Below are 57,671 nucleotides of genomic sequence, written 5' to 3' on the forward strand. Positions count from 1 at the left end.
AATTTACCAGACAGCTCTATAGATTTTCATACTTCTTATACCGTATTAGAGCATATTCCACCAGAGATGATTAAAGAAATCCTAAAAGAAGGAAAACGAATTCTAAAGCAGGATGGGCTTTTTATTCATTGTATAGACTATACCGATCACTTTTCGCATTCTGATAAGTCTATTTCTTCCCTTAACTTTCTGGCTCTCTGGGAATCATGGTTATAAATAAAACGAATCAAAGAAAGCGGCAAGAATCCTCATACGTAAATTGTCGAAATTGGTAAAGCCATAAGCCTGCCACTTAACAGAGTAATCGCATGAAATTGGATTGGCGTGAGCTATAGACTGGCAAAGCCTTTCAGATTTTTTTGTTTGTAGCAAAACATTCACAAACCTACCGTCATTCGTACAGAGCGAAATACTTGGGCAATTTCTCAACTCTTTTATAAACAATAGTTTCCTCTGTCCGAGGCTATTAAGTTGTGTTAGCGTGCGATTATCGTGCTATGTTAGAGTCAACTATATTGAATCCGTTATTAGAAGCTCTTTGAGTCAAGATCGTTCTTGACTTGTTAGAATCAACTTTCTGATTATAGATACTCAAAAAACATTGATGGAGTAAAAACAATGAATGGTAATAATACAAATCAAGAACAAAAAGAAATGTTGCAAATTAATGAGCAACAAAAAAAATTTTATGAACAAAAACAAGGTAGCCGATATGAAGAAATTGGCATAGTGAACCAATTATGGGATAAAACAAGGAGAAATTTATATAAAGTTAGAGAAAATTTAGGGATCACAGAATTAATTCGTGCACGTCATTTATATTGGCTGGGTAATCTTGAAGGCAAGCGGGTACTAGATTTGGGATGCCATTCTGGAAATGACTTGAGTATTGATATTGCAAAAAACTGTGGTTTTTACTTGGGGATGGATTTAAGTCAACCAGCTATCACCCAATTGAATGAAAAATTGTTACTTAACAACTTGCCACACGCACAGGCAGTAGCTTTCGATTTTCTGCAATCTGATTTTCCTTATGAATCTTTTGATATCATTTATGCTTATGGGGTGATGCATCATTTTAAATACTTTGATGCTTTCTTATCACTGCTACACGAACGTCTCAATCATGGAGGAAAAGTTATTAGTTTTGATCCAATGGAGACATCTCTTCCGATATGGATTGCACGGAGACTATATCGTCCTTTTCAAATCGATAGTGACTGGGAATATCCTTTTTCTCAGCAAAATTTTAAACTAATCGAAAAATACTTTACTATAAAGGCAATTCAAGGTGTCTTGGGATATTCTAAATGGGGTTTGCCACTAGCAATTTTTCCTTTTGGCTCTGATTTGGTAAGCAAGTTACATAAGTATGATGTTACTTCGGCAACTGTTCGAGGTGATGAGCTGTGGCGGTGTATGCAGGTAGCATTATACTTAGAAAAAATATAAATAGAAGTTGCCCTAAGCACATGTGTCACCACTTGCACTCGGCTTCAGAACGTAGCATGAGACTTTCACCTCACTACGCTCCTGACTTCTAATCCCTTTCGGTTTGCCAGATGGTTTACCGTTGAACTTTGTTTTCCCTACAGGTTTCTTCCTTCATATCAATCCTTGTTTTCTTGTCATGGCAATCCAGATGGAGTAGCTGGAGATTATAATAATAATCCTTGCCGCCTTTATAAGTGGGGACAATGTGGTCTATCTCCCATTTGTCGTCAATCCTGAATGGATTGTGACAGTATGGACACACTCCTTTTTGTCTGCTCATTAGTTTCAGTACTCTTGGGCGTATGGTTGGATGGTGTTTCACCCTGTTTGCCCAATATGCCTCGTTTCCATCATAGATACTTGCGTGACCTTTTACCCTTATGTGCCTTTCGATTTTGGTGTCCGAATGAGCGTGTAGGGTGGTATTGTTGTCAGAAAATTCCCATTTTCTGTCCTTATTAGTATCCATCGTGTGGAAATACTTATTATCCACCCATCCTCTTGGTTTTTGAGGATGTCTTCTTCTAGCCCATTTTCTGAGTTTCCAGAATAGTAGATGGTCTAATTTCCCAAATGTTTCTTTGGAATTGGCGAATCGGTAATAGTTCGCCCATCCTTTGATGATTGGGTTTAGTCTTTTGATAAGGACTTCTTGTGGGGCTGACTTGCAATGGTCGATGATCTCCGCTAGTCTTCCATAGTGTTCCTTGATTGCCTTACGAGAAGGTTTGATGAGCGTTGTGTATCCTGTTGGCTTGCCATTGGATAGCTTGTTGCTTCTGTATAATCCAGTTTTGTATTGCTTGAAGTTGAATCCGAGAAAGTCGAATCCTTCTCTGCTGCTTTTGATACTGGTTTTGTCTTCTCTGAGTGTAAGACCAATGGGGGTCAGAAATTTCTGGATAACCTCTTGACATTCTTCTATGATGTCCTTGTCTTCGTGTATTACCACGAAATCATCAGCGTATCTTACTACTGTTAGTGTAGCTTTGGTTTGTTGCTGACTTAGACTGTGCATAGAGTTTGTGCAGATGTTGTAATATTTCTTCCTGTATTTCTTTTCGCTCCATAGCCATTCCTTGAGGTCTGTTTCCAGTCCGTGTAAGGCTATGTTTGCTAACAGGGGTGATATTATTCCACCTTGCGGTGTGCCTTTGGATGTAGGGGAGAATCCTTTATTGTCCTTTATCCCATAAAAATCTATTGCTCCAGATTTTAGCCATGCTTTTATCTGTCTTCTGATTTTTGGGGTGGCGTTCACCTTGTCAAGTAAGTACTGATGGTCGATGTTGTCGAAACATCCACTAATGTCGGCATCTAGCACCCATTTTTCTTCACTTTTGGATAGTGCGCTAAACACCATGCCACAAGCGTCGTGGGTACTTTTTGCTGGTCTAAAGCCGAAGCTGTTTGGCTCGAATTTAGATTCCCATTCAGGCTCTAGTGCCATTTTTACAAGTGCTTGCCTTGCTCTCTCCTCTATTGTGGGTATTCCTAGAGGTCGTTTTTCGTCCTTGTTTGGCTTAGGTATCCAAACCCTTTTAACTGGTTTTGACTTACTTTTTAATTTGAGTTCGTTGACCAGTTTTAGGCGTTGGCTCGGAGTTAGTTGTTTTATTCCATCTACTCCTGCCGTTTTCTTCCCTCTATTCTCTTGTGTTACCTTTTTGACGGCGAGAGCTTTGGCTGACCAAGAATTGAGCAGGGTTTTTTGTAGAGATTTAGCTGTTCTGTGGTTTCCTTCTTGAGTGGCTTTGTAAATACGTTTCTGTAGTTTGTATACCTTCCTTTCCACCTTGCGCCAGTTGATTTCTGACCAATGTGTAGATTCAGGGTACTTTACTTTCCTCTTAGTATTACTACTAATGGCATTAGTCATTTCTACTTACTCCAATAATTTACTCTTTAGAAGCCTCTCCACGTCAGCTTATCTTTCTCGTTACAAGAAAGCCTTTGCTTCTTGGAGAATCCCTCCCTTTAACGTCTTGCGCGGACTAACTACTTAGAAAATCGACCTTTCTAAGAGACGTTAGAGGGTTATCCCGTTCCCAATCGACCTTATATGATATTTAGGTTCTGCCCTTAAGTCGGATTCTATTTGGGTATGTTTAATTAGACAACGACGCAGTCTAATCCTAGAATCATGCCTTTTGGCTTGGCGTATCATCTGTTATGTTTTCGCCATTGCAACTTACGACTCGGAAGCAGTTCACTTTCGTTAACCATGTATCATTCCCTGCCATTTCTCGGTCTAACAGCTAACCGATTCTGGCTTTTCTCTTAGCTTCAGACCCTTGGGTGGTCATCCTTTTGCGCCTGTAGGAGTGGAGTCACACTGTATACCTCAGTGGGCTGGGCTCCTTAGTTCCCCTGACCTGTTTTGTTGCCTGTGAGGCTTAGGTCTTGGTTTCTAATCCACCAGCAGGTTGATTGAGTTGTCAAGGTTCGGTTATTTCTACCTAAATTACTCGGTAGTTTGTGAACCTTGCTGGCTGTTCCCCTGTTTCAGATTGCGTTTAAACGCTTTCTGTGTATGGGTTTAAGCCAAACGGGTCGCACCATCATTGAGTTGCATCAAATTTGTGGTAATTTACAGATCTAAAAGTTACCGTAGTTGACCAGTCAATTAAATGTAGAAGTAAGGTATTAATCTGTTTGGCACTGGTATCGTCTAGCTAGAAGCTACAAACGTTGCAATACGCGAGGTTCAAAAAATCAGGCGAATTTGGAGTAAGTCCTCCCAAGTTAACCCTTTTTCAATTATACCGAGAGCTACAGCAGGAACTTCTCTAGTAGTAAAATGGCTGCGAACAAAGTTATGAACCATCCAGAAAATATCTAGGACTCGCTGTAATCCCACAACAGATTTAGCATAAGTATTTGTACGACGACGAAAGGCAGATAAATAGCGTCGGATAGCACTATTAAATGCCTCAACGTGGTTGGCATGGATGTCCTTTTCTTCTGGTTTTTCTGTTGTCTCTGGATGTTCTGGTTTCGGAGTTTCTACTTTCTTTAGTTTACCCTCAGAATCTCGACGTTTACTACTCTTATTTTTTAGTCTTACTACAAGACCCTTCGGTAATACTTTGGTGGGACGACCTCGCTTTCCAGTCCTTAATACTTCGTGACAAATATTAAATAGCAGTTGACTATATCGCTTTTCTCCATCTGTAAATAACTGGAGAGATTCTGCACTCCTTTCAAATAATTCCGCTACCGTCATCATTGCTTCTAGAAATAATTTCTGCTCTTTTCGACCACATTTTAAATGCCAAATAAAGCGGCTAGCCCTGTCCATGAGCACGATTGTCCACCCCTCAGAGGCACTTGCTTCTTTATTTTTTCCAACTTTTGTGTATAGTTCATCCCCTTCTATTACTAATTTAACAAATTCATTCACTAAGGCGTATAAAAATAATGTCTCTTGTAATCCTGATAATTTCTTTTCCCAATTCAATATTGTTGTTTTCGCGTAGCCGAATACTCGGGCTGCTGCATTCAATCCTATTCCTTCCATTCTGGCTTTTAATACTTTTACAATTTCACTTAATGGGGTTTCTAAGCCAGCGATTACGCTACCATAAGTCTCAGCAAAACAAGAACTACATTCTTGACAAATGAACATTTTACGTTCCCCGTTACCTTTCGTTTGATAATGAGAATGTATTTTTACATTTTCACTATAGCAATGAGGACAGTTTTTCTTGAATAAGACATCCTCTTTCTCTTGGCACAAGCCAACATCATTCAGGATTTTCATAGAGCTTTTCTTTAATATTGACATTGTTTTCTGTTTCCTTTTTCTTTGATATAATGACAATAATAATAGTATAATAAAAACGGGCCGATGTCTAGTCTTAAACTATTTTTCTATTTTCTCAAAGCCTTACACCATAACTTTTTCCAACTTTGATCAGACGATACCAGTTCCATCTGTTTGTGTATTAATGTTTATGAGCATATTAGGCTAATTTAAATAATATTTATGACAAATAACCTGATGGTAACGATCGCCATTCCTGCCTATAACGAAGCCAACTATATTGAATCCGTTATTAAAGGCTTTTTAAAGCAAAATCATCCTAGCCTATTAGAGATAATTGTTGCAGATGGTGGCAGTAATGATGGTACTCAGGAAATTGTCAAGAAAATCGCTTTTGGAGATTCTAGGGTTAAACTATTAGAAAACTCTTTAAAAACTCAATCGGCTGGTTTAAATCTTATATTTAAACATTCTCAAGGAGATATATTTTTAAGAGCAGACGCTCATTCTGAATATGCCCCCGATTATATTCAAAAGTGTATAGAAGCATTAGAATCTTCTCAAGCTTGGAATGTGGGTGGTTCTCAGCGTCATATGGCTAGAAATGCCTTTCAGGGGGGAGTTGCTCTGGCATTTCGTAGTTTTTTAGCAGGAACAGCAAAATATCATGATCCAGATTACAATGGTTACGCTGATACTGTCTATTTAGGGTGTTTTTTAACGGACGCATTGCAAAAAATTGTATATAATAGCACTAAAAAAGAATTATTTGACACTACTCAAATCACAAATCAAGACGCAGAATTAAATCTAAAATTATTAGAATTTTTTGAAAAAGCAATTTATATTAGTTCAGATATAAAAGTTTGGTATAATCCCAGAAGTGACTGGAAAAAACTTTGTATTCAGTATTTTAAATATGGCAGAGGTAGATATCTAACCACCAAAAAGCATCCTCGTAGTTCTCCCTTAAGAAGTAAGATACTAATGATATTTGTTATTATTTATTGTATTTTATTCTTACTTTTGGTATATTTTAATCATACTCTACTATTTTTAATAACTTCTTTTTCTTTTTTATCGCTAGCCTTCTTGATAGAAACTATCAGAGTTTCTATCAGATATATGCCCAGTTTTCAAGAAGAAATTTGGCGTGGAGGTGAAGATAATATTCCTAACGGATTAACCATTTTTATGATGACTTTTGTCGCTTTAGTTATTATGCCAACTAGCTATACTTGTGGCAATTTTTATCAGAAATATAGACATTTAATAATAAAAAATGATGAATGGTGACTTTATCGATTCGCCTACTAAATTAATCTTGATGACTGGTGCAACTGGATTTATTGGTCGTCATTTGCTACCAGCATTACACAAGCAAAATTTGCAACTTATATTAGCTATTCGTCGCCATCCAATTAATGAACTAAGTCACAATCATAAAATTATTAATGTGGGAGAGATTAATGAAACAATTAATTGGTTAGATAAGTTGAAAAGAGTTGATACCGTTATTCATTTAGCCGCTCGTGCTCATCAGTTAAATGATCAATCAATTAATCCAGAAGCCGAATTTCTACGAATTAATTGCGAAGGAACAAAAAACTTAGCAAAACAAGCGATCGCTGCTGGTGTCAAACATTTTATTTTTATAAGCTCAATAGGAGCGATGGCTACGTTAAGTGATACGATTATTTCTGAAGAAAGTCCTTGTCAGCCTGATACTCCCTATGGTCGCAGTAAATTAAATGCAGAGACTGCTTTGGTTGAGTTATGCCAAAAGACTCAAATGAACTGGACAATCCTGCGCCCTACTTTGGTTTATGGGCCAAACAATCCAGGAAACATGGAGCGATTATTCGCTTTGGTAACAAAAAAATTACCCCTACCGTTGGGATCAATAGTTAATTCCCGTAGTTTACTCTATGTTGGTAATTTGGTAGATGCGATCATTAAGTGTATTGAAGATGACCGTGCCAAAAATCAAACATTTATTGTCAGTGATGGTGAAGATCTTTCTACATCAGAGTTAATTTTTCGTATGGGAAATGCTATGGGGAAACGACCCTTACTTTTGCCTTTTCCACCTTTATTATTACGTTTAGCGGCAAAAATAATCAAAAAAGAAGAAGTTGCTGATCGCCTTTTAGGTTCACTGCAAGTGGATAGTCGTAAAATTCGGCAAATATTGGACTGGACACCTCCCTATACGGTTGATCAAGGTTTAAAAATAACGGCGGACTGGTTTAAATCACAATGACTTTCAATTTATTATTTCTACCAATACTAACCTTCAGTTTGTCGTTACTTGTTACTGGCGGGGTTCGCTATTACGCGCTTCATCAAAGTTTGATAGACATTCCCAATGAACGTAGTTCCCATACTCAACCAACACCGAGGGGTGGGGGTTTGGGATTCATTATTGCTTTTTTAGTTGCGTTATTATTCACCGCGATTATTCCTCAATTCAATTTTCCCGCAGACTTATTTTTACCGTTAATCCTACTTCCTTTGGCGATTATTGGATTTCTTGATGATCGCTACAATTTACCATCAAGTATCCGCTATCTAGTCCAGTTAGGAACGGCGTTAATAGCTGTTGTTCACTATGGCAGTTTTCCTCAACCTTGGCTCAGTAATTTAGGATTAAGTGGAGAAATTCTGGTGATCGCCTTCACAGCGATTGGTTTTACGGCCTTAGTCAATTTTTATAATTTTATGGATGGGTTAGACGGGTTTATTACCACGATCACGGTTCTACAACTCAGTTTTATTGCCCTGTATTTACAACAACCGCTTTGGTGGTTACTCATTGCCTCCTTGTTAGGATTTCTTTATTGGAATTGGTCGCCTGCAAAGATTTTTATGGGGGACGTAGGCAGTACTGTTTTAGGGGCTGTTATGGCGATCGCCTTAATTCAGGTACAGGATCCTACGTTAGCCTGGTCAAGTTTAGCCATTACTTTACCGATTACGGCAGACACCATTTATACATTGGTGGTGCGGTTAACCCGCCGCGAAAATATTTTTCAGGCCCATCGCACCCACATTTTTCAGCGTTTACAACAATCGGGCTGGAGCCATGCTCAAGTGACCTTGACCTACTCGGCTTTGATGATCGCGATCGCCGTTTTAATTTTTATTTGGGGAGCTATAGGCTCTATCATAAGCGTAGTTATCACTATTTTAGGTATTATTGTTGTTGAGTTATATCTAACCAGAACTAAGGCAATCAATTCCCTTGCTTCTTGATGATAAAGTTCTATTATGGAATCTCTGAAGGCATTGCCTTGGTAGTTAATTCATCTCTTTAGTAATAGTGCTTTTCTCTAAATCTTATTTAAATTTTCTAGACTTTTCCAAACCATTATGACTATTCCTGTTGCAATTCTATGTGGTGGCAAAGGAACTCGCCTGCGAGAGGAAACGGAGTTTCGTCCTAAACCGATGATTACTGTCGGTGATCGCCCGATGATTTAGCACATTATGAAAACCTATGCTCATTACGGGTTTACAGACTTTATGCTCTGTTTGGGTTATAAAGTAGAACAAGTTCGAGATTATTTTATAAATTATGACTGGAATCACAGTGATAAGTAATGAGACGAAATTATTTACACATGACTTTGATGTTATACAAGCTTTTCAGTCTGATTTTTGTGTAATTAATTTTGTACAACTACTTATTTTGTTGGAATTAGGCAATAAAACAATTACAAAACTAGATAAGGGTCACCATGAGAAAAACCTACCTGTAAATAATTCGTTGATAGATTATCCTGTGAAACGGCAGCAATTCTCAGTTTTAGACACAGCAAGCCTTTTAGAGATTTAAAGAACATTTTAAAGGAGGGTTTCGGGGTAACATGGATGTGCTACCATGACTAGAAATCTGAAGACTCGTAAAATAAGCTTGTTAATCTCGTTGAATTTTACTCCGTATTATGCGAACTAAAATCTGAAACCCTTGCTACAGCGCAAATTTAGAATTGCTGGTGAAACGGTACGATAGGGCTTTCGAGCTCGCGTCAGATGTAATCAACGAAAATTTTACAGCAAGAAAAAAACTCAGAGACTAGGTTAATGTCTCTTACATCCATAAAAACAAGATCGTGTCTGTATCCTATGTTACCGTTTAAATTTGGAATTGCTGTGATGGCGTGGCTAATATTGACATTCAAGCTTTGGTCAACTATCACAAAAGTCACGGAAAATTGGCAACGGTTACAGCAGTCCGTCCACCCTCACGTTTTGGAGAAATGGTTATTCAAGACCAGTTAGTGGGGACTTTTAAGGAGAAACCACAAACTAGTGATGGCTGGATTAATGGCGGTTACTTTGTTTTACATCGTCAGATTTTAGATTTAATCGCTGGTGATGAAACAATTTTTGAAGCGGAGCCACTACATCTTCTAGCGGAAAAAAAGAATTGGCCCTTTATCAGCATTACTAGAGTTAAGAGATGTTTTCTTAATACGATTAGTATGAAAAAACTATACGATTAATATAAGGAAGTTATACGATTAATATGAGGAAATTATACGAACAAGACTATAGCCAATGGGCGGAAACTCTGGCAGATTTACTATTGTCGGTAAACTTTACACAGTTGGATATTGAAAATTTAGTAGAAGAGGTGCAGGATTTGTACAGGCAGGAACGTGACGACTATTAAGTAGCTTGCGTCTTACTCTTGCATCATTTAATTAAATGGGATTATCAAAGTAATAAACGTTTGGGAAGTTGGCAAAATACCATTAGTCGAGAACGAGATAACATGAGACTTTATCTAGAAGATAGCCCCAGTCTAGTCCGATATTTAGACAATGAATCTCTGGAAAGAATTTATCGTTTAGCTCGTGCTGATGCCATGGGGGAAACTAGCTTAGATTTTCCAAAAATTTGTCCCTATAGCATTGAAACTGTTCTAAATCGTCCTCTTTGCCTTGATTAATGATAAAGAAGGTGTATAAACATGACTGTAGCCCTACATCGCGAACTAGTTTACCCAGATAGTGATGCTGTTTCTCCACCCAAGCACGCCCTGCCTCAAGTGACTTGGAACAAACTGCCCGAAGATTTTATCTTGTCGGAAGATCCTGTGGACAATAATTTACAACCTCTGCTTGCTGAAGCTCTGCGCGAATCCCTAGAATTGGCGGGGCTATTTTTCGAGTCGATGTTGATAGCTACTAATTTTGGTATTTGTGCTACAGTTGCCGATAAAACTGTCGTCAAAGCTCCTGATTGGGTTTATATTCCTGAAGTTAAACCGCATCCAGAGAGCATAATTCGGCGTAGTTATACCCCTAATGTTGAAGGCGATCGCCCTCTAATTGCACTGGAATTCATCTCCGAAACAGAAGGCACTGAATATTCGATCAATCCTCACTATCCCTATGGTAAGTGGTATTTTTACGAACGCATTTTACAAGTCCCTTTGTATGGCATTTTTCATCCTCAAACAGGGGAATTAGATTTATTTCGTCTAGTAGATGGTAAATATGAATCGCAATCCCCCGACGAAAATAAGCGTTTCTGGATTACGGAAATGAGTTTATTCTTAGGTACTTGGGATGGCAAAAGATCTCAGCTTTCGACAACTTGGTTACGCTGGTGGGATCAATCAGGGAATCTTTTGCTGTGGGGTAATGAAAGGATTGAGCAAGAGAAATTGCTTGTCGTACAGGAACGCCAAAAGGCTGAACAGGAACGCCAAAAGGCTGAACAGGAACGCCAAAAGGCTGAACAGGAACGCCTGAGGGCGGAGTCTGCTGAGGCACAGTTGCAGCAAGAGCGAGCGATACGTCAACGTCTTAGTGATCGCTTAAAAACTCTGGGTATTGATATAGAGTTGAATGAAGAATAATTTAAGGAACTATTAATCAAATTTATATTTAGAGATTTACGATGAAATCACTTTATGAATCTGATTATGCACGCTGGGCAGAAGTCATGGCGCAGAGACTTCAGGAAAAACGCTTTGCTGAGCTTGATCTTAATAATTTAGTAGAGGAGATTCAAGATTTGTCAAAACGGGAACGTGACAGTTTGCTGAGTAGTGTTCGTGTAATTCTACATCATTTGCTTAAATGGGACTATCAACCGCAAAAGCGATCGCGCAGTTGGCAAATTACCATTGAAAGGGAAAGAGAAAATCTTGCATTGTATCTGGAAGATAGTCCTAGTTTGAAGCGTTATTTGTGTCAAGAATGGGTTAAATAAGATGTATCGCACCGCCCGACTGGATGCCAATAGAGAAACAGGGTTGGAGTTGCCAGTAGAGTGTTCCTACTCAGTACAAGAAGGTCGTGTTCTAAACCTGTGGAAAAGAGTAATAATAAATAAATGTAAATCTTAAAATTGGTGTGCCATGCTATTCAAAGCAATTGTTTGCCCAAGTTGTCAAAGTACGGATATTGTGAAACACGCCCCTCTGGGGAGGGGAAAAAGCGTTACAGATGTCGTAATACAGAATGTAAGCGTTGCACATTTATCTTAAACTATACTTATAAAGGTTATTTGCCAGAAGTAAAGGAAAAGATTGCCGAAATGGCAATGAATGGTAGTGGCATAAGGGATACAGCCCGTGTGCTGAGGATTAGTCCATCAACAGTGATTAGTGAACTAAAAAAAAAGAGTCTAGTTTAGTATTCGTCAACGAAAAAAAACTAGCAGAACTGGAACCCAGTCAGAGTATTGTAACGCTCTGCCAATGGAATGACGTGGAAGCAGAACTCGACGAAATGTGGGGTTTTGTGAAGAGCAAAAAAGAGCAAAGATGGTTATGGCACGCTATTGATCATAAGACAGGTGAGATATTAGCTTATGTTTTGTCTGGTCACAAAGATGAAGCATTTCTAAGGCTAAAAGAGTTGTTAGAACCTTTTGGTATTACTCAATATTATACAGATGGATGGGGGGCTTACGAACGACATATTGAGCCAGCATTGCATGAGGTGGGTAAGTATAATACTCAAAAAATCGAACGAAAGCACTTGACATTGAGAACTCGAATAAAGAGATTAGCGAGAAAAACGATTTGTTGCTCCAAATCTATTGTGATGCACGATATTGTCCTTGGATTATTTATCAATCGCTTTGAATTTGGATGTCTTATTTAGATGTGCTTCCACAGATTCAGAACACTACCTGATTGATTTTACAGAATCGTCAAAGCTAGATATACAATTGGCTTATTATCCGCCGTATCACAGCAAGTATAATCCGATAGAGCGTTGTTTTGGTTGGTTAGAAAAACATTGGAATGGGAGTTTACTGGATACGGTTGAAACCGTGCTTAATTTTGCTAAAACGCTAACATTCAGGGGTCAAAATCCTGTAGTGAAACTGATAGAAAAAGTTTATGAGACAGGAGTGAAGCTGAGCAAGGCTGGGATGGAAAAGGTTGAAGCACGGATTAATCGCCTTCCTAGCCTCAAAAAATGGTTTGTGGAAATCTTTGCCAAACCGCTATAATCATTGGATCATCTTTTTTCTGGTGTTCTCTAGCCTGCCGAGTAATGCTCAAAAATTATCCCAATCTGTTCGTAGTCATTGGTTGATAGAAAACTCTTTACATTGGGTTCTAGACTTGGCCTTCAATGAGGATGCTTGTCGCATTCGTAAGGATTTTGCTCCTGAGAATTTAGCCGTCTTACGCCATATCGCTCTTAACTTGCTCACAAAGGAAAATACTCTGAAACTTGGTATCAAGAATAAACGGCTACGCGCTGGTTGGGACGAGAACTATCTCCTTAAGGTTTTACTCGGATAAGATGCGTTTGCCCTGCAGCAATTCTAAATTTGCGCTGTAGCAAGGGTTTCAGGTTTTAGTTCGCGTAATACGGGGGGAAATTCAACGGGATTAACAAGTTCATTTTACGAGTCTTCAAGCTTTTAGGCACAATAGTACATCTAGGATTGCCCAAAAACCCCTTTAAAATGTTCTTTAAATCCCTAAAAGGCTTGCTGTCTCTAAAACTGAGAATTGCTGGTTTGCCCTGTTTATCTTCTTTAAATTTGGCGATCGCCTTTAGAATCATTTACAATAAAAACTCAATAATCACCGAAAGCATCAGTAGGAACAAGCTATGTCTGCCATAACGGCCCAGGAACTGGAATTGCGAATGCCCGATGCCAGTAAACTTTTGAGCGATGAGCCAGAGATGGAAAGTTCCCTACACTATATACAACTGCTCTTGCTAGTAACTACTTTGGAATGGATCTGGCGAGATCGGGATGATTTTTTTATTGGTGCCAATCTAAGCATTTATTTCAGTCGTCAACAACTCAAGCATCGTGATTTTCGGGGACCCGACTTTTTCTTGGTCAAGGATACAACCAGAGAACCTCGTAATTCTTGGGTAGTCTGGGAAGAGGACGGGCGTTACCCTGACTTAATTATTGAATTGCTTTCTGACTCCACTGCCAAGGTAGATCGGACGACTAAGCTGGATCTCTACGCAGAAAGATTTCATACCCCTGAATATTTTTACTTTTCACCAACCACGTTAGAATTTGCGGGTTTTAGGCTCAATTTTAATCAATATTATCCTATTGTCCCAAATGAGCATGGCTGGCTGTGGAGTGAGGCTCTAGGCTTTTTCCTTGGTATTCACAACGGTCAATTGCGTTACTTTTCCTTGGAGGGGACGTTGATTCCTACCCCTGATGAAGCGGCTAAGAATGAAATACTAAAAGCAAACCAGGCAATTGCAATTGCAAAACAAGAAACTCAGCGAGCCGAACATGAGGCTCAACGGGCAGAGCGGGAGGCTCAACGGGCAGAGCGGGAGGCTCAACGGGCAGAGCGGGAGGCTCAACGGGCAGAGCGGGAAGCTCAACGGGCAGAAGATGAAAAATCTAGGGCTGATCGCCTAGCGGCCAAGCTCCAAACTTTGGGGATAGACTCAGAGGAGGAGTCTTAACGTTTTTTAGAGAAACTTTAATGGGTTGACTTTAACTTTAGCAATCACCTTTGAAAAAATTTATGAGAAAATCAATTTTGATCCCTTCATGTAACTGTCTGGAACGGGTATCGTCTGATCAAAGTTGGAAAAAGTTATGGTGTAAGGCTTTGAGAAAATAGAAAAATAATTTAAGACTAGACATCGGCCCGTTTTTATTATACTATTATTATTGTCATTATATCAAAGAAGAAGGAAACAGAAAACAATGTCAATATTAAAGAAAAGCTCTATGGAAATCCTGAATGATGTTGGCTTGTGCCAAGAGAAAGAGGATGCCTTTTTCCTAAGTACAGGACAAAAGGCTTGAAAAGTATAAGAGAAAGGGGTTTCATGGAAGATGAACGTAATGTAAGAAAACCCATGAACCAATATAACGCATTGAAACAAGCCCTAAAACCCCATTTGGGATGGCATGGTGCCAGACTCTCCTTCCTAGTGGTCTGTCAATTTTCTATTTGTGGATAAAGACGCTTGAGACGGATACGAGCCTCAGCCGTCGTGAATTGCCAATCTACCGACTTTTGGGAATGATTGCGCTGAGTGTACCAAGCCGTTGTTTCTTGCTCTAAAGTTTCCCGATCTGGAATTCGACGAGCTAGGCATTGCCGAGTCATTGCGGACAGCTCGTTTTCAGCAATATTAAGCCAACTGCCATGTTTTGGGGTATGGTGAATTTCCAACCGTTCGACTAGACGACGAGCCGTGGAAGGCTCAAATGCTTCATATAGTGAGGCAAGTTTGTGAGTATTTAGCTGATCACATACTAAAATGACTTTGTCGTTATCAGCATAGTCGTTATCGAGTAAATTCTTAATTTCTGTTGCCCAGTCAACCGATGTTCTACGTTCACTGACAACTGTCTTTCGCCACCCAGACAAGGGTTCTGTAAACATAAAGATATTGGCTGTTCCATTGCGTTCATATTCGTAATCATGCGCCTCTGGCTGTCCAGGTTTGGCTGGTAGAGGAAGGCGGGTTTCTTTGACCAATTGTATAGGTTGCTCATCCATGCAAATCACTGGACAATTGGGGTCATAGGGTCGGTGATAAATTTCTAGAACATCTTCCATGTTAGACACAAATTCGGCACTCTTTTCTGGTGGAATCACGTACATCTGTCGCAGATGAGGTTTTAGTTCATTTTTTTTAACACTTGACGCACGGTTTCGTGACTAATTGCTGGCACAATTTCTAACTCGACCGCCTTGTCGGCTAGTAACCTCAATGTCCAACGGGCTTGACCAGCAGGCGGTTCTCCACAACGTAAGGCGATTAGTTTTGCTTCTACCTCTCCATCAATAATCGGTTAACGAGGCGGCGTTTTGCGGGGCTTGCGGCTTAATGCTGACTCCACACCTTCATTGACCAATCGCTCCCTGAGATTGGCGACTGTGTTACGGTGACAACTAAAGGCGGCGGCAGCTTCCTCATCCGTCCATCCTTGTCCATTCACATCAATGTTTAACAGAATATTGGCGTGCTTAATTTTGTAAGCCGCTCCTTTGCCGATGGATACCAAATCTTTTAGGGTCTGACGTTCTTCTTGACTTAATCGGACAATATAGGTCTTGAGCATGGTTACTTATTACGATATCTGTTGAGGTAATGAATAGCCTCTCCATTTTCCCTCAAATTCACAATCTTTAGCTTGACAGACCACTAGCCTTGTTCTTACTCGCCCTCCTCAAAGTGAAAACGGTTAACCTTAAAGAATTGGCCCTGGGTTTTGAAGGTCGGGCATTGGTGGATTCTCATTACAAACGCTTACAACGCTTTTTCTCAGGATTTGAGCTGGATTACCATCACATTGCCCGTATTGTAGTCAGTTGGCTGGATATCCCTCAACCTTGGGTATTAAGTATTGACCGCACAACCTGGGAGTTTGGCAGTCATGGTTATAATATCCTCACTGTCGGCATTGTCCATGAAGGAGTAGCCATTCCCATCTTGTGGTGGATGCTTAGCAAGAAAAAGGGCAATTCTAACAGTGATGAACGAATGCGTTTTATCGAGGAGATGCTCAAGATTTTTCCCACCGCCCTGATTCGTTGTTTATGTGGCGACCGTGAGTTTATTGGTCAGGCTTGGCTTCGCTATCTTCTGCTCGAACCGCTACTGGCTTTCTGTCTGAGAATTCGGGCTACGGACAAGATTGAGCACAATGGCAAGCTTTTGGCCGCCAAAGTCATTTTTGCCCATCTTGCAAAAGAGTGAATCTCAACGTCTTCAAGGGAGTTGTCGGGTTTGGGGATATCCTGTTTCTGTAGAGGCTCTTCGCTTGCCTGATAATTCTCTACTCATCGTCATTGGACATCCCGATTCCCAAGGTCTTATTCACGATTATGCCCTGCGTTGGGGCATTGAAACCCTTTTTGGCATCTTTAAGACTCGTGGCTTTTGCTTGGAATCTACTCACTTTACTGACCCCAAGCGTCTTCGTAAGCTTTTGGCTTTACTGACTTTAGCTTTGGCTTGGTCTCTCAAAACTGGTCTAGCAATTCATCATCTTCATCCCATTCCCCTCAAGAAACATGGTCGCCTAGCGCAGAGTCTTTTTCGTCTTGGTTTTGACCATCTTCGTCATCTTGTTCTTAATCCTTCTCTACCCAATTTTTCTCTTTTTCTCGACTCCCTACATTTTTTGTCCTGTACTTAGGCCTTTTTCAAGAAAAACTGTCCTCATTGGGCACTGGTATCGTCTAGCTAGACGATACCAGTGCCACTACCTACCAAGCGCTATTAAATCTTCATGGTATCTAAGTCAACAATTGTTATTGAAGCGGGTCGAACTGAAAGCCAGTATTGGCAAGATCTCTGGAAGTATAGAGAGCTTTTTTATTTTCTTGCCTGGCGTGACATACTGGTTCGCTATAAACAAACGGCGATCGGTATTGCTTGGGCCTTAATTCGTCCCTTTTTAACGATGGTTATCTTTACCATTGTTTTTGGCCGTTTGGCTAAACTGCCATCTGAAGGAGTTCCCTATCCTATTCTTGTTTTCGCTGGAATGTTGCCTTGGCAGTTTTTTTCCAATTCATTATCGGAATGTAGTAACAGTCTGATCGCGAACTCAAATCTGATCTCTAAAATTTATTTTCCGCGTTTAATTGTTCCAACCAGTGCAGTGGTGGTTAGTTTTGTTGACTTTATGATATCTGGTATTATCTTATTGGGTCTTATGGCTTGGTATAATTTTGTTCCATCATGGCGTATCGTAACCTTGCCACTGTTTATTGGTATTGCCTTTGCTGCTTCAATGGGGTCTGGTCTCTGGTTGGCTTCATTAAATGTCAAATATCGAGACTTTCGTTATATTGTTCCATTCATTGTCCAATTCGGATTGTATGTCTCTCCTGTAGGATTTAGTAGCAATATTGTTCCAGAAAAATGGCGATTACTTTATTCCCTTAATCCAATGGTAGGAGTAATTGATGGTTTCCGTTGGGCGATTCTAGGAGGTGACTATAATATATACTTACCTGGTTTTCTGTTGTCCTTAACGTTAGTCGTAATTTCTTTATTAAGTGGAATCTGGTATTTCCGTAGAATGGAACGTACTTTTGCTGATGTTATCTAGGGAGATTCTAGAAGCATTCACTTTAGAGAACACCAGAAAAAAGATGATCCAATGATTATAGCGGTTTGGCAAAGATTTCCACAAACCATTTTTTGAGGCTAGGAAGGCGATTAATCCGTGCTTCAACCTTTTCCATCCCAGCCTTGCTCAGCTTCACTCCTGTCTCATAAACTTTTTCTATCAGTTTCACTACAGGATTTTGACCCCTGAATGTTAGCGTTTTAGCAAAATTAAGCACGGTTTCAACCGTATCCAGTAAACTCCCATTCCAATGTTTTTCTAACCAACCAAAACAACGCTCTATCGGATTATACTTGCTGTGATACGGCGGATAATAAGCCAATTGTATATCTAGCTTTGACGATTCTGTAAAATCAATCATACGCCGCATGAATTGACTACGACGCGAATGATTTTCAGGTCCATTATCCTGATTTATCACCAATTTCTCAATATGACTAAAGCGATGCTTTACACTTTCCCACCAACTTTCTAATATGTCACCAATGCAATCTGCTGTTAATTTGGACGACACAAAAAATAAAGATAATTCATTCTGTTCAGGTAGAAAAATTCCGTAAGGAATTAGAGTAACTTCTGCTCCAAAGTCATGGTAAGAATGCCTCTGTTTTTACCCGCGTTTTTCCACCCCTGTCAAATTCTCCCACTTTGACCCCTACCTTGCCATCTAGCGATATACGCAATGTCTTTGGGTCTTCATCTGCTTCCCTGTTGATTTTTTCGATTTGTTCAAAAATAGCTTCCGTTTCTGCTATCTTTTTTTTCGGTTTGCTTTTTAATACTCTTTTTAAGCTATACCCCAAATCATTCAATTTTCTTCTGATTGTTTCCGATGATGGTAGTTCTTCCTCTTGATAACCTGATTGTACAATCAGTTGCCTACGCACCTCTTCACTTGTTATTCTCGTATATAATCGCGTACTTTTAAAACTTCGGTCTGTTTGACTTTTCGGCTCCACTATCGACTTTATATCTTCTAAGATATTCGGTAATTTTGTTTCTATTTTTTTGCGCCCACTACGGCTGCGACCATCTATGAATGCTTGACCACTCGTTAATTCTTCTGTTCCTTTGCGGATTGTTCGTCTATTCCACCCTAATTCGCGTTCTGCGAAGGTTTGTCCCCCTATTCCCAAACCTTGTACAACCTGTGCCATGAATTGTCTCCTGTCGCTACCTTTTAGTTTTTTGGCTGTTTCGATGTACAGCGATTTTAGGTCTTCACTGATTTCCGTTACTGATTTTTTCAGCATACAATTTACCTTTTTGTTAAAACTGTCTTTTGCTATTCTATCGGATCATTTATTTTATGGCTATCTCTTAACTGAAAAATATAGTGGTAAAGCCACACGTACATACCTGTGTGGAAAAAATGTATTGGTAATTATAATTGCTATTATTCCAGTTTGACAAAAAAGCATAAGCATTATCCACACTGGGATATTACAGTTTTCCTAGAAGAGACAATTAAGCAGATAGTTGAATCTTGGCAACAGCGATTAAATACAGGAGATAATTAATAATGTATTAAAGCGATGTATATAGCAAACCTAGCTATGAACCATTACCTCCTCAACAAACACTACCAACTATGTATGATTTACCTAGTAGGCTTGGGCGGGAATAGAGCGACCGTTTATCATTGCTTTAATGCCTTGCCTTGATAAGTCCATTTGAAGGGTTTAGCCATAGTGCGATTAAAGTAATCAATGAAGTCAAGGATGCGAGTTTTGAGCTGTTCTCTGCTCATGAAATTGCCTCGTCTGAGTAACTTACTCATCAGCATACTGAACCACATCTCAATTTGATTGAGCCAAGAGCAATGCTTGGGGGTGAAGTGGAAGACAATTTTATGACTGGGCTCTCGCAAAAATTCAGAACGGCTTTGCATTGATTGGAGAATGCCTGATTTTCCTTTGATGCCCAAAGTCGGTCTCAAGTCCTTCGACTTGCGCCACCCAAGCCTACTAGTGATTCTGATTGATGGGTGTTCAAGCAATCCATCAGCAGGTGCCACTTGACAGTCTTTGGGTCACTGGCAACCAACTGTTGAACATGATTGAGATAGTCTATCTCAGTGCGCGTGTCTCCCACACTGGCTTGGGCAATCTGACCTGAAACCACATTAAAACTGGCAATTAACGTCTGGGTGCCGTGACGAATATACTCAAATTCTCGCCTTTCTGGTTTGCCAGGTCGCATTGGTTGGGCAGGAGCCTTTCGTTCCAAGGCTTGAATGCCGGTCATCTCATCAATGGAAATTGTCTGTTCTCCCTGTTCTGCTCGCTCCATTGCACTCAGGTAGGTCTGACAAATGTCACTAACTTTCTCATCAAACTCAGGGTCGGGGGGAGGATTTAACCAATATTGCGATTGGTGTGGTTTCAAGTCGGCTTCCGCCAGCAATCGTCCCACATGGCGAGGGGAGATGCTCTCAACAATGCCTTGTTTGAGCATTTCATCCGCCAGTTCCCGCGCTGTCCAATGACTGAGCGGTCGGTCATAATCCGCCGGTGGCTCACAAGCTATCGCAAATAACTGAAGAATCTGCTCTAAGCTAAAGGTCATGGGACCTCCCGGTCGAGGTGCATCCGTTAATCGCTCCACCACCGACAGGGGCTTGCCACTCAGCTCTAGCCAACGATTGCGCCATAGTCGGGCCATATCTCGACTGATGTTAAGGGCGCGACCAATCTCTCGATGATTCTGTCCAGCATCGGCTTGTAGAATAATCTTGGCTCTGAGGACAATTTGCTGGGAAGTACTGTGCCGATTGACCAAATGTTGCAGTTGCTCTCGCTCCAGTTCGCTTAGGTGCAGTGGCGTTGGTGCTAATCTAGGCATTGTCCTATCCTCTGTTTTAAGTTCTCCCTAAATGGTAGCTCTATTCACACCCAAGCCTACTAGCGAAGATCCAGAGGAATCGGGGTTGCCCGACGAGTTTCACCTTTTACAACCAGAATTATTGCGTAGCACCTTTCGTCCGCCTTCTTATGCAGAAGATAATGTATTTACAGCTAGTGATTTAAATTTATACTATGACGGCAAGCATACACAATGGTATAAACGCCCCGATTGGTTTGCGGTATTAGGGGTATCCCGTTTTTATGAACAAACAGAACTAAGACTAAGCTATGTTACTTGGTATGAAGGAACATATCCCTTTGTCGTTGTAGAGTTAATATCTCTAGGAACAGAAAACGAAGACTTAGGCAGAAATTTACGGGAAGTTAATCAACCACCTAATAAATGGACAGTATATGAGCAAGTTCTGAGAATACCCTATTATTTTGTCTATAACTGTTATACTAATGAGCCTCACTGTTTTGGCTTAGTAATGAACCGTTATCAACCGCTATCTATTAATCTGACTTTTCCCGTTAAGTCCAAAATCCAGCAATGCAAACTTCTAGAGGCTTTATCTGGCAAGGGTTTGAGTAATGATTCTCTTGACAGGAAAAAAATATTCTGAAGCCATCATCCCGCTTATCGTTCAAATTTCAAAAACAAAGGATGAAGGGAGTATGAGACTGTAAAATGGAGAAAATCTTAAAGGGCAGGTCAAAAAATGTTGGAATGGTGGACAAAAAACTTTGCCAGTTGTGAATTGGGAGACGAGAGGCTAAACAATCGTGCCTTCTCGATTGGGAAAAAGTTAAGTGAGGGGTTTGGAAAAGCCTTATCAGAAGTGTTTAAGGGAGGAAACGAGTTAAAGAGGGCCTATGAATTTTTGGGAATCCGAAAACAGACTTTGTCAAGATAATAGAGCCGCACTGTGAAATGACAACTGCCGCCGTAGAAGAATATAAGATAATGCTATCAGTCGGAGATACGACCTTCTTAGATTATCGCAATATCAAGGAAAAAAGGGAAGGGTATGGGCCGACTGGAAAAGGAGGGAATGGATTAATACTGCATAGTGCTTTAGCAATTGAGCCAGAAAAAGGACAAGTATTAGGTTTATTATGGCAAAAACTGTGGAATAGGGAGGTAAAAGAAAAGCCCCCAACAGATGAAACGGCGAAGCAGAAAAAAGAAAGACAGAAAGAACAAAGAAAAGCAGCTCGTCAAAGACCATTTGAGGAAAAAGAATCCTACAAATGGGTAGAGGCTCTAAACACCTGTGAGAAACAGGTAGAAAGTTCAACGAGGGTAATTCATGTATTTGACAGAGAAGGAGATGTTTCAGAAGTCTTTGACTCAGTGCGTCAACTCAAGCATACAGGAGTGCTGGTCAGAGCGTCTCATAATCGTAGTTTAGACAAAAATAGTGAACGACTTTGGCAACATTTGGAATCAGAACCGATTCGTTTTCATCAAGAAATCGAGATTCCGAGTACAGGAAAAAGAAAAGCACGGAAGGTTAAGCTTGCCGTCCGATTTTGCTCAGTTAATCTACGAACTCCCTATCGTTTTGATAATCGTGACCCGTTGAATGTCTATGCTGTTTATGCGACAGAAATCGATTGTCCCGAAGGCGAAACTCCTTTATCTTGGATGCTTCTGACTACAGAAGTTGTTGAGACTATTGAGATGGCTGTCACTATTCTTCGTTGGTACACCTACCGATGGCGGGTTGAAGAATTTCATAAAGTCCTTAAGTCTGGTTGTCAGAGTGAGCGTTATCGACTTGCCTCTGATGGAATGAAAACTCTTTTGGGTTTTTTAAGTGTCATTGCTGTTGAACTTTTACACGTTACTTATCTTCATCGTACCCAGCCCGATGCTCTCGCGATTGAAATTCTTAATCCTCTTCAACTTCAGGTGTTAAAAGCAGCCGCCTCTCAAAAACTTCCCCCTATTTTGACTGTTGCTTGGGCTGTCGAGTCTGTTGCTTTTCTTGGTGGTTATCTTGAACATCGTCGTAAAACTCCTCTCGGTATCCAAGTCCTTTGGCGCGGTTGGTTGAAGTTGCATGACCTTTGCCAAGGCTGGCAGCTTGCAATCCGCACTTAACGGGAAAAGTCAGATCTATTAATGGATTAGGGGTATGGCTAGAAGAAGCTGAATTAGGTTTAGGATTATGGGAGGGAAAATATCAAGGATTAACTAGACAGTGGTTACGTTGGTATGATCAAGATAATAATTGGTTGCCTACACCAGAAGAAAGAGCAAAGCAACGGGCTGAACAAGAAAAACAACGGGCAGATTTAGCGGAAGCAGAATTAGCTAAGCTAAGACAGTTAATAGCAGAACAAGGAATTAATTGGTAAGAAAAATCAAGGTTATAGAAAATGGCTTATAGTGACTTTACCCTAGAAAAAATAACGAAAATATTTAACATTAACATCGAAGAAAGAACAAATGTTTTTGCTGCTTTCGACCAGTTAACAGTTGATGCTTTTTTTATCAAATACTTACAAAATAATATTCCCTTAGCTCAGTCAATTAGCACAGAAAAAGCCAAGTCAGAAATGATTATTGCGCCTGTTTTAATTGAAGTAAGAAGATTATTAGATAATAAAATTAGTTTATTCTCAGGAATTGATTTTAATGTTAATATTGAGCAAGGTTTAAATGGATTTTGCGATTTCTTAATCGGTCTATCATCTCAACAGTTATATGTAACATCTCCTGTGATTGCTTTAGTGGAGGCGAAAAATGATAATCTTAAACAAGGATTCGCTCAATGTATTGCAGAAATGATTGCTGCCGCTCAATTAAATCAATCGGAGGGAAATAATGTTGAAAATATTTATGGTTGTGTTACCAATGGTAATCAATGGGTGTTCTTGCAATTAACTGGTAATCTAGTGGTAGTTGATTTAGATGAGTATTATATAAATCAACCAGAAAAAATTATTAGTGTATTTGTGAGTCTAATTAAGTCAGAGTTAGAGTCAAATCCGACATAAATCAGTAGCATTAGCTAAATTAAGATAGTTACTAGCAGAACAGGGAATTAATTTGTAGGGGTTTCTGTCAACCAAACATCAATATTTAAACTGTAATTGAGTAAGTAAAATGCAACCTACACAAGCAAGTTACCAGATTTATGAACAAGATTATCCTGAGTGGCTAGATATTACCCTCAAACAACTGCAAAATCAGGATTTAGAAAATATTGACTGGGAACATTTAATTGAGGAAATCACTGCATTGGGAAACGAACAAAGGCGTAAAGTAGAGAGTTATTTATTGAGACTTTTAATTCATCTACTATTGTATGATTATTGGAAGTCAGAAAAAGATTGGTCAGGGAGAGGGTGGGAAAAAGAAATTGATAATTTTAGGCTTGAATTAGATTTATTATTGGAGTCTAAAGTTCTTTATAATCATTGTGCACAAATCCTAGATAAGATATACATTAAAGCTAGAAACAATGCAATTCGTAAGTCTGAATTATCTCCAAAAATATTTCCTGAAAACTGTCCCTATTCTTTAATAGAAATTCTCAATCCTGAATGGTTGCCATCATAAAAAATATTTTAATAATAAACTATGTCTGATACAGTTATTCGAGTTGAAAATCTAGGTAAAAAGTACGTCATTGGACACCAAAAGCAAGAACGCTATACGGCTCTGCGGGATGTGGTGACGGATCGAGTAAAATCATTCGCTAGTATTTTTAATCCCAAAGCACAGAAGGATGATCCCACTCATGAGGAGTTTTGGGCTTTGAAGGATATCTCTTTTGATATTAAGCAGGGGGATAGAGTTGGCATTATTGGCCGTAATGGGGCGGGTAAGTCAACGTTGTTAAAGATTTTGAGTCGGATTACGGAGCCAACGGAGGGACGGATTAGTATTAATGGTCGGGTAGCGAGTTTGTTGGAGGTGGGGACGGGTTTTCATCCTGAGTTGACGGGTCGGGAAAATATTTATCTCAATGGGGCGATTTTGGGGATGGATCGCGTTGACATTAAGCGAAAGTTTGATGAGATTGTGGCGTTTGCTGAGGTGGAGACGTTTTTGGATACGCCTGTGAAGCGTTATTCTTCGGGGATGTATGTGCGGTTGGCGTTTGCGGTGGCGGCACACTTGGAGCCAGAGATTTTGATTGTGGATGAGGTTTTGGCGGTGGGGGATGCTCAGTTTCAAAAAAAATGCTTAGGTAAAATGAAGGATGTAAGTGGAGAAGGACGAACTGTTCTATTTGTCAGCCATAGTATGCCTACAATTACATCGCTCTGCTCAGATGTGATTTTGTTGGATAAAGGTAAGATTGTGAATATTGGAAATGCATCGGAGGTAATTATGCAGTACTACAAGAGTGGGGCTGGGGCTTCCTCTCCTGCATCAATCACTCTTTCTGATGAAGATCGTATTGTTGGCGATGAATATGTGCATTTGATATCTGGGTGCATAAGAAATAGTATTGATGAAATCAGCCCAGAAATAATGATTAATGAGAATTTTAGAGTTTCTATGAAATATAGAATCCTCCAAGAAAGTAATTACAAGTTTGTTCCTAACTTTCACTTTTATACAGCCGATGATTCTTGTGCTTTTGTAACATCAGTTCAAAATGTGAGGATTTTACCTTCGGGAGAATATGAAGCAGAATGTCTAATCCCAATGAACTTCTTAAATGAAGGAGCCTATTTTGTAGGTTTAGCAATCAGTTCCTTTGAATCAGGAGTTAAGGTACACTTTTTTGAGCAAAATATTCTTTCGCTTAACATTAAAGATTCTTTAACAACTAATAGCGTAGGACGAGAGCATGGCTACACAGGGAGATTTCCTGGAGTGATCAGACCACAATTAAAATGGAATTTGGTACAAACTAGATGAAAGCAGTGATTTTGGCAGGTGGTCTAGGAACTAGACTCAGTGAAGAAACTTATCTTAAGCCGAAACCGATGGTGGAAATTGGTGGGAAGCCAATTTTATGGCACATTATGAAGACTTATTCTACCTATGGAATTTATGATTTCATTATTTGCTGTGGCTATAAGGGATATGTAATCAAAGAATATTTTGCTAATTATTTTTTGCATATGTCTGATGTGACTTTTGATATGCAATCTAATCAGATGGAAGTGCATCAAAAAAAAGCAGAACCTTGGCGAGTAACACTAGTTGATACAGGTGAGGAAACACTTACAGGCGGGAGGCTTCAACGAGTAAAAAGTTATGTGGGGAATGAGACATTTTGTTTTACATATGGTGATGGTGTTAGTAATGTCGATATTCAAGATCTAATTGCTTTTCATCAACAGCAAAAGCGTTTTGCTACGGTCACAGCAGTACAACCACCAGGAAGATATGGAAATATAAATATTGATGATGGTTTAGTGTTAAATTTTCAAGAAAAGCCTCAAGGAGATGGGGGCTGGATTAATGGAGGTTACTTTGTTTTAGAGCCAGCAGTATTTGATTTTTTAGCAGGCGATCAAACTAGTTGGGAAGCCCACACTTTGCCAGTTATTGCTAATAAGCAAGAATTATCCGCCTTTAATCATTATGGTTTCTGGCAAGCTATGGATACTCTAAGAGATAAGAATTATTTAGACAGCTTGTGGGAATCAGGAAATGCTCCGTGGAGGGTATGGTGATGATGACAGGGTTTTGGCAGGGTAAAAAAGTTTTTTTGACTGGTCATACTGGTTTTAAAGGATCGTGGCTTTCTCTATGGCTTACAAGCTTAGGAGCAGAAGTAACGGGTTTAAGTCTCTCGCCGAATACTCAACCATCTTTATTTGAGCAGTTAGGATTAGTTAATCATCTAAATCATCATTTGGGAGATATTCGAGACGCTGATTTAGTTGCTAAACTTATACATCAAGCTAGACCCGATATTGTTTTTCATCTAGCGGCCCAACCACTTGTCAGGAGTTCGTATGTAGAACCAGTTGAAACTTGGAATATAAATGTAATAGGAACGATTCATGTTTTAGAAGGGTTAAAGAAACTTGATTATCCCTGTGCAGCCGTTTTTATTACAACAGATAAATGTTATGAGAATAAAGAATGGGTTTATGGTTATCGAGAAAATGATCCATTGGGAGGACATGATCCCTACAGTTCTAGTAAAGCTGGAGCAGAACTAGCGATCACGTCTTGGAGAAAATCTTTTTTTAGCAAGGCTGATTGCTCCGTCGGTATTGCTAGTGCAAGGGCAGGCAATGTGATTGGCGGGGGTGATTGGTCAAAGGATAGAATTGTTCCTGATGCCATGCGATCGCTGATTAGGGATGAACCAATTCCTGTTCGTAATCCTCAAGCAACTCGTCCTTGGCAACACGTTTTGGAGCCACTAGCCGGTTATTTACAAGTAGCGGAAAGCATTTATCAATGTTTATCTTCGGCCGATCAACTTAATCAAAAAGACAAATTTTGCAGTGCCTTTAACTTCGGCCCAGATTTAACTTCTAATCGTTCTGTTAAGGAGTTAGTCTCCGAGATTCTTAATTATTGGTCAGGTACTTGGTTAGATAAATCTGATCCTTGTGCCTTTCATGAAGCCAGCTTGCTTAATTTAGTGACAGATAAAGCCTATCACTTGTTGAATTGGAAGCCACTTTGGGATTTTGAAAAAACAATTCGAGAGACGGTCGTTTGGTACAGGGAATCTTGTGAATTTTCATCTTCGGATTATCAACGTTTTCAGGAATTGTCATTACTCCAAATCAAGAATTACGAAAGTATTTTATCAACTAACAACATTAATCAGATATAGAATTAGTCTCAATGAACGATAAACACTGTCGATTTTGTCAAAGTTGCTTGAACCATACCTTTGTTGATTTGGGTATGTCTCCATTGTCTAATGGTTTTTTAAAATCAGAGCAATTAAATAAGGCAGAGAAATTCTATCCTTTACACGCTTATGTTTGTGAGAAATGTCTTTTGGTTCAATTAGAAGAATTTGAATCTCCAGATCATATTTTTGCAAATGATTATGCTTATTTCTCTTCCTACTCTGAGAGTTGGCTAAACCATGCTAAACAATACACTGACTTGATGATCAACAGGTTTCAATTCAATCAATCTAGTCGGGTGATAGAAATTGCTAGTAATGACGGTTACCTCTTGCAATTTTTTCAAGCCCAAAGTATCCCTGTTTTAGGTATTGAACCTGCGGCAAATGTGGCTCAAGTAGCTATCGAAAAAGGCATTGAAACTTTAGTTAATTTTTTTGAAGTTGAAACGGCTAAAGAATTAGCTAGGCAAGGTAAAAAAGCAGATTTATTATTGGGGAATAACGTTTTAGCTCATGTACCTAATATCAATGATTTTGTAGCGGGCATGAAAATTGTTCTTAAGCCTGAAGGTGTTATAACAATGGAGTTTCCTCATCTTCTACGGCTGATAGAGCAGAATCAGTTTGATACCATTTACCACGAGCATTTTTCCTATTTATCGTTTGTTACGGTAGCAAAGATATTTGCTCATCATGGTTTGACGTTATTTGATGTAGAAGAACTTCCTACGCATGGGGGGTCTTTACGGATTTATGCGAAACATTCAGAGAACGATGAAATAAAAATTAACCAAAGAGTATGGACATTAAAAGAAGTCGAAAAACAAAAAGGATTAGGTAATTTAGAGACCTATCTGAGCTTCAGTCGCAAAGTCCAAGAGACTAAACGTAAGCTATTGAGTTTTTTGATTCAGGTTAAGATGGATGGAAAAACGATTGTTGGTTATGGTGCGGCCGCCAAGGGAAACACCCTTTTAAATTATTGCGGAATTCGTACAGACTTCATTGACTACACTTGCGATCGCAGTCCCCATAAACAAGGCAAGTTTTTACCTGGCACTCATATTCCTATCTATAGTCCTGATAAGATTGCCGAGACTAAACCCGATTACGTTTTAATTCTTCCTTGGAATTTGAAAGAAGAAGTCACCCAACAACTCAGCTATATTCGTGAGTGGGGAGGCAAGTTTGTTGTGCCGATTCCTGAAGTGGAAATACTATGAAGTTTATCGAAACGCCCCTAAAAGGAGCCTATCTGATTGAAATAGAACCCGTGTCCGATCACAGAGGTTTTTTTGCAAGATCATGGTGCGAACATGAATTTGGTGAGCATGGATTAAAGTCAAATTTAGTCCAGTGTAATATTTCTTTTAATACGAAAAAAGGTACGCTTAGGGGGATGCACTATCAGATTAAACCCCATGAAGAAGCAAAATTGGTTAGATGTACACAAGGTTCGATTTATGATGTAATTATCGATATTCGTCCTAATTCACTTACTTTTAAATCATGGTTTTCCATTGAATTAAGTGCAACAAATCGCCAAATGCTATACATTCCTGAAGGGTTTGCTCACGGATTTCAAACGTTAGAGGATAACACTGAAGTTTTCTATCAAATGTCTAATTTTTATCATGGTGAGTCTGCTAGGGGATTAAAATGGAATGACCCTAGCTTTAAAATTAATTGGTTGTTAACAGAGAATATAATTATCTCGAAAAAAGACCAGAATTATCCTAATTTCTCATTTTATGAATTATGACATTTTCCTTAAAATGTATCATAAATAATCGCCCTCATCTAAAAACTGTAAATTTACTAGGAGTTATTTTATGGTGGTTGCTCTTTTCCGAATGACGATGGCGGAGTTTTTAAATCTACCTGACATTGAAGCTTCTCCAGCTTGGGAATTTGTTAATCAAGTGGCGGGACAAAAAACAATGCCAACTTTATTTCATAGCCGATTGCAAAAGCATTTACTTACGATAATCGATCAATCCACCCAAGCTTATGAAGCATTGCCAGAATTGCGTTGTATTTTGTCAGAAAGCTCTGTTGTCCCTGATGTGGCAGTTATGCGCCTAGACCGTTTACCGCAATTTAATAAACCTATTGAGGGTGCACCAGACTGGGTGATTGAGATTTTGTCGCCAGATCAGCGTGTGACTCGAGTAATCACGAAAATTCAAGCTTGTCTTGAAGCTGAGACAAGGTTAGCGTGGTTAATAGACCCATTGGAGGAAGTAGTAATGGTATTTTGGAGAGATCGTCCTTTAGTGATCTTAAGGGGCAATGATTTATTACCAGTTTTACCTGATGTGCAACTAGAGTTAACTCCGATTGAAATTTTTGCTTGGATGAAAGGACAATGACTAAAGCACGCATTTACTACACTAAACCATCAATTACTGAGCTAGAGATTAAGTATGCTACCGATGCAGCTATAAATAATTTACCGAATTACTTAGATGATGCTTGGAAAGTCCCTCCCGATGCCTGAAAGTCGCATTCTCTCGTTCCACCTGACCCTTTTCAAGCATCCTCTTAGTATGGGCATTATTTATCTCTCATCCAATCAACTAAAACCTTTTTGTTACTCGATTTATATATGGTGATTGAAATTCATCCAAGTGCCAAGATATCAAAATTAGCCGATATTGAAGACTCTATTCGCGGCTCAAAAATAATAATATCAAGCAATGTAGTTATTGATTCTTTTGTGAAGATAAAACCTGCTGGTGGAATAGGTGATATCCTAATTGGTTCCAATTCTATAATAAATTCTGGCTGTGTTTTATATTCTGGAAATGGTATTACAATTGGAAAGTATGTTGCAATTGCTGCCAACTGTACGCTAGCACCTGTCAGTCACGAGTATGCTAGGAGAGAGTTGCTGATTATGTCTCAGGGATTTCGTCCATCTAAGGGAGGGATATTAATTAATGATGATGTGTGGATTGGTGCCAACTGTGTAATTTTAGACGGTGTTCAAATAGGATTTGGTTGTGTTATTGGAGCCAGCTCTCTTGTAAGAGAAAATCTCGATAACTACGGCATATATGTGGGAAACCCATTGAAGAGGATAGGTGTCCGCCAATGAAGTTTACGGTTATTGGTAGTAATGGTTTTATTGGAAGCGCATTATCTATTAAGATGCGCGCGGAGGGATACTCAGTTTTTACGCCTAGTCGTGGAGATGATAAAATCTTCTCAATTCCACTTAATCACGTTATTTATGCTGCAGGAGTGACATCGAATTTTCGTCTAAATCCGTTTAACACATTGCAAGCTAATACGTCTTACCTCGCTGAAATTCTTGAAAAATCATGTTTTGACTCACTTCTTTATTTGTCGTCATCACGCATTTATCGTCATGCAGAAAGCACACAAGAGGATGCTGCTATTTTTCTAAAATCTTATGATCCAGAAGACTTGTACGATTTAACTAAATTAACAGCTGAGGCACTATGCTACGCAAGGGAGGACTTAAATCATAAGGTAAAAGTTGTTCGCTTAAGCAATGTAATAGGAACAGATTTTCGTTCTCAAAATTTTTTGTTTGATATAATTCGCTCTGCTTGTGACGACGGAGTAATCTATCTAAGGTCTTCACTTGATTCTTGTAAAGACTATGTAATGCTGGAAGATGTAATAGAGTTATTGCCTAAAATAGCAACTATAGGAAAACATAAATGTTATAATGTTGCCTCTGGCCATAACTTGACACATCAAGACATCGTCAATTCTATAATTAAATGCACAAAAGCAAGATTAGAAATATCAAATGATACACCCACTGTTAGATTTTCACGACTTGACGTAAGCAAAATCTTAGAAGAATTTACTTACAAACCATCGAATGTTCTAAATTGTATTCCAAGGCTTGTTCTTGAATACAAAAATTCTAAAACAAAACCAAACATTAATATCAAAGGATAGAATTTGACAGCATGAGTAAGCCCAAAAATAATTTTATCAAAGAGTTTCTAACAGAGAAAGAAGCAAGAATTGCTAGCTATGCCAACGATACCGACTGGCACAACTTATCTCTTAAGTGGCTAGTAAGAGCCTTTGAACAAAAGTATATGTATAACTTTAGCGTGCTTGGAAGACCAGTTATACAAACGCCATTTGAAATGGTTGCAATGCAAGAAATTATCTGGTCAGTACAGCCAGATCTGATTATCGAAACAGGTATCGCCCACGGCGGATCGTTGGTTTTTTCATCTTCCATGCTTGAACTAAATGCTATCTGTGGTGGCCCGCAGGAGGCAGAGGTCTTGGGCATTGACATTGATATTCGTAAACATAATCGAGAAGCAATTGAAGCTCATCCAATGTTTAAGCGAATCTCCATGATTCAAGGCTCTAGCATTGCTCCTGAAATTATTGAACAAGTTACAGCAAAAGCCGAAGGGAAACAAAAGATTTTAGTTTTGTTAGACAGTAATCACACCCATGATCATGTCTTAGCAGAATTAGAAGCCTATGCACCTTTAACTTCTATTGGAAGCTACTGCGTTGTATTTGACACTGTAGTGGAAGATCTACCTGATGAGATGTTTAATGATCGCCCTTGGGGAGTGGGTAACAATCCCAAAACAGCAGTATGGGAATATCTCAAGACTCATCCAGAGTTTGAAATTGACAAAAGCGTTCAAAACAAACTGTTAATTACGGTTGCTCCAGATGGCTATTTGAAACGAGTAAAATAAACACTGAAGTTATTGGCGATCACAGAAAATTATCGGTGTATTTTCTGCCATGCAACGCCTATTTTCGAGTATATTTAACAATTGAGAGATATAATAAATCCCATGCAAATGATTAATGATTATAATGGTCTTCTTATAATAATCCCCACGAGAAATCGTTCGGATTTGGCAATTAATGCGATTTTATCGGTCTTAAATCAGCCTAACTGCGAAGAAGTTAAGGTATTAGTGTCAGATAATTCTACTGATACAAAAGATATTGAAATTTTATACAAATTTTGTCAAGAAACTAGAGATGAACGGCTTAGTTATATTAAGCCGCCAGAACCTTTGCAAATGTCTAAGCATTGGGATTGGGCAGCAAATCAGGCTTTTAAGAAATATGAAATTAACCACTTGTCATTCCTAACTGATAGAATGATTTTTAAATCTGGTCAGTTAAAAGAATTAATTAATATTGTCAAACGTTATCCTGACTATATAGTTAGTTATAACCATGATTTTATTGATGATTATAAAAAGCCAATTAAACTTGTTCAAAGTGAATGGAGCGGCAAACTATATCAGGTGAAATCGATCCAATTGTTATTGCTTTCATCTCGAGCCTCCTTCTATGGTCTGCCGAAAATGTTAAATTGTATTACACCGCGCACTATTTTAAATAAGATTTCTACCAAGTTTGGAAATACATTTGGCTCAATTGCACCAGACTATAATTTTTGCTACAGAAGCCTAGAATTAGTTGACTCAATCCTCCATTTCGATAAAGCACCTATTTTACATTACGCTATTTCACAAAGTAATGGAGCAAGTTTCGCTAGGGGAATAGTGTCTAAAGCTAGCAGTGATTTTCTTGCAAATTTAGGTCAATCAGATTTCTGCTCAGCTACTCCAATACCAAGTATACATACCGTTGGAAATGCAATATGGCATGAGTATTGTACGGTTAAGAAAGAAACAAGCAGCACTAAGTTTCCTGATATTGACATGAATTGTTATCTGAACTACCTCGGATCAGAGACGAGCAAAATTATCAATCCTGAATTAAAAGCAGAAATGCAAGCCACTTTATCAACTTATGGCTGGAAACCCCCTGTAGAAAGTAATGAGCTAAAATCCTTCACTAGGGAAGACCTATTGCTTATGTGCAAAAAACTCTTGTCTCCTAGTATTGTATGGAATAAAATTATAATGATTCTTATAACGAAGCTATTTATTAAAAGTAAACATGCTCAACCATTAGTACTGTTCTTGGCAAATAATTTTGGGATTATGCCACCAAGATATATTGATTATTACTTTGATTTTAATACACTTGAGGATGCTTTCAATTATGTGAATAAGTTCCCGAAACCAAGTTATATCAGTTACGACGGGAAAAGTTTTGCAGTAAAAAGGTTAGGTAATGATTGTTTAGATATTCCTTTATGAATAAATTACCTTTCCATCTAACTAATCTATCAAAAGTGACAAGTATATTTAATGCCTACAAATTTTATTAGGGGCAAAACTCCACTCATTGTATTAGCAAGCTCATTCGCACCTTGGCCAAATGCATCAGGCGGGACGCAGCGAATTCATTCGCTTGGGCAGTGGCTAAAAAATTATGCCCGAGTTGTTATGTTACTACCAACATTATCAATATTACCATCTGACAGGATACCAGATTACGATCGCATTATTAGCTGCACTCAATCTAATTCACTCTTTAGCCGTATTTTTCGACGGTTATATACCTATTATTTGCATTTCTTTGATTTGCCACCAAAATGGGATACTTCCATTAACAAATTTTATAGCCCAATCGAATCTCTACGCTATAAGCGTATATTAAATGAACTAAAGCCTCGCGCGGTTATTTGTGAGTATCTTTGGCAGGTTCCAAATCTTTACAAAGCTTGCCAATCTCTCAAGATTCCACTTATCATTGATACGATTGACATAATTTCACGTAGACAACTAAAAGAAGTTGAACTTGGATTAACTGAGAAAGTAAATATTAGTCTTGAAGAAGAAATTGCTATTTGGCAGTTAGCTTCAGTTCTTGTTGCTATCCAACCCGAAGAAGCATCAGAGATAGCAAAGTTGTCTCCGTCATCCGTAGTTGTGTGCGCTCCTCAAGCATTTACTCCCGTTGAGCCATCGTCAATTATAAAAAAACGTAAATTTGTGCTAATGGTAGCATCAGGAGCGCGACCTAATGTTCAAGGAACTGAATTGTTTTTACGCAGTCAATGGCATGACATAGTTGTAGAACATCCCGATGTGGAACTTCATGTATGTGGAAATATTGTAGAATCACTTTCTACTGATATTCTTAATCTGCCCAACACAAATTTTCACGGTTACGTTGAAGATGTATCAGTTTTTTATCGTCAGGCAACAGTTGTCTTGAATCCTGTTATTTATGGATCAGGGCTTAAAATTAAAAGTATTGAAGCTTTAAGATATGGAAAATGCCTCATCAGCACTCCTGTTGGAGTAGAAGGTATACCTCTTGCTCATGAGTTGCTACCTGTCGCTGAGGCAGATCAGCTTGGTAGTCTATTAGTTTCACTTTTGGATAATACAAAAAAGATAGAAGAATACGAACAAAATGCTACTTATATGTTCAACAAAAATTATACACCTGATGCTTGTTACCATGAACTAATAAATATAATCATGGATTACTAAAAATACTCATAAGTTTTTCATGGAAGTTATTTTTATTCTAAAATTAACAGAAAATCTCAAATTTTATGAGCTTTAATTATCTTGAACCAACCATACTTCTTAAAGATAGCTTTGTTATTTTGAAAAATCTCTTGACAGAAGATGAAGTCACAAAGCTAAGAAAAACTCTCGAAACTTACTTTTCACATCATGGTGTAAAAATGTTTGGAGGGATATCTCAACCCAATGCAGCAGTTTTAATTCGAGAGTTAGATTGGATATTCTCTCATCCTAAAATTATTGATGCGCTCAAAAATTTGCTCCACAATGAAAAGTTAATGTTTACTAGTCATTGTGATATCCATAGTGGAATTGTTACTGGTTGGCATAAAGATGATGGTACTTCTTCTGACAAGACCAACTTAGGATACTTTGATTGTTTAACCTACGATGTTGAAGATTGTCAGGTGTATAAAGTCGCTATTTATTTGCAGGATCATGTAAATAATTTAGCTGGTTTAAATGTAAAACCAGGGTCTCATAAGATTGCCTCGACGGAAGCTGGTGAGGAAATTTCTTTAAAGACAAGAGTAGGAGATGTAATTATTTTTGATGTTAGGTTGACCCATTCTGGACAGTCAGATATCTTGCCTATTCCTTGGTTGAGAAAGCCATTAACTTTGATTCGTAAGTTATTTGGATCAAATCTTGATCAACCGATTAAGTCGGCTTACGAACATTTTTCTGGAACTAAAATGTCAATTTTCTTCACCTTTGGATATTCAAATGACTGGACTGTTGCATTTGCCAAGAACAACATGAAACGACAGCTAAAGCAAAATCAATCATCTCAAGTATTCTTACCCAGTAATACCAAAGAGAAGCTGTTAGCAGAAGACGTTTTATTAGCAGAAGATTATTTCACTGACTTATGACCATATTGATTTGAGTAGTCTTATCTTGGAAATAGTAGCAATTATTCCAGCGAGAGGAGGCTCAAAAGGAGTCCCTTACAAAAACATTCGTCCTCTAGGTAATAAACCTTTAATCGCCCATTCTATCCTAGATGCGAAAGAAGCCCATCTAGTAGATCGCATTTACGTTACCACAGACGATGCCGAAATTGCCCAAGTTTCAACAGACTATGGTGCAAGTATTATTCACCGCCCCCCTGAACTAGCCAACGATACCGCGTCTTCAGAATCGGCTCTTGTTCATGCCTTAACAGAGATTGAAAAAGAGGAGATTCACCCAGAACTTATTGTGTTCTTACAATGTACATCCCCTTTACGAACTGGGCTAGATATAGATCGCGCTATTGAGCAAATCAGAGCGGAAAACGCTGATTCTCTCCTCTCAGTTTCCCCAACCCATCGCTTTCTTTGGCATCAAGTAGATAATGTCGCTCAGTCTATTAACTATGACTATCACCACCGTCCCCGTCGCCAAGATTTAAACCCCCAATATATGGAAAATGGTTCAATTTATATCTTTAAACCCTGGGTTTTAAAAGAATTAAATAACCGATTGGGCGGTAAAATCTCTTTGTTTGTGATGGATGAATCCCAAAGTTGGGAAATTGATTCGTCAGAGGATTTTGAGTATATAGAGTTTTTAATCAATCACACACATAAACCTTAATAGTTCCGAAAAAACATGATTAATTTACCTGATTTTTCAAAAGCATTTGAATACGAAAATAACTTCTACCTATCCTGTGATAATAGCAGAATTGCTAAGTTATTAGCTCATTATGAATTATACAAAATGGTGGTAAACATACCAGGAGCAATAGTAGAATGTGGCGTTTTTAAAGGAACATCATTGACAAGGTTTGCCACATTTCGAGATTTATTCAGTAATTCCCACGCTAAAAAAATAATTGGTTTTGATATCTATGGTAAATTTCCTGAAACTAATTTTCAGGAAGATAAAGTGCCTAGACAGCGTTTTATTGATAGTGCGGGGGAAGAAAGTATTGCTGTAGAACAGCTTACAGAAGTGCTAAAAATTAAGGGAGTTGACAAGAATGTAGAATTAGTAAAGGGAGACATTTTAAAAACAGTCCCCAATTATGTGAATGACCATCCAGAATTAAAAATTTCTCTTCTCAATTTAGATACTGATATATACGAACCTGCCTCTGTAATTTTAGAATTACTGTTTCCTAGAATTGTCAGGGGGGGGGGTACTAATTATAGACGATTACGGTGTTTTTCCTGGAGAAACAAAAGCTGTAGATGAATATTTCCATGATAAAGATGTGGTGATAAATAAATTTCCATTTTGTATGACACCTTGTTATATTTTAAAAAATTAAAGTATTATGATCATTGACAAAAATTTATTAAAGTATATTGTTTTCGCTGAGGATGATATATTAAATGCCCTGAAAAAAATCAGCGACAACAAAAACCGTATTATTTTCTCTGTCACCGAAGCAGGTGTTTTAGAAGGTGTCCTCACAGACGGAGACTTTCGCCGTTGGTTAGTGCAACAAGAATCTATTAATCTCAATCAACCTGTCTCAAAAATTTCTAACAAAAACTATAAGTTTGCTAATTACAATGATGATCCGGTAAAGATTCAATCTTACTTTTCTAATGAAGTTGAATTCATTCCCCTTTTAGATAATAACCGTCATTTAGTTGCAGTTGCTTGTCGGAAGTCAGAAGGTATTCGGATCGGAAATTTTATCATTGATGCCCAATCTCCTACTTTTGTCATTGCGGAAATTGGCAATAATCACAATGGTAGCTTGGAATTTGCTAAACAGTTAATTGATCAAGCGGTAGTGGTAGGAGCAGATTGTGCAAAGTTCCAAATGCGCGATCTCAAATCACTATATCGGAATGCCGGGAATGCTAATGATGCTAGTGAAGATTTAGGGTCACAATATACTCTAGATTTGCTAACTCGGTTTCAGTTAACGACCGATGAAATGTTTGCCGCTTTTGATTACTGTCAAACACAGGGAATTTTACCCCTTTGTACACCCTGGGATATTGAGAGTTTATCTCTACTAGAACAGTATGGAATGCTGGCTTATAAAGTGGCCTCGGCTGATTTGACGAACTATGATTTGCTTACTGCTTTAGCAAAAACAGGTAAGCCATTAATTTGTTCAACGGGGATGTCGGCTGAATCTGAGATAATTGACGCAGTGGCTTTACTAAATCGGTTAGGTGCGATGTATGTTTTGCTGCACTGTAACTCAACCTATCCAGCCCCCTTTAAAGATGTCAATCTAAACTATATAGACCGTCTAAAAGAAATTGGTAATTGTCCTGTTGGTTATTCCGGCCATGAACGGGGTATTCATGTAGCGATCGCCTCCGTAGCTAAGGGTGCTAAGGTGATAGAAAAACACTTCACCCTAGACAAAACAATGGAAGGTAATGACCACAAAGTCAGTCTGTTACCAGATGAATTTCGCCTCATGATAGAGGGCATTCGCCAAGTAGAACAATCTCTTGGTACAAATGGAGAACGACACCTCAGTCAAGGGGAGTTGATGAACCGAGAAAACTTGGCTAAGAGTTTGGTAATTAACTGCGATTTAGAGATAGGACAAATCATTACTGAAGCTATGATTGATGTGAAAAGTCCTGGAAAGGGTTTACAACCGAACCGGAAGACACAGTTAATTGGTAAACGTTCCAGGCGATCGCTCAAAGCAGGTGATTTTCTCTACCCTAGCGACTTAGAAGTGGAACAGGTTAATGCAAGAGATTATCGTTTTAAACGACCTTGGGGTATTCCAGTTCGCTACCATGACTTTAAAACCCTATTATCACAATCAAATCCTGATTTACTAGAATTTCATCTCAGTTATAAAGATTTAGAAGTTGATATTCACCACTATATTGATCAGGTTTATGATTTAGATATAATTGTACACGCTCCAGAGTTATTTGCAGGTGATCACGTATTGGATCTATCTTCCCAAGACAAAGATTACCGTCAACTATCAATTCAAGAATTGCAACGAGTGATCGACATTACTCGACAATTAAAACCGTTTTTCAAACGATCAATCCGTCCCTGCATTGTCACCAATGTTGGTGGATTTACCAGTGATACTTTATTATCTTTATCAGTTCGCCAGCAACTATACGAAACACTTTTCGAGAGCCTATCTCAACTAGATACAGATGGAGTTGAAATCATTCCTCAAACCATGCCTCCCTTTCCTTGGCATTTTGGGGGACAACGAAATCATAATCTTTTTGTAGATCCGACAGACATTGCTGATTTTTGTCGTCAACATAACTATCGTGTTTGCTTAGATATCTCTCATTCCAAACTAGCTTGTACTTATCACAAAATATCATTCAAAGAATTTATTGAACAAGTTGGAATTTACATTGCTCATTTACACATTGCTGATGCTAAAGGTGTTGATGGGGAAGGTTTACAGATCGGTGAAGGTGAAATTGACTTCCCTGCCTTAGCTGAAGATATTGAAAAGTATGCTTCTCAAGCTTCTTTTATTCCTGAAATTTGGCAGGGGCATAAAAATGAAGGGGAAGGATTTTGGATCGCCTTAGAAAAGCTCGAAAAATATCTCTAAAATCCACAAAAACTTATGAGCTTAAAGTCAACACTAAATTCTCTCTCCTACTGGCTTCTGCCACCTGGTGTTAAAAACACATTTTTATCAGCTTATTCAAAGCAAGTGGCATTTCAGGATTTTCGTGTAGAACGAAATATAATAAGTAGACTATGTAAAAACAACTCAAAATTCAATAATATTCATAATGGTGAAAGGTGTTTTATTCTTGCAACTGGCCCCTCAATAAAAACGCAAAACTTGCTTCCTCTAAAAAACGAATTATGTATTTCAGTTAGTCAATTTTATCTTCATAAAGATATTCAAATAATTTCACCTCAATATTATGTTTTAGCCCCGACTCATCCTCCTTTTAATTTCAATGATGTTGTCAAAATATTTGATGGATTAAGGAAGTGTTATTCAGATAAAGCAACCTATTTTCTAGGTTACAGTTTATATAATTATTCTTACTATCGGTTTCTAGAAACCTATTCTCAATATAAGAACAATAATCAATGTTTTATCAACTATTCAATGAGTCAATCATTAGAAGAATCAAACTACTCTAACAAAGCAATTTGGGAAATCGATCAAAGTCCATTTGGTATTAGGACAGTTATCTACTCAGCTATTCAAGTTGCTTTATATATGGGTTGCAAGGAAATTTACTTAATAGGATGTGATCACGATTATTTGAATGATACAAGTCGCGTTACCAATCACCATTTTTATAAGGAAGAAGATGGCATCAGTGATGCTGAACATTTAAGATCATTTACCACAGAGCGTTGGTTTCAAGAATACTATTTTCGATGGAAACAATATAGATTAATTAGAGAATATGCCCAACAAAAAGGATGTAATATTTTCAATGCGACTGAGGGGGGTATGCTTGATGTATTTCCTAGAGTTAGGCTAGAAGATATAGTAGTTTATTAAATTGCAAAAATAATAATGTTCTTTCTAGGAAAAAATATAGTTAAAACTTTATCATCTAGAATTAGATATCCTCACGCCAAGATTGGTTGGGCATCTTATATTACGGGTGATAGTCAACTAGATCAAGAAGTAACTATAGGGAACAATTGTCTAATTCACAATTCATATATTGGTGGCATAACAAGATTAGGAGATAATTGTTCATTAATTGACTCACATTTAGATAAAAATACTTCAATTTCCTTGAATTGTTCTTTAGGTTGTAGTCAAATTGCACAATATTCTTATATCTCTGACAATTCTAGGCTTTTTGGGACTCAAGTTGGTAAATTTTGTTCTATTGGAGGTTCTTTGTTTTGTGGGTTAGGAAATCATCCAACTAACTTTATTAGTACGCATCCAATATTTTTTTCTACATTAAAACAATGTGGAATTACCTTTAGTGATAAAAATTATTTTGATGAAGCTCCAGAAGTTAAAATAGGTCATGACGTATGGATTGGATCTAGGGTTTTTATTAAAAACGGAATTTCTGTTGGTAATGGAGCAATTTTAGCTGCTGGCTCGGTTGTTGTTAAAGATGTACCTAACTATGCAGTAGTTGGGGGTGTTCCTGCTACACTGATTCGATATAGATTTCAAAAATCAATAATAGAACAGCTTTTAGAAATACAATGGTGGAACTGGTCAGAAGAAAAGCTCAAACTTGCCCAGCCTTATTTTTGTTCTAGCGATGTTAATGCTTTTATTGAATTTGTTAAAAGTATTAAATAATCAATTTAAACTCTAGTTGTTTTTTAAATTATTTACAGATTCAAATTTATTTGTGGATATGAAAATGATTAAAAAAGAGAGGTAGTTAAAACCACTAGACACCGCTTTCTAGAAATTGCCAATAACTAACTTCATCATGTTTATTCAACAAACAATTCAAATATAAAAATCATGAAATGCCATATTTGTAGTTCAAATACACTTAAAACTTTCAATCTGAAAGGTTCTAGGACTGGTAAAGAAAATCCTTTATACTTTTGTATTAAATGCACTTCTTTTTTCCAAAGACCAAACTATCACGAAGATGATGAAACTTTACGTCGCGATCTTCAGTGGCATTTAAGCAAACATGAGGAACACAAAAAACAAGCTAAACAAATAATTCATCAATTGTTAGTGTATAACCCTGATATCAAAACTATTCTAGATATTGGATGTGGTATTGGAAGTACCATTTTAGCTGCTAGAGAGTTAGGTATAAATTGCATAGGAGTAGAGCCTAATCCATATGCAGTTCAGTATTCTAAAGAAAATTTATCACTGGACTTAATACCTGACTATTTTTCTGCTAGTATGTTTTCACAGGGGTTTGATGCCATAGTAATTGATATGGTCTTAGAACATGTACCGATGGTTCAGCCTTTTATGAAAGATGTATTCTCTATACTTAATCCTAGTGGTTTAATATACTTAGCAGTTCCAGGTTTGAATTGGAGCATTTCTCGAAATATCCTAAGGCTACTTTTGAAGAGGATTGATATTGTTTCAGTATTTGGCGACAATGACGTACATATAAATCATTTCTCTAAAAGAGGTATCAATAATTTAATTAAGCCCTATGACGGAAGAATAGTAAAAGACACCTATCCTGGGGCGTGCATTATTAAGCATAGTTCATTTAAGGAAAAAGCCTAATCAAATAATTATCCAGAAGCAATAACAACCATTAAGAAATTATTACTAATGAGTCAAAATCTCTCTTTTCAAGAGTCTAATTTTTCGGAATTAGACACCCAAATGATAAGTATTAATCAGTCTTTTTTATATCCCAAAATCACAGTTGTTACTCCTAACTATAACTACGGTCACTATCTGGAAGAAACTATTCGTTCCGTGTTACTTCAAGGTTATCCAAACTTAGAATATATAATCATTGATGGGGGTAGTACAGACAATTCTGTTGAAATTATCAAAAAGTATGAACCTTATCTCACTTACTGGGAAAGTCAACCTGATAGGGGACAAACTCATGCTATCAATAAAGGCTTAGAAAGAGCAACTGGTGAAATTTTTAATTGGATTAATTCTGATGACATTTTAATGCCTGGTGCTTTGCTTACTATTGCCCAGGGCATTCAAGATTATGATGCTTTTGCAGGTGTGGTCAATAATTTTGATGAAGAAGGAAATCAAGTAAAAGTATTGCCACAAAATATTACACCTGAAGGTTTATTGACTAGATTTAATACTACAAATAAACCAAGCAAAAAAGATACTGTTTATCATCAACCAGGATTTTGGTTTAAAACTCAATTATTAAAAAATATTGGTAATTTAAACGAAAATTTACAAATTCAATTTGACTTTGACCGAGTAGTTAGATATCTACATCATTATCCTAAAGTTAATTATTCTAACCAAGTATTAGTTAATTTTAGATGTCATCAGGAACAAAAAACTGCTCCGACTAAGGTAAAACAAGAAGGTCAATATATTGTGCAAAGTCTTCTTGATGAACCAGAATATCAAAATTTACATAAACCTGCTAAATTATGGCTAGAGCGGTTACTATGGTATGAAAATCTAGCTAAAATTCATCAACAATCTAAAACAAATCGAATTTTTAAAGTGTTAAAAGCACTGGTTCTATCGTGCAAAAATCCCCAAGCTTATTGGACAAGATATACATTTGGTAGTATCCGTCAATTATTAATATAGATAAAGATTCCTTTATTCCGCTCTGCGACCTTCGGAATGATATCATTACCTTTAACCCAAATTTTAGATTGATTTTAATTCCTTTTAACGAAGAGTTTGATCGCCTATCATAAAGCTCAGTAATGTATTTTGAAAACTGTATTGTAATTTAATTGAGCAAACACGACTAGTTGTAATTATGCCTTACCGTTGTCAGTCTGTTGATACCAATCCCTTCTTGGAGAAATACTACTATACACTTCAGCACTCTGTATCATTGATATACAAATCCGCTATCGTTACTGGACTCTGCCGAAGCCATCGAGAAATGAGCTTACTTGCTCTTCAAATTCGGGATCGCGATAACCATGATCTTCCCCCCCACAGACTATACCAGCAGTGGCTGTGCCAAAACAATTTAAACTATCCTTTTATCTCTCCTAATTTTGACCTTACTCAATTCATGAGCTTTGACCTAATTTCTCTAGGCCTTGAGGTTACGGAAATTCTTCAACAACTTGGGATCAACTATTATATCAGTGGCTCTGTGGCCAGTAGTCTTCTCGGAGAACCCCGAACCACCTATGATATTGATTTGGTCATTGATAGTAATTCTGAGCAAGCAAGTCAACTATTTGATGCTTTTTCTCCACGCTTCTATCTAGATCCTTTGACTGTGGCAGAAGCCCTAGAACGCCACAGTAGCTTCAATATGATTGATAATCAGACCTTGGGCAAAATAGATATTTTTATTCTTGACTCATCTCCCTTTCATCAAAGTGCTTTTCAGCGTCGTGTTTTACAACTTATTCGAGAACAGCCACAAAGATATTTATGTTTGCCAACACCAGAGGACTTAATTTTACAAAAACTTTTGTGGCGTAAAGATGCTTTTGGCTCGGAGAAACAATGGCGTGATATTCTTGGAATTTGTAAACTTCAAAATGATCGTCTCGATCTAAATTACCTGCATGAGTGGGGAACCACCTTAAATCTCTCAGTCGATCTGCATCGTCTTTTGCAAGAGTCTGGTTTGATAGCGTGATTAAAAATATGGAGTTAGGTGTTTATTTCTCTGCTAATGATAAAGTTTATGATTGGACAATAGCCTTTCTCAATAGCTTCCGCACCTTTAACCCAGATTTAAGACTGATTTAACCCAGATTTAAGACTGATTTTAACGAGGAGTGCAATTTTGATTTTTAGTAAGAATTTTAGTTGACAACCAACATGAAAGTTATTTTTGATATTTCTTCGGTTGGTGATAACCCGAAAACAAGAACAGGTATAGCTCGTACAGCTTGGACATTGGCTGATTTATTGCATCGAGAACTAGGAGACAACCTAAGTTTTTCTGCTTCTGGCTCTATAGAAGCATCCCTTCAAACAGAAAGGCTACTTAATTCCTATCCTGATCTTCGTTCTGCTATATATCCAGTTAACTCCATTGCTAGAAGTGTTAATCAGTTGAATACACAATTCAGTAAAAACTATTCTGGTGAGAGTATTTTTCAGAAAATCGAGCAGTTAACTTTAGTTAATATTTCTAGATTATTTAATATAATTAGGCAACCAATTGCTCCAGAAATACTAGTCGAAGCAGACCTTTTTCATTCTTCTTATCCTCGTATTCCCAAGCAAGTGAGAAAAGCACTTCCTAATCGCCATTTACAAACAGTTTATGACCTAACCCCTTTAATTTTAGATGAAAAATATTTTCTTCCAGGTCAACGTGGGATTACTAAAAGACTTATAGACACTATCCAGCCGAATGATTGGGTAACGACGATATCAGATGCTACCCGTAATGATTTATTAAATAGACGACAGTTAAATCCTAAACAGGTCGTTACAATTTATCTAGCTGCTTCTCCTGAGCTTTTTTACCCGGTTTCAGATAGATCCATTATTCAAGCCGCAAAGCAGAAGTATCATCTTCCTGAAGGAGATTACTTTCTCTCTCTTCATTCTCTTGCCCCTCATAAAAATATGAATCATTTAATAGCTTGTTTTAAACAGATTATTAGGCAAGAAAAAGCAAAAGATTTACATTTAGTCATCTGTGGAGGAAATAAAGATGCGGCACTATCTATGATTAATGCTAATCAGTTAACAGAAGCTGACTTAAAATTTATTCACTTTACAGGATTTGTAGATGACAATGATTTAGCTGCAATATATAGTGGTGCGATTGGGTTTATTTTCCCTTCTCTGTATGAAGGATTTGGACTACCAGTTTTAGAAGCAATGCAATGTGGATGTCCTGTTATTAGTTCAAATACATCATCTTTGCCCGAAGTAGTCGGAGATGCTGGATTTTTAGTTTCACCTACAGATAAAGATACTCTTTGTCAGTCTATACTCAAACTATATTGCAACTCTGACTTACGCGCTAAACACTCTCAGTATAGCTTGGACAGAGCGGTTTTCTTTAGCTGGGAAAAAACACTAAGTGAAACTTTAGAGGTTTATAGGAGCATAAAAAGCTAATCTGCATTTAATTTACATATAAGACGCAGTTAAGATTTCTGCATTATAACAATTATATCTTATTAATGCAATTTAGATTAGATGTTTTCAGCAATTCCAAATTCAAACAGTAACATAAGATACAGACGTTATCTCGCTTTTATGCAGTTAAAAGAGATTTCGCTGATTTCTGACGTTTTTCGTACTTCCTCCTCGAATCTTAGCCTCTTGGAGAGTCAGCAACCTGCAAACAAACTTGATCAATCACTAAATAGAGCATTACGCTGATTCCACATATTGATACAAAACCCCTTGACCGTAAGCACTTCAAGGCTTTTGTATCTTGGACTACATTCTGAATTTGGAATTGCTGAGATGTTTTTTGTCCTACCAATTGACACCAACAGTTTAGTTTATTATCTGAGCAAAAAAAGGTAAATATGAACTTTTTCAAAAACACACTAAGACCAATTGCATATATCATTGGTAAAATTATCACTAGCAATCAAAAAATGTTTGACATTTATCGTCATACTGATTTTCGTGGTAAACTGTTTTTATCAGAATATATTAATCACAGTTTTAAAAACGGAATCTATCACTGCAATGAATTAAAATATAACATTGACTTTAGTGATCAAATACAAAAATCGGTTTATTTAGGCACTTATGAACGTCATGAGATTAGCTTTTTGAAAAAATATGTAAAACCAGGCTGGATATGTATTAGATATTGGTGCGAATATAGGATTTTATACTCTTAACCTTAGCAAATTAGTAGAAGCATCGGGGAAAGTCTATGCTATAGAACCTTCTCCAAGTAATTACAAAAAACTAGAGGAGAATATTGCAATTAATAACTTAGATAACTGCATAACCAGCAATATCGCATTATCTTCAGAATCAGGAGAGTTTGTATTTTCCGTCAGTCCTCATCAGAACTCTGGATGGGGAAGACTCGGCAAATGGGAATTTTCTCAATCTCAAATCATTGTTGCCGTTAATACGTTAGATAATTTTTTGACAGTAAATAATATTTCACACATAGATTTTCTAAAAATAGATGTAGAAGGACATGAATTGGAATTTTTCAAGGGTGCAATAAATACTTTGAAAAACGGAATAATTAGAAGAATAATGATTGAGTATTGTGGCGACGCTTTGGAACCACAAGGTATGACATTAAAAGGCTATGTTGATTCAATTATGAAGTTTGGTTATATCCCAGTTCATTTTAACTTAGACAGGATTGAAAAAGCAAAAAATGGAACTTATCATTCTCAAAAAGAGATTTTAAATCTTCTTTTTGAAAAAAACATTTAATTTTTAATCATGAACATTATTTCATATATCCATCCCACCCGTACCTATTTGCCCTGTACAGGTGCGGGAAGACATATCAATAATACCTTGCTGGGATTAGCCTCACAGGAGTCAATAAACTTAGAGTTACTATGTTCCCGACAATGATTACAAGCAGATGGTAAACCTGATTGACGTTCTTCCCTGCGAGATATATCATTAATAAATTTCCCCTTGCCACTCTACAATAAATTTTCCCTTGCCACTCTACCATTTTTGTGTATATTTAGGAGAGGTCTATTGTGCTAGATAGAAATTCATTGGTTTTAGAAAACTTAGCTTGTATTGCTTCAGATGATAAAGGTTTAAGATGTCTAGGTTCTTTAGAACATAAAGAAGAAAACCAACTTCAATGTACAAAATGCAACTCCTGCTATAGCTTTGTTAACGGTGTTCCTGTTCTTAAAGAAGATTCTGCGTCTGAACTTTATGAGTTCTACTCTAAAGTATATGAAAAACAATCACGATCTGAAGCAATGTGTGAAGGTAATCCTCGTATGGAGCAAGCTAAAATATTTTGGGAGTTACTGCCCAAATTTGTATCAGAAAATAATATTAACGGTTACTCCTTAGAAATAGGTTGCGGACCTGGTATTTTTGCTGATAGAGTTCCCAATTTCATTGGATTAGATTACGCGTTAAATGCCTTACTAGCAGAAGGATTTGAATCTTATTATAGAGTATGCGCTAGTGGAGATTTACTACCATTTCAAAGTAAAACTATTAGTTTGATTTTGTCACTCAATACTTTAGAACACATACCCCACTTAGATAGTTGTATTTATGAAATTGACCGAATTCTCAAGCCTGGTGGGTATTTGGTGTGGGTGCGACCTTTAGTTGATGAAGGAAAAGAAAAGTGTTAACATGAGATGAAAAGTGACAAAGAGGAAACAATGATGACAGCAAAACTAATTAATGTAGAGGGTTCAAAGATAAAAATAGAACTAACATTAGAACTCAGTCGTTCAATGTTGGATACAGAAATAAATATTCAAAAAGGCTTAAACGAAGTAGGTTGCATCGCCAGCAAAGAAGCCTTGAAATATTTAGATACAGATGGTTCACCCTTAAAAATCGGTGAAGAAATCTGGAAGAGTAAGGGAGAGCAACCGAAAGAATATCAAACACCTTATGGTGAGGTTATAGTGAATCGTCATGTATATCAGCGTTCACCTTTGAGGAAAAACGTATTGCCCCTTAGAAAGAGAAGCAAGGATAATCATAACATCAACGCCATTATTGGCAAAACAGGTATCCTCAAAAATGTCAGGGATGGCAGGCAAAGAGGTGAAAAATGATTTATTAGAAAATCATGGTAGAAAAGTAGCGCTATCCTATATCCAAAGATTGAGTGAAGCAGTAGGAAGTGTGGTACAGGCAAAAGAAGAAGCGTGGAGTTATGCCCCGCCCAAGGAGGATAGCCAAATTGCAACAGTGGGAATAGGATTAGATGGAACCTGTATGCTGATGTGTGAGGATGGCTACCGTGAAGCAATGGTGGGAACCGTTTCCCTATACGATAGTGAAGGCGAACGTCAACCTACAATCTATCTAGGTGCGGCACCAGAGTATGGAAAAAAGAGTTTTCTAGAAAGATTAGAAAGAGAAATTGAGCGAGCGAAAAACCGTTATCCAGAGGCAACATTGGTCGGGATAGCAGACGGGGCAGAATCAAATTGGAAGTTTTTAGAAAAGCAAACGGAAGAACAGATATTAGATTTCTATCATGCCTCTGGTTACTTAGGTGCCTTGGCAGAAGCGTTGCATCCGAATACCGTGTCAAAACAAAAAGAATGGTTGACTGAAAATTGTCGAGAACTCAAGCATGAAAAAGGAAAAGCAGGAGAACTGCTAAATCTGATGAAAGAAGTCAAAGAAGAAAAAAGTCATTCTAAGAATCTTACCGAGAAACTACAAGCGGCGATTACTTATTACGAGAATCATCAGCATCAAATGGATTATGCTGAATACATAGAGAAAAAGTATCCGATTGGTTCAGGTGTTACGGAAGCAGCTTGTAAGACGTTGGTCAAACAACGATTATGTTGTTCAGGGATGCGATGGAAGGAAAAAGGAGCAGGAATTATTTTGAGCCTACGAGCTTTGGTATTGACCAAGGAACGATGGAGTCAATTTTGGGCAAAACTTGATCAATATGGGTTCCCTGTAGAACCCTGATTACAACAGCTTTTATCAACTAAAGGTCGCACCCTTTGGTGTTAAAACCTGCATGGAACTGTACACAATATAATTGTGACGGTGTTGATTATTTGGCACTGGTATCGTCTAGCTAGAAGCTACAAACGTTGCAATACGAGAGGTTCAAGAAATCAGGCGAATTTGGAGTAAGTCCTCCCAAGTTAACCCCTTTTCAATTATACCGAGAGCTACAGCAGGAACTTCTCTAGTCGTAAAATGGCTGCGAACAAAGTTATGAACCATCCAGAAAATATCTAGGACTCGCTGTAATCCCACAACAGATTTAGCATAAGTATTTGTACGACGACGAAAGGCGGCTAAATAGCGTCGGATAGCACTATTAAATGCCTCAACGTGGTTGGCATGGATGTCCTTTTCTTCTGGTTTTTTTGTTGTCTCTGGATGTTCTGGTTTCGGAGTTTCTACTTTCTTTAGTTTACCCTCAGAATCTCGACGTTTACTACTCTTATTTTTTAGTCTTACCACAAGACCCTTCGGTAATACTTTGGTGGGACGACCTCGCTTTCCAGTCCTTAATACTTCGTGACAAATATTAAATAGCAGTTGACTATATCGCTTTTCTCCATCTGTAAATAACTGGAGAGATTCTGCACTCCTTTCAAATAATTCCGCTACCGTCATCATTGCTTCTAGAAATAATTTCTGCTCTTTTCGACCACATTTTAAATGCCAAATAAAGCGGCTAGCCCTGTCCATGAGCACGATTGTCCACCCCTCAGAGGCACTTGCTTCTTTATTTTTTCCAACTTTTGTGTATAGTTCATCCCCTTCTATTACTAATTTAACAAATTCATTCACTAAGGCGTATAAAAATAATGTCTCTTGTAATCCTGATAATTTCTTTTCCCAATTCAATATTGTTGTTTTCGCGTAGCCGAATACTCGGGCTGCTGCATTTAATCCTATTCCTTCCATTCTGGCTTTTAATACTTTTACAATTTCACTTAATGGGGTTTCTAAGCCAGCGATTACGCTACCATAAGTCTCAGCAAAACAAGAACTACATTCTTGACAAATGAACATTTTACGTTCCCCGTTACCTTTCGTTTGATAATGAGAATGTATTTTTACTTTTTCACTATAGCAATGAGGGCAGTTTTTCTGAAATAAGGCTTCCTCTTTCTCTTGGGGTAAGCCAATATCACTTAGGAGGTCAATTGAGCTTTTATTCAATGTTGACATTGCTTTCTGTTTTCCCTTTCTTTAATATAATGACAATAATAATAGTATAACAAAAACGGGAATATGTCCAGTCGTAAGTTATTTTCTATTTTCTCAAACTCTTACACCATAACTTTTTCTAGCTTTGATCACACGATACCAGTACCGATTATTTCAGTTATCAAGATTTGAGTTTAAAAAATAAGTTCAAGAAAATGGCACTTCCAATATTAAAAAGCAAGTTTTATAAAGCATTGACAAGAATACCAAAAAGATTAATTCGTGAGACTTTACTAAAAAACATTCAGACATTATTTTGGCGTAGATTAAATCCAAGATTTGATCTTATGTACAAGGTTTCTGATTCTGAAGCCTATGCTTCTATTGATGTTCACGAATGTATATATTGGTTTTTAGCAAGAGGTTATGATTGTCTTTCTCATCCAACAGTTATCCGCAGAATTACTGCTGGTCACGATATAGTTTTGCTAAGAAAAAATATGCCTTAATTAAAGCAGTTTTTACCTTGGTGAGCTATAAAAATAGCTCTCAAAGCCTTGCTATATAAGCATTCTTATGATTTCATCCTTGCTTAAAACGCTATAAGATTAATTTGTGAACATTCTTTCCTATATCCATCCCATCCGTACCTATTTACCCTGTACCGGTGCAGGAAGACATATCAACAACATCTTGCTGGGATTAGCATCCCATGAGTCAATAAACTTAGAGTTGCTATGTTCCCGACAATGGTTACAAGCAGATGGTAAACTTGATTTACGTTCTCCCCTGCGAGATATACCATTAAAAACTTTCCCATTACCAGAGAATCTCACCGAACGACTGTGGAAATTAACTCAATTTCCTAAAATGGATAAATACCTTTCTCCAAACACAGATTGGTTATTTACACCCATGGAAACCTATATTCCAGTTTCATGTTGTCCAGTAGGCGTTACAATCCACGATATTCAAGCTTTTGAAACTGATTTACCTTGGTCTAATACTCGTGAACATCGCTGGTTTCGTTATAAATGGAGCCAGTGGATTTATAGGGCTTTGGCTAATTATCGGGTAATTTTTACCGTCTCCGAATTTTCCAAAGCTCGCATGGTTGAATTACTGGGAGCAGATGCAAATAAAATAGTGGTTGTGGGAAATGGTGTAGAACGATCTTTTTATGATATTGCTTCAATTGATCCACTGAAGCTAGAAAGACCTATCAACAATCCTTACACATTCGTTATTGGTGGATTACGATTAAAAAAAGGAGCAGATTTTGTCCTAGATGTTGCCAAAGGTTTGCTAGATGCAAATTCTGATATACAGATTGTTATAGCTGGTGATTCTGAACCAGAATATATTGCAGCAGCTAAAGATTTACCTAATGTAAAACTATTAGGAATAGTACCAGATAATGATTTGCCTCGGCTGATGCGTTGTGCTTCATCACTGTTGTTTCTTTCCCATTATGAAGGTTTTGGCATTCCCGCAATAGAAGCAATGGTTGTAGGCACTCCCGCAGTAGTCAGTAACCGCGCTTCCTTACCAGAAGTAGTGGGGACAGCAGGTATTGTTGTTGAACCAGAAGATACAGCAACCATCGTTGATACCCTGATCCAACTTCAAGAAAATTCACAACTGCGAGAAGACTACATTCAGCGTGGAAAAGAACAGGCAAGGCAGTACACTTGGTCAAATTGTGTTAATATTCTTCAAAAAGCATTTATTGAGTATAGTTAATTCATGATACTAATACTAAAAATAACTCTTTTGAAGAAGAAATAAACTTTATTAAAGTAGTATTAATGACCAAAATTGTTTTCTGCTGGTCTGATATTTCTGGTTATATGACAGCTTGTTGGCGAGCATTGCAAGCTATACCTGAAATAGAAGTCTTTATAATTGCTTTTCAAGCTCGGACTCAAACTGCTTTTGCTGATGAGTTAATGCAAGATATTCCCCACCATCTTTTAGATTTACAAGAGAGAAATCAAACAGAATTAATGGAGCAATTAGTCAATCAACAAAATCCTGATGTAGTAGTTCTATGTGGGTGGTTTCATTCACCCTATCGTCAATTGGCTTTCTCATCTCAATTGCGCCATATAAAATTCATCATGGGTATGGATACTCCTTGGTGGGGCAATTGGAAACAATATTTAACTCGTTGGCTGCTGCGCCCTTATTTACAGAGAATGGCTCATGTAGTTGTTACTGGAGAACGAAGTTGGCAATATGCTCGGCGTTTAGGAATACCCTTAAAAAATATTTCCCTGGGTTTATATGGCATAGATTATCAAACTTTTTCTCCTCTTTTAGCAGCAAGAAACCAGTCATCCTGGCCACGCTCATTCCTGTTCGCAGGACGGTATAGCCACGATAAAGCAATAGATATTTTAGTAGAAGCATATCAACAGTATCGCCAAGAAGTTCAAGACCCTTGGAATTTAATTTGTTGCGGTAAAGGTGAATTAGAATCATATCTGCAAGGTCAGCCAGGTATTGAAAACAGAGGTTTTGTCCAACCTAGCGAAATGAAAGATATTTGGCTCAATGCCGGTGCTTTTTTATTACCTAGTCGTTTTGATCCTTGGCCATTAGCACTGGTTGAAGCTGCTGCTGCTGGTTTACCCATTATTTGTACTCAGGTTTGTGGCTCATCGGTAGAAGTTATTCGTTCTGGCTATAATGGATTGGTTATTCCAGCGAATCATGTCCAAAGCTTATGCCAAGCAATGATAGAAATTCACCATCGGTATGATAAAATGTCTGAATGGGGAAAACGGGGACAACAGTTAGCCGCTCCCTATTCGGCCTCAGAGTGGGCAAAACGCTGGACAAAATTACTAACAACGGTGGGAGAAAAATGATTGAATAGAAATATCGTTCAAGACCGAATCAGGTGGTTTTTACTTTCTTGCTTTGGTTTTATCTCCTCTCTCGCCAAATATGAAAACACTGAATTTGGTTTAATTGCGCCCTCTTTGGCCTTTCCTTTAGAGCAACTCCGTGCCAATGGCCGACCTCTAGCGATCGCCCTTCTGGTTCTACTATTAATCATTGCTTTGAATTCTCCTAATCCAAAAGGGAAGCTATCAACACCAGAACCGATTATTTATCTTTGGATTGTTCAATCAGTTATTTTGATCAAAACTCTAGACGGTGGAGATATTATTGCAGGCAGTCTCGTCTTTGCTATTTTTAGTAGCGTTGTGATTATGCACCTTCGTGGCCCCGCTGTTTGGATTCAGGATGAACGGAGTTTACGATTAGGCTTCTGGGCGATCGCCATGGTGGGAGTGATTTTTTCGATTGCTAACTTGTATCAAGCTAGAGTGAATCTGGCAGCGATTACTTTTGTCATGGGTTGGTTCCATGGAACAACTGCAAATCCACAAGCCTGCGGCTTGCTTATTGCAATGACAATCCCTAGTATTATTTGCTTAATTTATTATGATTATCCTGTTTTGTGGAAAAGAGTTTTCTGGATATTGATATTATCAATTCTGTTTTTGGGTCTTTATAAGACAGCCTCTCGTACTTCTATGATTATGACTTTTGTCGGCATTCTATTTTTCTTTCGATATAGAATGGGTTCAATTTTTATTCCAACAGTATTTGGACTTGTAACAATTTATTTTATTTTATCTTTCACAGATTTCAATATTCAAGCAGAGGATCCCACTATGACAAAAATTTCTGCATTCCAGAATACAAGAGAATTAGTTTGGCAGTCACAATTAAATATGTTTATAGCAAACCCATTATTCGGATCACCTTTGACAGGCGATCGCATGAGATTTGGTGAAAATTCATGGCTTGGAGTGGCCTCAGGATTGGGTCTTAGCGGATTAATTCCCATGTTGATTTTTGGCTGGTTAGTTATTCAAAAAATAATCTCTTTAGATAAGATAGCGAAGAAAAATCCTAATTATTATGTTTATTGTAGTTCCATTTCGGCGGGGCTAATATCAATGATGATAGGAAGCATATCAGAAGCTTTTTTATTGGCAAATCTCAATTTTTATTTATATGCTCTTCTTCAGTACCTAATACTGTCTCAATGCATGGAAAAAAATAGGGCTATTAATAATTAAATTCAAGTTCTAAAAACGATGAAAGTACTTCATATTATCCCTTCATTAGGTTTCTTAAGAGGAGGTCCAAGCCAAGTAACAATCGAGCTTGTTAAAGCCTTACAGTCGAATGGTCTTGATGTTGAGATTATTTGCACTAACGACAACTGTTCACAGTCTCTTGATGTCCCATTATTTCAAAAAAGCACATACCAAGGCATTGATGTCAGATTCTTTCCTAGAATCGTGTCACCAATTAGAGCAATTAGGGAATATACATTATCATTTTCCCTAACAAAATGGTTATGGGAAAACATTAAAGACTATGATTTGTTACATATTCATGCTATATTTTCGTTTACGCCTACAGCTTCGATGATAATTGCTCGTATCTTTAAAATTCCTTATGTTGTTACTTGCCATGGACTTCTATCTGAATGGGCATTGGAACAGAGAAGCATTAAAAAGCGGCTATATCTCAATTTAATAGAAAAGCAAAATCTAAACAGCAGTTCGTGCGTTCACTACGCTTCTGATAAAGAAAAAAAAGAAAGTTTAGCTATCAAATTAACCTCACCAAGTTTTATCTTGCCATTTGGCTTAAATTTCCCAATAACGACAACAAGAGAAACTAGAACATTTAGAGATAAACTTAATATTTCGGAAAATCAACCAATTTTGTTATTTATGTCTCGATTACACCCTGTAAAAGGATTAGATTTCTTGATTAAGGCATTGAGTACATTAATAGATAAATATTCATTTATTTTTATTATTGCTGGCAGTGGTAATCCTGAATATGAAGAAAAAATTGACTATAAAATTAATCAATTTGGACTAAGCCATGTAACTAAAAGGGTCGGTTTCATTGAAGGAACAGAGAAAAATCTACTTCTACAAGAATCTGATCTATTTCTTCTGACTTCCCATCTGGAAAGTTTTGGTGTCGTAGTACTAGAGTCCATGGCTGCTGGCTTACCTGTTCTGGTAACGCAAGGAGTTGCATTGAGCCAAACTGTACAGGAAAATGACATTGGTTATGTTAGTGAGCTAAACTCAAATGCTATTGCTCAAAAAATACAGCAATTTTTAGATAACTCTCAGCAAGGAAAAGAAATGGGTAAACGAGGTAAAGCATTTGTCCAACAAAATTATTCTTGGGATCAAATCGCCCTAAAAATGATCTCGATTTATAAAGAAATTATTAATCAGCAGTTTAAATCATAACCTTGTGAAAATACTAATTACAGGCGTTGCAGGTTTTATTGGTTATCATTTAGCTAAGCGACTAATTAATACTGGAAATAATAAAATTTTCGGGATTGACAATTTGAATGATTATTATGATGTAAGGCTAAAGAAAAATCGTTTAGCTCAAATAAAAGAGTTTAATAATTTTACTTTTTGGACAATAGACTTAGGCGATCGCCAAGCGTTATCAGAGCTTTTTACAACCCATCAATTTGACTATGTGATTAACCTCGCGGCTCAAGCAGGAGTCAGATATTCTCTCGAAAATCCTCATGCCTATGTAGATAGCAATCTTACAGGCTTTGTTAACTTATTAGAGGGATGCCGTCAGCAGCCAATTAAACATCTCATCTTTGCATCCTCTAGTTCTGTCTATGGGGCAAACACAAAAATCCCGTTTTCCACAGAGGATGATGTTAGTCAACCGCTTTCTCTCTATGCGGCAACGAAGCGGGCTAATGAATTAATGGCCTATACCTACAGCCATCTTTATCAAATTCCTACCACTGGACTCCGCTTTTTTACGGTTTATGGGCCCTGGGGTCGCCCTGATATGGCCTACTTTAGCTTCACAAAGAAAATCCTGTCAGGTCAGCCTATTCAAATTTTTAACTATGGCAAAATGCAACGAGATTTTACTTATATTGATGACATCATTGAAGGAATAGTTCGTGTTATTCAAAATCCCCCCTCCTCCGATCATTCACCACCTTATCAACTTTACAACTTAGGAAATCATCGTCCTGTTGAACTTCTATACTTTATTGAACTGCTAGAAAAATACTTGGGCAAACAGTCTCAAAAAGAGTTTTTACCGATGCAGCCGGGCGATGTTCCCATAACCTATGCCGATATTGAAAATTTAACCCTTGCCACAGGCTTTGAGCCAAGCACCCCCATTGAAGTCGGCTTAGAAAAATTTGTTACTTGGTATCAAGATTATTACCAATCTTCCAGCTAAAGCTATTGACAGCCTTCTTCCTTAAAGCGAGAATCCTAATTACCTTATTTATCTGAAAGAATGACCTCTCAAAACTACGAATACCAGTGGCAAAGTTCCCAAGCGGTCCATTCCCATAGCTTTTATGCCCCTGTTCTTTTGTCTATGTTCCCCCCTCCTCTTAGTCAATCAGGACAAGCCTTAAAAGTACTTGACTTAGGTTGTGGTAATGGCAGCTTAACTAACTTAATTTGCAATCAAGGTTTTGAAGTAATAGGAATAGAAGAGTCAACTTCTGGGGTTGAAATAGCCACTAAAAACTTTCCTAATTGTCGTTTTCTACAACAAAGCCTTTACTCTCCCCCCCCGAACTCTTGAACTATTTTGATATAGCGGTTTCATCGGATGTCATTGAACACCTCTTTTACCCTAGAGAATTAGCCCGTTTTGCAAAACAATGTCAACGGCGATCGCCGTTTGTTAAGCCTTACCAGAGTTGGAACGAAAGAAATGGAGTCAGAGAGTTAATTAATGGCATTTAAACCGCGTCCATTTTGGGAACTGTAGTTTTTTGAAATACTTTCAAGGGATAAGTCCCCCTTTTTAAGGGAGATTTAGGGGGAGCGCCTTGGAAGAGACAAAAACCATGAGTTTCAAATTAGACGAGGTTTAGATGGCATTTTACTGGAAATCATGGTGGGATAGCTCTCGAATTTTAAAAATTTCTAGATTTTGCGTATTGTTAAGCCAAAACGACAAAACGTTGGGCATCCCAAAGCCATTTTAGTTGATTGTTTTATTTGATGAAATTTTATGGCTCATATTTCCATAGTTATCCCTGTCTATAAAGCAGAGGACTGCCTCCAAGTGCTTTATGATCGCCTAAGAGCTTCCTTAGAGATCATTAATTCTGACTTTGAGATTATCCTAGTCGAGGATTGTGGAGGCGATCGCTCTTGGGAAATTATTTGTGAGTTAGCTAAATCTGATCCTAGGGTCAAGGGAATCCAATTTAGTCGCAACTTTGGGCAACACTATGGCATTACGGCGGGCTTAGATCATTGTGACGGTGACTGGGTTGTGGTGATGGACTGCGATCTACAGGATCGCCCAGAAGAAATTCCTAGATTGTATGAGAAGGCACAAGAGGGT

The 57,671-nt window shown here is 37.8% G+C and carries 53 protein-coding genes and 6 pseudogenes (2 of these 59 only partly in view); 53 read left to right on the forward strand and 6 right to left on the reverse strand.

Going from position 1 to position 57,671, the window contains the following annotated elements:
• Together KA717_37205 and KA717_37210 are read left to right on the forward strand one after the other, a co-directional pair.
• Positions 1-216, forward strand: partial view of a class I SAM-dependent methyltransferase gene (locus KA717_37205; GenBank protein ID UXE60994.1) — the end only. The gene continues 276 nt to the left of window position 1, outside the view; 216 of the gene's 492 nt are visible here — the last part of the coding sequence; its start codon lies beyond the left edge, outside the window; the stop codon is at positions 214-216.
• Positions 217-618: 402 nt separating this feature from the next.
• Complete coding sequence (locus KA717_37210) at positions 619-1,452, forward strand: class I SAM-dependent methyltransferase (GenBank protein ID UXE60995.1); 834 nt, start codon at positions 619-621, stop codon at positions 1,450-1,452.
• 115 nt (positions 1,453-1,567) lie between these two features.
• On the opposite strand, the gene ltrA is transcribed toward KA717_37210, so the two are convergent.
• Positions 1,568-3,373, reverse strand: a complete 1,806-nt coding sequence (gene ltrA / locus KA717_37215; GenBank protein ID UXE60996.1) for a group II intron reverse transcriptase/maturase — start codon at positions 3,371-3,373, stop codon at positions 1,568-1,570.
• Positions 3,374-4,201: 828 nt separating this feature from the next.
• Complete coding sequence (locus KA717_37220; protein UXE60997.1) at positions 4,202-5,281, reverse strand: IS1 family transposase; 1,080 nt, start codon at positions 5,279-5,281, stop codon at positions 4,202-4,204.
• 216 nt (positions 5,282-5,497) lie between these two features.
• Between KA717_37220 and KA717_37225 the strand changes: the two genes are divergently transcribed.
• The 12 genes and pseudogenes from KA717_37225 (at position 5,498) to KA717_37280 (ending at position 14,193) form a co-directional block, all read left to right on the forward strand.
• On the forward strand, positions 5,498-6,556 hold the full coding sequence (locus KA717_37225) for a glycosyltransferase family 2 protein (GenBank protein ID UXE60998.1): 1,059 nt from the start codon (positions 5,498-5,500) through the stop codon (positions 6,554-6,556).
• On the forward strand, positions 6,543-7,523 hold the full coding sequence (locus KA717_37230) for an NAD-dependent epimerase/dehydratase family protein (GenBank protein ID UXE60999.1): 981 nt from the start codon (positions 6,543-6,545) through the stop codon (positions 7,521-7,523). The genes KA717_37225 and KA717_37230 overlap by 14 nt, the downstream gene beginning before the upstream one ends.
• A gap of 89 nt (positions 7,524-7,612) precedes the next feature.
• The gene (locus tag KA717_37235) at positions 7,613-8,515 is read left to right on the forward strand and encodes a glycosyltransferase family 4 protein (protein UXE61000.1); all 903 of its coding nucleotides are present in this window, start codon (positions 7,613-7,615) and stop codon (positions 8,513-8,515) included.
• Positions 8,516-9,423: 908 nt separating this feature from the next.
• Positions 9,424-9,768, forward strand: a complete 345-nt coding sequence (locus tag KA717_37240; GenBank protein ID UXE61001.1) for a hypothetical protein — start codon at positions 9,424-9,426, stop codon at positions 9,766-9,768.
• A gap of 23 nt (positions 9,769-9,791) precedes the next feature.
• A pseudogene (locus tag KA717_37245) lies at positions 9,792-10,217 on the forward strand (DUF29 domain-containing protein).
• 21 nt (positions 10,218-10,238) lie between these two features.
• Positions 10,239-11,132 carry a Uma2 family endonuclease gene (locus tag KA717_37250; GenBank protein UXE61002.1) on the forward strand — a complete coding sequence of 298 codons (894 nt, stop codon included), beginning with the start codon at positions 10,239-10,241 and terminating at the stop codon, positions 11,130-11,132.
• Positions 11,133-11,173: 41 nt separating this feature from the next.
• On the forward strand, positions 11,174-11,488 hold the full coding sequence (locus KA717_37255) for a DUF29 domain-containing protein (protein ID UXE61003.1): 315 nt from the start codon (positions 11,174-11,176) through the stop codon (positions 11,486-11,488).
• Between the two features lie 297 nt (positions 11,489-11,785).
• Positions 11,786-11,914, forward strand: a complete 129-nt coding sequence (locus tag KA717_37260) for an IS1-like element transposase (GenBank protein UXE61004.1) — start codon at positions 11,786-11,788, stop codon at positions 11,912-11,914.
• Positions 11,915-11,988: 74 nt separating this feature from the next.
• Positions 11,989-12,387 carry an IS1 family transposase gene (locus tag KA717_37265; protein ID UXE61005.1) on the forward strand — a complete coding sequence of 133 codons (399 nt, stop codon included), beginning with the start codon at positions 11,989-11,991 and terminating at the stop codon, positions 12,385-12,387.
• A complete protein-coding gene (locus KA717_37270) occupies positions 12,371-12,742 on the forward strand; it encodes a transposase (protein UXE64903.1) in 372 nt (123 codons plus the stop codon). Before KA717_37265 ends, KA717_37270 begins: the two co-directional genes overlap by 17 nt.
• A 28-nt stretch (positions 12,743-12,770) precedes the next feature.
• Positions 12,771-13,040 (forward strand): annotated as a pseudogene (locus KA717_37275) (ISAs1 family transposase).
• A 316-nt stretch (positions 13,041-13,356) separates the two neighbouring features.
• Entirely contained in the window at positions 13,357-14,193 is an 837-nt protein-coding gene (locus KA717_37280) for a Uma2 family endonuclease (GenBank protein UXE61006.1), read from the forward strand.
• A 485-nt stretch (positions 14,194-14,678) separates the two neighbouring features.
• On the opposite strand, the pseudogene KA717_37285 reads toward KA717_37280, so the two are convergent.
• Positions 14,679-15,811, reverse strand: a pseudogene (locus KA717_37285) (IS630 family transposase).
• An 83-nt stretch (positions 15,812-15,894) separates the two neighbouring features.
• On the opposite strand from KA717_37285, the pseudogene KA717_37290 reads away from it, so the two are divergent.
• Positions 15,895-16,891 (forward strand): annotated as a pseudogene (locus tag KA717_37290) (IS4 family transposase).
• Positions 16,892-16,984: 93 nt separating this feature from the next.
• Positions 16,985-17,812: an ABC transporter permease gene (locus tag KA717_37295; GenBank protein ID UXE61007.1), complete on the forward strand. Its 828-nt coding sequence runs from the start codon at positions 16,985-16,987 to the stop codon at positions 17,810-17,812.
• A gap of 55 nt (positions 17,813-17,867) precedes the next feature.
• Here KA717_37295 and KA717_37300 read toward each other — a convergent pair.
• Positions 17,868-18,990, reverse strand: a pseudogene (locus KA717_37300) (ISAzo13 family transposase).
• Positions 18,991-19,768: 778 nt separating this feature from the next.
• Complete coding sequence (locus KA717_37305) at positions 19,769-20,677, reverse strand: IS630 family transposase (GenBank protein ID UXE61008.1); 909 nt, start codon at positions 20,675-20,677, stop codon at positions 19,769-19,771.
• Between the two features lie 85 nt (positions 20,678-20,762).
• Between KA717_37305 and KA717_37310 the strand changes: the two genes are divergently transcribed.
• The 30 genes and pseudogenes from KA717_37310 (at position 20,763) to KA717_37455 (ending at position 49,046) form a co-directional block, all read left to right on the forward strand.
• Complete coding sequence (locus KA717_37310) at positions 20,763-21,305, forward strand: Uma2 family endonuclease (protein UXE61009.1); 543 nt, start codon at positions 20,763-20,765, stop codon at positions 21,303-21,305.
• A 96-nt stretch (positions 21,306-21,401) separates the two neighbouring features.
• On the forward strand, positions 21,402-21,596 hold the full coding sequence (locus KA717_37315; GenBank protein ID UXE61010.1) for a transposase: 195 nt from the start codon (positions 21,402-21,404) through the stop codon (positions 21,594-21,596).
• 17 nt (positions 21,597-21,613) lie between these two features.
• Positions 21,614-22,789 carry an IS4 family transposase gene (locus tag KA717_37320; protein UXE61011.1) on the forward strand — a complete coding sequence of 392 codons (1,176 nt, stop codon included), beginning with the start codon at positions 21,614-21,616 and terminating at the stop codon, positions 22,787-22,789.
• Complete coding sequence (locus KA717_37325) at positions 22,756-23,046, forward strand: hypothetical protein (protein ID UXE61012.1); 291 nt, start codon at positions 22,756-22,758, stop codon at positions 23,044-23,046. Before KA717_37320 ends, KA717_37325 begins: the two co-directional genes overlap by 34 nt.
• A gap of 21 nt (positions 23,047-23,067) precedes the next feature.
• Positions 23,068-23,688: a hypothetical protein gene (locus KA717_37330; GenBank protein UXE61013.1), complete on the forward strand. Its 621-nt coding sequence runs from the start codon at positions 23,068-23,070 to the stop codon at positions 23,686-23,688.
• A 109-nt stretch (positions 23,689-23,797) separates the two neighbouring features.
• Positions 23,798-24,253, forward strand: a complete 456-nt coding sequence (locus KA717_37335) for a DUF29 domain-containing protein (protein ID UXE61014.1) — start codon at positions 23,798-23,800, stop codon at positions 24,251-24,253.
• A 21-nt stretch (positions 24,254-24,274) separates the two neighbouring features.
• Positions 24,275-25,567: an ABC transporter ATP-binding protein gene (locus KA717_37340; GenBank protein UXE61015.1), complete on the forward strand. Its 1,293-nt coding sequence runs from the start codon at positions 24,275-24,277 to the stop codon at positions 25,565-25,567.
• A complete protein-coding gene (gene rfbF / locus KA717_37345; GenBank protein ID UXE61016.1) occupies positions 25,564-26,331 on the forward strand; it encodes a glucose-1-phosphate cytidylyltransferase in 768 nt (255 codons plus the stop codon). The genes KA717_37340 and rfbF overlap by 4 nt, the downstream gene beginning before the upstream one ends.
• Positions 26,325-27,455, forward strand: coding sequence for a CDP-glucose 4,6-dehydratase (gene rfbG, locus KA717_37350; protein ID UXE61017.1), 1,131 nt, complete (start codon positions 26,325-26,327; stop codon positions 27,453-27,455). Before rfbF ends, rfbG begins: the two co-directional genes overlap by 7 nt.
• A gap of 47 nt (positions 27,456-27,502) precedes the next feature.
• On the forward strand, positions 27,503-28,702 hold the full coding sequence (locus KA717_37355) for a class I SAM-dependent methyltransferase (GenBank protein UXE61018.1): 1,200 nt from the start codon (positions 27,503-27,505) through the stop codon (positions 28,700-28,702).
• A complete protein-coding gene (gene rfbC / locus KA717_37360; GenBank protein UXE61019.1) occupies positions 28,699-29,241 on the forward strand; it encodes a dTDP-4-dehydrorhamnose 3,5-epimerase in 543 nt (180 codons plus the stop codon). The genes KA717_37355 and rfbC overlap by 4 nt, the downstream gene beginning before the upstream one ends.
• Positions 29,242-29,311: 70 nt before the next feature.
• Positions 29,312-29,851, forward strand: coding sequence for a Uma2 family endonuclease (locus tag KA717_37365; GenBank protein ID UXE61020.1), 540 nt, complete (start codon positions 29,312-29,314; stop codon positions 29,849-29,851).
• 218 nt (positions 29,852-30,069) lie between these two features.
• A complete protein-coding gene (locus KA717_37370; protein ID UXE61021.1) occupies positions 30,070-30,579 on the forward strand; it encodes an acyltransferase in 510 nt (169 codons plus the stop codon).
• The gene (locus KA717_37375; GenBank protein UXE61022.1) at positions 30,576-31,418 is read left to right on the forward strand and encodes an SDR family oxidoreductase; all 843 of its coding nucleotides are present in this window, start codon (positions 30,576-30,578) and stop codon (positions 31,416-31,418) included. Before KA717_37370 ends, KA717_37375 begins: the two co-directional genes overlap by 4 nt.
• A gap of 11 nt (positions 31,419-31,429) precedes the next feature.
• Complete coding sequence (locus KA717_37380) at positions 31,430-32,194, forward strand: cephalosporin hydroxylase family protein (GenBank protein UXE61023.1); 765 nt, start codon at positions 31,430-31,432, stop codon at positions 32,192-32,194.
• Positions 32,195-32,296: 102 nt separating this feature from the next.
• A complete protein-coding gene (locus KA717_37385; protein UXE61024.1) occupies positions 32,297-33,625 on the forward strand; it encodes a glycosyltransferase in 1,329 nt (442 codons plus the stop codon).
• Positions 33,626-33,676: 51 nt separating this feature from the next.
• Positions 33,677-34,870 (forward strand): glycosyltransferase family 4 protein, encoded by a 1,194-nt coding sequence (locus KA717_37390; GenBank protein ID UXE61025.1) that lies wholly within the window; start codon positions 33,677-33,679, stop codon positions 34,868-34,870.
• A 65-nt stretch (positions 34,871-34,935) separates the two neighbouring features.
• Positions 34,936-35,784, forward strand: coding sequence for a hypothetical protein (locus tag KA717_37395; GenBank protein UXE61026.1), 849 nt, complete (start codon positions 34,936-34,938; stop codon positions 35,782-35,784).
• A gap of 25 nt (positions 35,785-35,809) precedes the next feature.
• Positions 35,810-36,490 (forward strand): acylneuraminate cytidylyltransferase family protein, encoded by a 681-nt coding sequence (locus tag KA717_37400; GenBank protein ID UXE61027.1) that lies wholly within the window; start codon positions 35,810-35,812, stop codon positions 36,488-36,490.
• A 15-nt stretch (positions 36,491-36,505) separates the two neighbouring features.
• Positions 36,506-37,093 carry a class I SAM-dependent methyltransferase gene (locus KA717_37405; protein UXE61028.1) on the forward strand — a complete coding sequence of 196 codons (588 nt, stop codon included), beginning with the start codon at positions 36,506-36,508 and terminating at the stop codon, positions 37,091-37,093.
• Positions 37,094-37,175: 82 nt separating this feature from the next.
• The gene (locus tag KA717_37410) at positions 37,176-39,422 is read left to right on the forward strand and encodes an N-acetylneuraminate synthase family protein (protein UXE61029.1); all 2,247 of its coding nucleotides are present in this window, start codon (positions 37,176-37,178) and stop codon (positions 39,420-39,422) included.
• A gap of 15 nt (positions 39,423-39,437) precedes the next feature.
• Positions 39,438-40,343 (forward strand): hypothetical protein, encoded by a 906-nt coding sequence (locus KA717_37415; protein ID UXE61030.1) that lies wholly within the window; start codon positions 39,438-39,440, stop codon positions 40,341-40,343.
• A 15-nt stretch (positions 40,344-40,358) separates the two neighbouring features.
• On the forward strand, positions 40,359-41,117 hold the full coding sequence (locus tag KA717_37420; protein ID UXE61031.1) for a hypothetical protein: 759 nt from the start codon (positions 40,359-40,361) through the stop codon (positions 41,115-41,117).
• Between the two features lie 171 nt (positions 41,118-41,288).
• On the forward strand, positions 41,289-42,032 hold the full coding sequence (locus KA717_37425) for a class I SAM-dependent methyltransferase (GenBank protein UXE61032.1): 744 nt from the start codon (positions 41,289-41,291) through the stop codon (positions 42,030-42,032).
• Between the two features lie 48 nt (positions 42,033-42,080).
• The gene (locus KA717_37430) at positions 42,081-43,055 is read left to right on the forward strand and encodes a glycosyltransferase (protein UXE61033.1); all 975 of its coding nucleotides are present in this window, start codon (positions 42,081-42,083) and stop codon (positions 43,053-43,055) included.
• A 307-nt stretch (positions 43,056-43,362) separates the two neighbouring features.
• Entirely contained in the window at positions 43,363-44,079 is a 717-nt protein-coding gene (locus KA717_37435) for a hypothetical protein (GenBank protein UXE61034.1), read from the forward strand.
• Positions 44,080-44,252: 173 nt separating this feature from the next.
• Complete coding sequence (locus KA717_37440; GenBank protein UXE61035.1) at positions 44,253-45,524, forward strand: glycosyltransferase family 4 protein; 1,272 nt, start codon at positions 44,253-44,255, stop codon at positions 45,522-45,524.
• A 723-nt stretch (positions 45,525-46,247) separates the two neighbouring features.
• A complete protein-coding gene (locus tag KA717_37445) occupies positions 46,248-46,826 on the forward strand; it encodes an FkbM family methyltransferase (protein UXE64904.1) in 579 nt (192 codons plus the stop codon).
• A gap of 281 nt (positions 46,827-47,107) precedes the next feature.
• Positions 47,108-47,731, forward strand: a complete 624-nt coding sequence (locus KA717_37450) for a class I SAM-dependent methyltransferase (protein UXE61036.1) — start codon at positions 47,108-47,110, stop codon at positions 47,729-47,731.
• A 33-nt stretch (positions 47,732-47,764) separates the two neighbouring features.
• A pseudogene (locus tag KA717_37455) lies at positions 47,765-49,046 on the forward strand (ISKra4 family transposase).
• A 144-nt stretch (positions 49,047-49,190) separates the two neighbouring features.
• Here KA717_37455 and KA717_37460 read toward each other — a convergent pair.
• Complete coding sequence (locus KA717_37460; GenBank protein ID UXE61037.1) at positions 49,191-50,270, reverse strand: IS1 family transposase; 1,080 nt, start codon at positions 50,268-50,270, stop codon at positions 49,191-49,193.
• A gap of 194 nt (positions 50,271-50,464) precedes the next feature.
• On the opposite strand from KA717_37460, the gene KA717_37465 reads away from it, so the two are divergent.
• The 7 genes from KA717_37465 to KA717_37495 all read left to right on the forward strand — a co-directional run.
• Positions 50,465-50,758, forward strand: a complete 294-nt coding sequence (locus KA717_37465; GenBank protein UXE61038.1) for a hypothetical protein — start codon at positions 50,465-50,467, stop codon at positions 50,756-50,758.
• Positions 50,759-50,864: 106 nt separating this feature from the next.
• Entirely contained in the window at positions 50,865-51,992 is a 1,128-nt protein-coding gene (locus KA717_37470) for a glycosyltransferase family 4 protein (GenBank protein UXE61039.1), read from the forward strand.
• A gap of 65 nt (positions 51,993-52,057) precedes the next feature.
• Entirely contained in the window at positions 52,058-53,122 is a 1,065-nt protein-coding gene (locus KA717_37475; protein UXE61040.1) for a glycosyltransferase family 4 protein, read from the forward strand.
• Positions 53,123-54,349: an O-antigen ligase family protein gene (locus KA717_37480; protein UXE61041.1), complete on the forward strand. Its 1,227-nt coding sequence runs from the start codon at positions 53,123-53,125 to the stop codon at positions 54,347-54,349.
• 18 nt (positions 54,350-54,367) lie between these two features.
• Entirely contained in the window at positions 54,368-55,555 is a 1,188-nt protein-coding gene (locus KA717_37485; GenBank protein ID UXE61042.1) for a glycosyltransferase, read from the forward strand.
• 4 nt (positions 55,556-55,559) lie between these two features.
• The gene (locus KA717_37490; GenBank protein UXE61043.1) at positions 55,560-56,540 is read left to right on the forward strand and encodes an NAD-dependent epimerase; all 981 of its coding nucleotides are present in this window, start codon (positions 55,560-55,562) and stop codon (positions 56,538-56,540) included.
• A gap of 792 nt (positions 56,541-57,332) precedes the next feature.
• Positions 57,333-57,671, forward strand: the start of a protein-coding gene (locus KA717_37495; protein ID UXE61044.1) for a glycosyltransferase family 2 protein. Its footprint extends 645 nt past the window's final position; 339 of the gene's 984 nt are visible here — the first part of the coding sequence; the start codon lies at positions 57,333-57,335; the stop codon falls past the right edge of the window.

Source organism: Woronichinia naegeliana WA131 (genome assembly GCA_025370055.1).
GTDB lineage: Bacteria > Cyanobacteriota > Cyanobacteriia > Cyanobacteriales > Microcystaceae > Woronichinia > Woronichinia naegeliana.

Excerpts from the sequence above, each read along its gene's own strand:
- KA717_37430 (UXE61033.1), top strand. The coding sequence starts at position 42,081 with ATGAGTCAAAATCTCTCTTTTCAAGAGTCTAATTTTTCGGAATTAGAC.
- KA717_37460 (UXE61037.1), bottom strand. The coding sequence starts at position 50,270 with ATGTCAACATTGAATAAAAGCTCAATTGACCTCCTAAGTGATATTGGC.
- KA717_37335 (UXE61014.1), top strand. The coding sequence starts at position 23,798 with ATGCAACCTACACAAGCAAGTTACCAGATTTATGAACAAGATTATCCT.
- KA717_37395 (UXE61026.1), top strand. The coding sequence starts at position 34,936 with ATGAGCTTTAATTATCTTGAACCAACCATACTTCTTAAAGATAGCTTT.
- rfbG (UXE61017.1), top strand. The coding sequence starts at position 26,325 with ATGGTGATGATGACAGGGTTTTGGCAGGGTAAAAAAGTTTTTTTGACT.
- KA717_37305 (UXE61008.1), bottom strand. The coding sequence starts at position 20,677 with ATGCCTAGATTAGCACCAACGCCACTGCACCTAAGCGAACTGGAGCGA.
- KA717_37435 (UXE61034.1), top strand. The coding sequence starts at position 43,363 with ATGAGCTTACTTGCTCTTCAAATTCGGGATCGCGATAACCATGATCTT.
- KA717_37315 (UXE61010.1), top strand. The coding sequence starts at position 21,402 with ATGTTGGAATGGTGGACAAAAAACTTTGCCAGTTGTGAATTGGGAGAC.
- ltrA (UXE60996.1), bottom strand. The coding sequence starts at position 3,373 with ATGACTAATGCCATTAGTAGTAATACTAAGAGGAAAGTAAAGTACCCT.
- rfbF (UXE61016.1), top strand. The coding sequence starts at position 25,564 with ATGAAAGCAGTGATTTTGGCAGGTGGTCTAGGAACTAGACTCAGTGAA.
- KA717_37420 (UXE61031.1), top strand. The coding sequence starts at position 40,359 with ATGTTCTTTCTAGGAAAAAATATAGTTAAAACTTTATCATCTAGAATT.
- KA717_37475 (UXE61040.1), top strand. The coding sequence starts at position 52,058 with ATGACCAAAATTGTTTTCTGCTGGTCTGATATTTCTGGTTATATGACA.
- KA717_37250 (UXE61002.1), top strand. The coding sequence starts at position 10,239 with ATGACTGTAGCCCTACATCGCGAACTAGTTTACCCAGATAGTGATGCT.
- KA717_37410 (UXE61029.1), top strand. The coding sequence starts at position 37,176 with ATGATCATTGACAAAAATTTATTAAAGTATATTGTTTTCGCTGAGGAT.
- KA717_37390 (UXE61025.1), top strand. The coding sequence starts at position 33,677 with ATGCCTACAAATTTTATTAGGGGCAAAACTCCACTCATTGTATTAGCA.
- KA717_37375 (UXE61022.1), top strand. The coding sequence starts at position 30,576 with ATGAAGTTTACGGTTATTGGTAGTAATGGTTTTATTGGAAGCGCATTA.
- KA717_37295 (UXE61007.1), top strand. The coding sequence starts at position 16,985 with ATGGTATCTAAGTCAACAATTGTTATTGAAGCGGGTCGAACTGAAAGC.
- KA717_37365 (UXE61020.1), top strand. The coding sequence starts at position 29,312 with ATGGTGGTTGCTCTTTTCCGAATGACGATGGCGGAGTTTTTAAATCTA.
- KA717_37255 (UXE61003.1), top strand. The coding sequence starts at position 11,174 with ATGAAATCACTTTATGAATCTGATTATGCACGCTGGGCAGAAGTCATG.
- KA717_37380 (UXE61023.1), top strand. The coding sequence starts at position 31,430 with ATGAGTAAGCCCAAAAATAATTTTATCAAAGAGTTTCTAACAGAGAAA.
- KA717_37405 (UXE61028.1), top strand. The coding sequence starts at position 36,506 with ATGATTAATTTACCTGATTTTTCAAAAGCATTTGAATACGAAAATAAC.
- KA717_37225 (UXE60998.1), top strand. The coding sequence starts at position 5,498 with ATGGTAACGATCGCCATTCCTGCCTATAACGAAGCCAACTATATTGAA.
- KA717_37220 (UXE60997.1), bottom strand. The coding sequence starts at position 5,281 with ATGTCAATATTAAAGAAAAGCTCTATGAAAATCCTGAATGATGTTGGC.
- KA717_37415 (UXE61030.1), top strand. The coding sequence starts at position 39,438 with ATGAGCTTAAAGTCAACACTAAATTCTCTCTCCTACTGGCTTCTGCCA.
- KA717_37465 (UXE61038.1), top strand. The coding sequence starts at position 50,465 with ATGGCACTTCCAATATTAAAAAGCAAGTTTTATAAAGCATTGACAAGA.
- KA717_37425 (UXE61032.1), top strand. The coding sequence starts at position 41,289 with ATGAAATGCCATATTTGTAGTTCAAATACACTTAAAACTTTCAATCTG.
- KA717_37485 (UXE61042.1), top strand. The coding sequence starts at position 54,368 with ATGAAAGTACTTCATATTATCCCTTCATTAGGTTTCTTAAGAGGAGGT.
- KA717_37230 (UXE60999.1), top strand. The coding sequence starts at position 6,543 with ATGATGAATGGTGACTTTATCGATTCGCCTACTAAATTAATCTTGATG.
- rfbC (UXE61019.1), top strand. The coding sequence starts at position 28,699 with ATGAAGTTTATCGAAACGCCCCTAAAAGGAGCCTATCTGATTGAAATA.
- KA717_37210 (UXE60995.1), top strand. The coding sequence starts at position 619 with ATGAATGGTAATAATACAAATCAAGAACAAAAAGAAATGTTGCAAATT.
- KA717_37280 (UXE61006.1), top strand. The coding sequence starts at position 13,357 with ATGTCTGCCATAACGGCCCAGGAACTGGAATTGCGAATGCCCGATGCC.
- KA717_37385 (UXE61024.1), top strand. The coding sequence starts at position 32,297 with ATGCAAATGATTAATGATTATAATGGTCTTCTTATAATAATCCCCACG.
- KA717_37330 (UXE61013.1), top strand. The coding sequence starts at position 23,068 with ATGGCTTATAGTGACTTTACCCTAGAAAAAATAACGAAAATATTTAAC.
- KA717_37320 (UXE61011.1), top strand. The coding sequence starts at position 21,614 with ATGACAACTGCCGCCGTAGAAGAATATAAGATAATGCTATCAGTCGGA.
- KA717_37340 (UXE61015.1), top strand. The coding sequence starts at position 24,275 with ATGTCTGATACAGTTATTCGAGTTGAAAATCTAGGTAAAAAGTACGTC.